General features: G+C 37.4%; 51 protein-coding genes, 1 pseudogene and 1 riboswitch (1 of these 53 cut by a window edge). Of the genes and pseudogenes, 34 read left to right on the top strand and 18 right to left on the bottom strand.

Features of this window, described 5'->3' with window-relative positions; genetic code table 11:
- Positions 1-75 carry the end of a SpoVR family protein gene (locus BFM98_RS19640; RefSeq protein WP_066038215.1) on the top strand. 1,329 nt of this gene lie to the left of the window's left edge, so the window shows 75 of its 1,404 coding nt (coding positions 1,330-1,404); its start codon lies beyond the left edge, outside the window; the stop codon is at positions 73-75.
- Between the two features lie 201 nt (positions 76-276).
- On the opposite strand, the gene BFM98_RS19645 is transcribed toward BFM98_RS19640, so the two are convergent.
- Positions 277-690, bottom strand: a complete 414-nt coding sequence (locus BFM98_RS19645) for a hypothetical protein (protein WP_048394838.1) — start codon at positions 688-690, stop codon at positions 277-279.
- 196 nt (positions 691-886) lie between these two features.
- Here BFM98_RS19645 and BFM98_RS19650 point away from each other — a divergent pair, with 196 nt between their 5' ends.
- Positions 887-1,762, top strand: a complete 876-nt coding sequence (locus BFM98_RS19650) for a radical SAM/SPASM domain-containing protein (RefSeq protein WP_048394836.1) — start codon at positions 887-889, stop codon at positions 1,760-1,762.
- A 41-nt stretch (positions 1,763-1,803) separates the two neighbouring features.
- Here BFM98_RS19650 and BFM98_RS19655 read toward each other — a convergent pair whose 3' ends face one another.
- Positions 1,804-2,193 (bottom strand): helix-turn-helix domain-containing protein, encoded by a 390-nt coding sequence (locus BFM98_RS19655; RefSeq protein ID WP_004225641.1) that lies wholly within the window; start codon positions 2,191-2,193, stop codon positions 1,804-1,806.
- Positions 2,194-2,404: 211 nt separating this feature from the next.
- Between BFM98_RS19655 and BFM98_RS19660 the strand changes: the two genes are divergently transcribed.
- On the top strand, positions 2,405-3,058 hold the full coding sequence (locus BFM98_RS19660) for a restriction endonuclease subunit S domain-containing protein (protein WP_066038216.1): 654 nt from the start codon (positions 2,405-2,407) through the stop codon (positions 3,056-3,058).
- A 44-nt stretch (positions 3,059-3,102) separates the two neighbouring features.
- Here BFM98_RS19660 and BFM98_RS19665 read toward each other — a convergent pair whose 3' ends face one another.
- Positions 3,103-4,776, bottom strand: coding sequence for a ribonuclease J (locus BFM98_RS19665; RefSeq protein WP_054548998.1), 1,674 nt, complete (start codon positions 4,774-4,776; stop codon positions 3,103-3,105).
- A 264-nt stretch (positions 4,777-5,040) separates the two neighbouring features.
- On the opposite strand from BFM98_RS19665, the gene BFM98_RS24670 reads away from it, so the two are divergent.
- Together BFM98_RS24670 and BFM98_RS19670 are read left to right on the top strand one after the other, a co-directional pair.
- A complete protein-coding gene (locus tag BFM98_RS24670) occupies positions 5,041-5,124 on the top strand; it encodes a hypothetical protein (protein WP_375543421.1) in 84 nt (27 codons plus the stop codon).
- A pseudogene (locus tag BFM98_RS19670) lies at positions 5,115-5,414 on the top strand (DUF2935 domain-containing protein); the annotation flags it as partial. The gene BFM98_RS24670 and the pseudogene BFM98_RS19670, both read left to right, overlap by 10 nt.
- Before the next feature lie 39 nt (positions 5,415-5,453).
- On the opposite strand, the gene BFM98_RS19675 reads toward BFM98_RS19670, so the two are convergent.
- Positions 5,454-5,948, bottom strand: a complete 495-nt coding sequence (locus BFM98_RS19675) for a L,D-transpeptidase family protein (RefSeq protein WP_048394827.1) — start codon at positions 5,946-5,948, stop codon at positions 5,454-5,456.
- 133 nt (positions 5,949-6,081) lie between these two features.
- On the opposite strand from BFM98_RS19675, the gene BFM98_RS19680 reads away from it, so the two are divergent.
- The 6 genes from BFM98_RS19680 (at position 6,082) to BFM98_RS19705 (ending at position 9,766) form a co-directional block, all read left to right on the top strand.
- Complete coding sequence (locus tag BFM98_RS19680) at positions 6,082-6,315, top strand: hypothetical protein (protein ID WP_066038217.1); 234 nt, start codon at positions 6,082-6,084, stop codon at positions 6,313-6,315.
- A 44-nt stretch (positions 6,316-6,359) separates the two neighbouring features.
- The gene (locus tag BFM98_RS19685; RefSeq protein ID WP_004225632.1) at positions 6,360-6,569 is read left to right on the top strand and encodes a hypothetical protein; all 210 of its coding nucleotides are present in this window, start codon (positions 6,360-6,362) and stop codon (positions 6,567-6,569) included.
- A gap of 12 nt (positions 6,570-6,581) precedes the next feature.
- Positions 6,582-6,779 (top strand): hypothetical protein, encoded by a 198-nt coding sequence (locus BFM98_RS19690; RefSeq protein ID WP_048394825.1) that lies wholly within the window; start codon positions 6,582-6,584, stop codon positions 6,777-6,779.
- Between the two features lie 78 nt (positions 6,780-6,857).
- Positions 6,858-7,046 (top strand): cysteine-rich CWC family protein, encoded by a 189-nt coding sequence (locus tag BFM98_RS19695; RefSeq protein WP_066038218.1) that lies wholly within the window; start codon positions 6,858-6,860, stop codon positions 7,044-7,046.
- A 102-nt stretch (positions 7,047-7,148) separates the two neighbouring features.
- On the top strand, positions 7,149-7,733 hold the full coding sequence (locus tag BFM98_RS19700; protein WP_004225628.1) for a DUF305 domain-containing protein: 585 nt from the start codon (positions 7,149-7,151) through the stop codon (positions 7,731-7,733).
- Between the two features lie 281 nt (positions 7,734-8,014).
- The gene (locus BFM98_RS19705) at positions 8,015-9,766 is read left to right on the top strand and encodes a methyl-accepting chemotaxis protein (RefSeq protein ID WP_004225627.1); all 1,752 of its coding nucleotides are present in this window, start codon (positions 8,015-8,017) and stop codon (positions 9,764-9,766) included.
- Between the two features lie 40 nt (positions 9,767-9,806).
- Here BFM98_RS19705 and BFM98_RS19710 read toward each other — a convergent pair whose 3' ends face one another.
- Entirely contained in the window at positions 9,807-10,400 is a 594-nt protein-coding gene (locus tag BFM98_RS19710) for a metallophosphoesterase family protein (protein WP_048394823.1), read from the bottom strand.
- A gap of 244 nt (positions 10,401-10,644) precedes the next feature.
- On the opposite strand from BFM98_RS19710, the gene BFM98_RS19715 reads away from it, so the two are divergent.
- From BFM98_RS19715 to BFM98_RS19755, 9 genes are all read left to right on the top strand, one after another.
- Positions 10,645-12,141: a class I adenylate-forming enzyme family protein gene (locus BFM98_RS19715; protein ID WP_066038219.1), complete on the top strand. Its 1,497-nt coding sequence runs from the start codon at positions 10,645-10,647 to the stop codon at positions 12,139-12,141.
- A 117-nt stretch (positions 12,142-12,258) separates the two neighbouring features.
- Complete coding sequence (locus BFM98_RS19720; RefSeq protein ID WP_254660063.1) at positions 12,259-13,341, top strand: C39 family peptidase; 1,083 nt, start codon at positions 12,259-12,261, stop codon at positions 13,339-13,341.
- A 55-nt stretch (positions 13,342-13,396) separates the two neighbouring features.
- Positions 13,397-14,629, top strand: coding sequence for a carboxylate--amine ligase (locus tag BFM98_RS19725; protein ID WP_054549004.1), 1,233 nt, complete (start codon positions 13,397-13,399; stop codon positions 14,627-14,629).
- Positions 14,626-15,327 carry a cysteate racemase gene (cuyB, locus tag BFM98_RS19730; protein WP_066038221.1) on the top strand — a complete coding sequence of 234 codons (702 nt, stop codon included), beginning with the start codon at positions 14,626-14,628 and terminating at the stop codon, positions 15,325-15,327. Before BFM98_RS19725 ends, cuyB begins: the two co-directional genes overlap by 4 nt.
- 215 nt (positions 15,328-15,542) lie before the next feature.
- Positions 15,543-16,691 (top strand): DEAD/DEAH box helicase, encoded by a 1,149-nt coding sequence (locus BFM98_RS19735; protein WP_004225614.1) that lies wholly within the window; start codon positions 15,543-15,545, stop codon positions 16,689-16,691.
- Position 16,692: 1 nt separating this feature from the next.
- A complete protein-coding gene (locus BFM98_RS19740) occupies positions 16,693-17,922 on the top strand; it encodes an aminopeptidase (protein WP_004225611.1) in 1,230 nt (409 codons plus the stop codon).
- A 31-nt stretch (positions 17,923-17,953) separates the two neighbouring features.
- A complete protein-coding gene (locus BFM98_RS19745; protein WP_066038222.1) occupies positions 17,954-18,856 on the top strand; it encodes an SGNH/GDSL hydrolase family protein in 903 nt (300 codons plus the stop codon).
- Positions 18,857-18,996: 140 nt separating this feature from the next.
- On the top strand, positions 18,997-20,154 hold the full coding sequence (locus tag BFM98_RS19750) for an exonuclease SbcCD subunit D (protein WP_066038223.1): 1,158 nt from the start codon (positions 18,997-18,999) through the stop codon (positions 20,152-20,154).
- Positions 20,151-23,231 (top strand): AAA family ATPase, encoded by a 3,081-nt coding sequence (locus BFM98_RS19755; protein ID WP_066038224.1) that lies wholly within the window; start codon positions 20,151-20,153, stop codon positions 23,229-23,231. The genes BFM98_RS19750 and BFM98_RS19755 overlap by 4 nt, the downstream gene beginning before the upstream one ends.
- 40 nt (positions 23,232-23,271) lie before the next feature.
- On the opposite strand, the gene BFM98_RS24475 is transcribed toward BFM98_RS19755, so the two are convergent.
- Together BFM98_RS24475 and BFM98_RS19760 are read right to left on the bottom strand one after the other, a co-directional pair.
- A complete protein-coding gene (locus BFM98_RS24475) occupies positions 23,272-23,394 on the bottom strand; it encodes a hypothetical protein (RefSeq protein ID WP_004225603.1) in 123 nt (40 codons plus the stop codon).
- A 55-nt stretch (positions 23,395-23,449) separates the two neighbouring features.
- Positions 23,450-23,773: a magnetosome magnetite crystal formation protein family gene (locus BFM98_RS19760; RefSeq protein WP_066038225.1), complete on the bottom strand. Its 324-nt coding sequence runs from the start codon at positions 23,771-23,773 to the stop codon at positions 23,450-23,452.
- A 125-nt stretch (positions 23,774-23,898) separates the two neighbouring features.
- A riboswitch (TPP riboswitch) is annotated at positions 23,899-24,006 on the top strand.
- Positions 24,007-24,140: 134 nt separating this feature from the next.
- Here BFM98_RS19760 and thiT point away from each other — a divergent pair.
- Both thiT and map read left to right on the top strand, forming a co-directional pair.
- Positions 24,141-24,701, top strand: coding sequence for an energy-coupled thiamine transporter ThiT (thiT, locus tag BFM98_RS19765; RefSeq protein ID WP_066038226.1), 561 nt, complete (start codon positions 24,141-24,143; stop codon positions 24,699-24,701).
- A 162-nt stretch (positions 24,702-24,863) separates the two neighbouring features.
- Positions 24,864-25,619, top strand: a complete 756-nt coding sequence (gene map / locus BFM98_RS19770) for a type I methionyl aminopeptidase (RefSeq protein WP_048394807.1) — start codon at positions 24,864-24,866, stop codon at positions 25,617-25,619.
- Positions 25,620-25,648: 29 nt separating this feature from the next.
- On the opposite strand, the gene BFM98_RS19775 is transcribed toward map, so the two are convergent.
- Complete coding sequence (locus BFM98_RS19775) at positions 25,649-26,362, bottom strand: hypothetical protein (protein ID WP_066038227.1); 714 nt, start codon at positions 26,360-26,362, stop codon at positions 25,649-25,651.
- Between the two features lie 199 nt (positions 26,363-26,561).
- Here BFM98_RS19775 and BFM98_RS19780 point away from each other — a divergent pair, with 199 nt between their 5' ends.
- Complete coding sequence (locus BFM98_RS19780) at positions 26,562-27,386, top strand: polyphosphate kinase 2 family protein (protein WP_048394803.1); 825 nt, start codon at positions 26,562-26,564, stop codon at positions 27,384-27,386.
- Between the two features lie 160 nt (positions 27,387-27,546).
- Complete coding sequence (locus BFM98_RS19785) at positions 27,547-28,134, top strand: GNAT family N-acetyltransferase (protein ID WP_054549012.1); 588 nt, start codon at positions 27,547-27,549, stop codon at positions 28,132-28,134.
- Between the two features lie 72 nt (positions 28,135-28,206).
- Here BFM98_RS19785 and BFM98_RS19790 read toward each other — a convergent pair whose 3' ends face one another.
- From BFM98_RS19790 to BFM98_RS19795, 3 genes are all read right to left on the bottom strand, one after another.
- A complete protein-coding gene (locus tag BFM98_RS19790; protein WP_004225593.1) occupies positions 28,207-28,770 on the bottom strand; it encodes a beta-class carbonic anhydrase in 564 nt (187 codons plus the stop codon).
- A 180-nt stretch (positions 28,771-28,950) separates the two neighbouring features.
- Positions 28,951-29,085 carry a hypothetical protein gene (locus BFM98_RS24480; RefSeq protein WP_004225590.1) on the bottom strand — a complete coding sequence of 45 codons (135 nt, stop codon included), beginning with the start codon at positions 29,083-29,085 and terminating at the stop codon, positions 28,951-28,953.
- 140 nt (positions 29,086-29,225) lie between these two features.
- Positions 29,226-30,467: an aminopeptidase gene (locus tag BFM98_RS19795; protein ID WP_054549013.1), complete on the bottom strand. Its 1,242-nt coding sequence runs from the start codon at positions 30,465-30,467 to the stop codon at positions 29,226-29,228.
- Positions 30,468-30,658: 191 nt separating this feature from the next.
- Between BFM98_RS19795 and motA the strand changes: the two genes are divergently transcribed.
- Both motA and motB read left to right on the top strand, forming a co-directional pair.
- The gene (motA, locus tag BFM98_RS19800) at positions 30,659-31,462 is read left to right on the top strand and encodes a flagellar motor stator protein MotA (RefSeq protein ID WP_004225583.1); all 804 of its coding nucleotides are present in this window, start codon (positions 30,659-30,661) and stop codon (positions 31,460-31,462) included.
- A complete protein-coding gene (motB, locus tag BFM98_RS19805) occupies positions 31,446-32,198 on the top strand; it encodes a flagellar motor protein MotB (RefSeq protein ID WP_054549014.1) in 753 nt (250 codons plus the stop codon). The genes motA and motB overlap by 17 nt, the downstream gene beginning before the upstream one ends.
- Before the next feature lie 66 nt (positions 32,199-32,264).
- Here motB and BFM98_RS19810 read toward each other — a convergent pair whose 3' ends face one another.
- Entirely contained in the window at positions 32,265-32,486 is a 222-nt protein-coding gene (locus tag BFM98_RS19810) for a DUF1128 domain-containing protein (RefSeq protein ID WP_004225580.1), read from the bottom strand.
- A 177-nt stretch (positions 32,487-32,663) separates the two neighbouring features.
- Here BFM98_RS19810 and BFM98_RS19815 point away from each other — a divergent pair, with 177 nt between their 5' ends.
- Positions 32,664-32,990, top strand: coding sequence for a hypothetical protein (locus BFM98_RS19815; RefSeq protein WP_048394796.1), 327 nt, complete (start codon positions 32,664-32,666; stop codon positions 32,988-32,990).
- Between the two features lie 22 nt (positions 32,991-33,012).
- A complete protein-coding gene (locus BFM98_RS19820; protein ID WP_004225576.1) occupies positions 33,013-33,930 on the top strand; it encodes a YihY/virulence factor BrkB family protein in 918 nt (305 codons plus the stop codon).
- 174 nt (positions 33,931-34,104) lie between these two features.
- Here the strand turns inward: BFM98_RS19820 and BFM98_RS19825 are convergent, their stop codons facing one another.
- Positions 34,105-36,009: a heavy metal translocating P-type ATPase gene (locus BFM98_RS19825; protein WP_054549015.1), complete on the bottom strand. Its 1,905-nt coding sequence runs from the start codon at positions 36,007-36,009 to the stop codon at positions 34,105-34,107.
- A gap of 272 nt (positions 36,010-36,281) precedes the next feature.
- Positions 36,282-37,820: a fumarate hydratase gene (locus BFM98_RS19830; RefSeq protein ID WP_048394791.1), complete on the bottom strand. Its 1,539-nt coding sequence runs from the start codon at positions 37,818-37,820 to the stop codon at positions 36,282-36,284.
- A gap of 188 nt (positions 37,821-38,008) precedes the next feature.
- On the opposite strand from BFM98_RS19830, the gene BFM98_RS19835 reads away from it, so the two are divergent.
- Positions 38,009-38,809, top strand: coding sequence for a YwqG family protein (locus tag BFM98_RS19835; RefSeq protein ID WP_054549016.1), 801 nt, complete (start codon positions 38,009-38,011; stop codon positions 38,807-38,809).
- Positions 38,810-38,849: 40 nt separating this feature from the next.
- Here BFM98_RS19835 and BFM98_RS19840 read toward each other — a convergent pair whose 3' ends face one another.
- Positions 38,850-39,035, bottom strand: a complete 186-nt coding sequence (locus BFM98_RS19840) for an SE1561 family protein (protein ID WP_016995373.1) — start codon at positions 39,033-39,035, stop codon at positions 38,850-38,852.
- A gap of 371 nt (positions 39,036-39,406) precedes the next feature.
- Between BFM98_RS19840 and BFM98_RS19845 the strand changes: the two genes are divergently transcribed.
- Together BFM98_RS19845 and BFM98_RS19850 are read left to right on the top strand one after the other, a co-directional pair.
- Positions 39,407-40,591, top strand: coding sequence for an MFS transporter (locus BFM98_RS19845; RefSeq protein WP_066038228.1), 1,185 nt, complete (start codon positions 39,407-39,409; stop codon positions 40,589-40,591).
- A 237-nt stretch (positions 40,592-40,828) separates the two neighbouring features.
- Positions 40,829-41,464 (top strand): hypothetical protein, encoded by a 636-nt coding sequence (locus BFM98_RS19850; RefSeq protein WP_066038229.1) that lies wholly within the window; start codon positions 40,829-40,831, stop codon positions 41,462-41,464.
- A gap of 325 nt (positions 41,465-41,789) precedes the next feature.
- Here the strand turns inward: BFM98_RS19850 and rlmD are convergent, their stop codons facing one another.
- The 3 genes from rlmD to BFM98_RS19865 all read right to left on the bottom strand — a co-directional run bounded on the left by rlmD (position 41,790) and on the right by BFM98_RS19865 (position 45,007).
- The gene (gene rlmD, locus BFM98_RS19855) at positions 41,790-43,169 is read right to left on the bottom strand and encodes a 23S rRNA (uracil(1939)-C(5))-methyltransferase RlmD (protein WP_066038235.1); all 1,380 of its coding nucleotides are present in this window, start codon (positions 43,167-43,169) and stop codon (positions 41,790-41,792) included.
- A gap of 37 nt (positions 43,170-43,206) precedes the next feature.
- Complete coding sequence (locus tag BFM98_RS19860) at positions 43,207-44,031, bottom strand: polysaccharide deacetylase family protein (RefSeq protein ID WP_009371550.1); 825 nt, start codon at positions 44,029-44,031, stop codon at positions 43,207-43,209.
- A gap of 67 nt (positions 44,032-44,098) precedes the next feature.
- Complete coding sequence (locus tag BFM98_RS19865) at positions 44,099-45,007, bottom strand: TIGR01777 family oxidoreductase (protein WP_066038230.1); 909 nt, start codon at positions 45,005-45,007, stop codon at positions 44,099-44,101.
- Between the two features lie 205 nt (positions 45,008-45,212).
- On the opposite strand from BFM98_RS19865, the gene recX reads away from it, so the two are divergent.
- From recX to BFM98_RS19880, 3 genes are read left to right on the top strand one after another with little or no spacing between them, the layout of a single operon-like run.
- On the top strand, positions 45,213-46,016 hold the full coding sequence (gene recX, locus BFM98_RS19870) for a recombination regulator RecX (protein WP_066038231.1): 804 nt from the start codon (positions 45,213-45,215) through the stop codon (positions 46,014-46,016).
- On the top strand, positions 46,013-46,342 hold the full coding sequence (locus tag BFM98_RS19875; protein ID WP_066038232.1) for a YfhH family protein: 330 nt from the start codon (positions 46,013-46,015) through the stop codon (positions 46,340-46,342). The genes recX and BFM98_RS19875 overlap by 4 nt, the downstream gene beginning before the upstream one ends.
- A complete protein-coding gene (locus BFM98_RS19880) occupies positions 46,343-46,612 on the top strand; it encodes a YfhJ family protein (RefSeq protein WP_048394780.1) in 270 nt (89 codons plus the stop codon).
- The last annotated feature ends 251 nt before the right edge of the window (positions 46,613-46,863 follow it).

The following is a 46,863-nucleotide window of genomic DNA, read 5'->3' on the forward strand; positions in this document are numbered from 1 at the left end:
TTAGAAACCTATGTCGATAAAAAGCCGATGCTCTATTCATATGACGGCACAAAAAATTATAAACGCAATGTATAATAAAAAAACTTCTATCTGTTGAGGGTACCATCAAGCAGATAGAAGTTTTTTCATCGTGTTGAAAAACAAAACCATCAATAGTATTTTTGTGAAATGTCAACAATCGGTTGCAGGCTACTTGCTTTCCAGTGGCAGAGCACAGAGCCCCTTCGTGTAAAATGGCCTTTTTTTTGCTACTGACATGATCTTTTTGAAACCAATCTACTCATCTTCTTCAGTTAATACATCAGTTTCTTCATTACTTTCACTATGGTTAGAGGATGAATGAATATCACTTTCAATGACAAGACTATCCCGTACTTTAATGCCTTGTTGCCCACCAGCCTCGTCATTATTATTACCAGCAATACCACTTCTTCCATTACCGTCAGCAAATTGCGAATTGACGTTGCGTGTGTGACTACCGTTACTAGCATTTTGTCCACCTTGGTTGGCATTTGTGCCTACATCATGATTGATTTGGCCTCCGCCTTCTGCACGTTGCTCAAAGTGAAAATCTGTATTTCCTATATTGAATGTGAAGTTTATTGTTATATGATTTTTCCCTTGTTTGTTAGAGGATTCCTGCTCAGGTTCGTCAGGTCCATAAAATTTTTTAGAATTAAAACCAGACATCGTTTCTCCTCCCTTCCTTTCCTATTACTATTAAGATATTAGCGCTTCTTGAACCCACCTGTACGTGTAGCCATGTTACCTAGAGAAAAGGTAGGAGTGTCCAGAGGGAAGCTCAACGATTTTTGCTATCTATCCAATAAATTTGTTAAAATGAATGAGATTTGATTATTTAGTGAATGGGAACGGAGAAGCAACATTGAGAACATTTAAAAAGGTTTATATAGAAATTACGAGTGTTTGTAATTTAGCATGTAGTTTTTGTCCACCTACAGCGCGTGCAAAGGGGCTTATAAAAGTCGAACAATTTAATAAAATATTAGATGAAATTCGTCCACATACAAAATATATTTATTTGCATGTGAAAGGAGAGCCATTACTACATCCAAGAATTGATCAGCTATTAGACGCTGCCCATGCAAAAGGATTCAAAGTCAATATTACAACGAATGGTACGCTAATCAAAAAAAATCGCGAGAAAATATTAGGAAAGCCAGCATTACGTCAAATTAATTTCTCGTTGCATAGCTTTGATGGGCATGAAGGCTCTGAAAATCGTGAAAAATATTTAGAGGATATATTGGATTTTGTGCGAGATTCTAGGGAATACAATACGATTATTTCCTATCGTTTATGGAATCTACAACAGGATCATGTTTCGGATGTTGCAGCTCGTCGCAACCGCGAGACTTTAGAAATATTAGAAAATGAGTATCATCTTGATTATCGTATAGAAGAAAAAGTAGAACCTGGTAAAGGGGTAAAAATTGCGCCTCATGTATATTTAAATCAGGATCATGAGTTTAGATGGCCAAGTCTCCTAGAGCCAGAGGATGAAGGTAAGGGTTTTTGCCATGCACTGCGTAGTCAAGCAGCTATATTGGTGGATGGTACCGTAGTACCTTGCTGTTTGGATGGGGAAGGTGTCATTAATTTAGGAAATGTACATGAAAAATCCTTCTCCGACATTGTAGAAGGGGAGCGTGCCAATAAGATTGTTGAAGGCTTCTCGAGAAGAGAAGCTGTGGAAGAATTATGTAGAAAATGTGGCTATCGTCAAAAGTTTGGTATGTAGCTACTAAAAGTTACTTTGAAATAAAAAAGCAGCTCCAATGGTCATTGACCGTTAGAGCTGTTTTTCTTTGATTGAGAATCAATCGTATCTAAAAAATCCTTCGTTATACGAACTACATATTTTACCTCGTCTAAATTTCGTTCTCTTAATAATGAGCGATGAATGTCTAGCATGAGGTTTTTCTCCTCAATATCAGTAACGCCAGATAATTTTTGAAAATTAAATAGCTCCTCAGGGGTAATGTCTAATGCCTTCATGATTGTTTCCAAAGTACTTAAGGTAATATTAGATTGTCCATGCTCAATATTGGAAACTCTTCCTTTACTGAAACCTAACTTCCCTGTTCTTTCAGCCACTTCTTCTTGGCTAAGTCCTTTAGATAATCGAATAATCCGAAGTTGTTCACCTACTAGCTTTAAAAAATCTGACATATGATTCACCTCTATGTTAAAAGCTAGTGAAAAACAATGGAAATGACTATACTATTATAGTGGTATAATAGAGAAAAAGTTACATTAAAATGGTACAATCTTTAGAGTAATACTTTTATCCAGACAAATGACCTAAATAAATAACTAGGTATGCGTTAATGAAGATTGTATTTAGGGTATTAATTGGGACAGAGGATTGGAGGGTTCATACATGGTGAAGCAGTTTTTTTTAGAAGAAATAGCAAAAGTCCAAATTGGTCATTTAATTTTGAACGATCAATGTTTTACTAGGGAAGGTACTCCTTTTATCACCAAAGCAACACTTTTGAAATTATTGGTAGATGATGATGCTAGTCAAGTGCCAAAGATTGATCACACGGTTGATTCATTAAATTTGTCACTGGTACCTGCAAAAAGCATTCTTCTCAACAAATTAAATTTAAAGGAAACCATTATTTATCAATGTAAAAAAGCTGTGTGCATCGGTCATGATATCATTGCCATTATTCCAAATGAATCCATTGTTGTTAGTGACTATTTATTTCACTTTTTTAAATGGTATCAAATAAATAAAGAGAGGCGTCATATCCTTCGTATAATAATTGAATTACCTCCTCTTGATATACAGCATAGAGCAGCTCAACTATTAAACGCTATTCAACATTTATTAATGAATAAAGATTCTTTAGTCACAGCGGTAGAAAAACTTCCACAGTATTTCGATAATGTATCAAAACAAGTAAATCAGCATTCAAAAAACTTACATCATAGCTTTGAACAGCTCCAATATTTATATGCTGATATGTTACATAAGGTTTATAATGGAGATTTCTTAAATGATTCCTTTCAAAGGTTGAGCAATTAACATAAGTCGGTGCAAATGGATTGGGCAATCCTTGCACCGACTTGTTAAATTTCAATAATAATTGGTAAAATCATGGGCTTTCTTTTTGTTTGGGTAAATAAATATTGTCCAACAGCTCTTTTAATTTCTCGGCGAAGGACATGTATTTGCTGTCTGCCCTCTTCTTGAAGCTCATTGACGATTTCTTTGGTAAGCACATTGACTTTAGTTAACAGTGCCTCGAAATCTTTAGCATAAACAAAACCACGTGAAATGGTATCGGGTTCTGAAATAAAAGCTCCGTCAGCTTTATTGAGTGTCAACACAATAACAAGCATTCCGTCTTCTGAAAGTTGCTTGCGATCACGGAGGACAATACCTTCCACCTCACCAATGCCAATCCCATCAACATAGGTATCCCCAGCAGGAATTTTCCGTGTCTGCCTTGCCTTTGAATTTTCAATATCAACTACATCACCATTTTTCATAATAAATGTATGTCCCTTTTGAACGCCAATAGATTCTGCTAATAAACGATGTTGATGTAACATACGATACTCACCATGAATAGGGATGAAGAATTTAGGCTTCATAAACGTCAGCATAAGTTTCAAGTCCTCTTGATGACCATGTCCTGATACATGCATACCTGTATGACTGGAAGAACCATAAATAACCTTAGCACCAAGCTGAAATAAATTGTCTACAATGCGAGAAACGCCCTTTTCATTACCTGGGATTGGTGAAGCCGCAAGAATGACTGTATCGTCTGGTAAAACCTTAATTTCACGATGATTACCATTTGCTATTCTTGCTAGTGCAGCTAGAGGCTCACCTTGGCTACCTGTGCAGAGGACCACGACATCTTCTGGTGGGAGGTATTTGACCTCTCGTGCATCAATTAACAGATCTTCTGGTACAAATAAATAACCTCGTTCAATCGCGACATCAACGACATTGACCATGCTACGCCCTACTAAAGCTAGCTTCCTATTGGTGGCAATTGCAGCATGTACGATTTGTTGGATGCGATTAACATTTGAAGCAAAGGTTGAGATGATTACTTTTCGTTCAGCATGTAAAAAGGCTTCCTCGATATGATGCCCTACAAGTTGCTCAGAAGGGGTCAAACCTGGTCTTTCTGCATTTGTACTTTCTGAAATAAGGACAAGCACACCCTTTGAACCGATTTCAGCCATTTTATGAATATCAGCAAACTGATTGTTAACGGGCGTTAGATCAAATTTAAAGTCTCCCGTATGGACAACATTTCCTTCAGGGGTAGCTAAAACGATTCCTAAACAATCGGGTATACTATGATTGGTTCTAAAGAAACTAATATCGATTTGTCCTAAATGTAGTGCTGAATCAGCATGAATTTCAATTAAATCCGTTTCTCTTAAAAGTTTATGTTCCTTAAGCTTTAACTCAATAAGTCCGAGGGTGAATCGGGTAGCATACACAGGGACGTTTAATTTTTTTAATAAATAGGGAATTCCACCAATATGATCCTCATGTCCATGTGTGACAATTAATGCCTTAATTTTCTCCTTATTATCAAGTAAAAACGTAATATCAGGAATGATTAAATCAATTCCGAGCAGGGTTTCATCCGGAAATTTTGCTCCACAATCAATAATAATTATGTCATCTGCATATTGTACTACATACATATTTTTACCAATTTCATTTATCCCACCTAGGGCGAATATGGATAATAGCTGTTTACTTGTTGACAACGTATTTCCCTCCTATAGTTTTAAATAAAGCCATCTAAATGGTTTTGCCATAGGTAGTATAGCTTTTAGCATTTCATCCTATACGAAATTTACAGTAAGACTAATTGTATAGCACGAAGAATAGAATGGGGAGATAACAGAAAGCAAAGACAGCTCGAGGGAAGTTTTTTAGTTTATTTCTCTAAAATCAAGATAAGAGGAGGTAGACCTTTGTCAAATTTTGTGCAACATGCCATTTTCGAGCATAGATTTTGGCTAGAAATCATGCAAAACCACGCTCAATTTATTCATGACGCCCTCTATCCCTCAGAAAAGGATGATATTCAAAGAGCCCATAGAAGCGTTTGAAGCAAAAGAGCCATGAGTTTGCTCAACACTTTGAGCAATTTTATTTAAAGGCTGTTGAATTAACAGGCTATTTACGTACGAATATGAATTCCTTTCCTGCTTTAAAACGCTTTAGTAAAGATGTTGAGCTTGAAATGACATTATTTAAAACATTTTTAAGAGAGCTAGAAGAGATGGAGCTAAGTGCAGAGGTGCTAGGTGCATTTACAGCTCCTATGGCGGATCATATGTGGCGTGAGGAGCAATACTATTTAACGAAGCTCGCACAGGCTAGAGAACAAGATAAGTAAAACAAGAGGCTATCTAAACTAACTAGATAGCCTCTTAAGTTAGGGATGAATCACTACTTCTGTACCTATTGGCACAATACTGGCTAGCTCTTCAACATCTCGATTTTGCATGCGGATACACCCATGTGAAACAGCATGCCCAATAGAGCTAGGATCATTTGTGCCATGAATTCCGTAGTGTTGTTTAGAAAGACTCATCCACATCGTGCCAAAAGGACCACCAGGGTTTGGCGCTTTATTGATGATCATAAAACTACCTACTGGTGTTTCGTGAAGCATGCGTCCAACTGCAATTGGGTATTGTTTTTGAAGGATATTGTCTCTATATAAACGGAGCCAGCGATTGTTGGTAGATATCTCAATACGGTAAGGAATTGTGTCGGGCTCAGGCAAGCCAGGGATGACGATTTGTTGACCCATGAAAAGATGATCAGGCTGAATTCCTGGATTAGCAGCGAGAATGGATGCCAAAGATGTACGGTAATCTTGAGAAATTTGAGTAAGGGTTTCACCAGCTTTGACAGTATGAATCAATTATTGTTCCCTCCAATGCAAAGGTTTATTGCTCTACTATATGCATCAGATGTTTTATGTAATTTTAGGAATGCAAGGTTTTTCAGTTTCTGGACAGAATAAGCGGTGACATTCAGGATTAAGGGGCATAAAGATGAAGGAATTTAAAATTACGTATTTTTTTGATGAGGTACATTATGTACGAAGATTCATTTTTATTGAATCGCAACAAGAGGCAGAAAAATTAGTGAAAAATGAACGTGATCAATATATCTCCTTTACGGATAGTAGGGGGATATACCATGAACTGCACACAAAACATGTACGAGTTATTCAAAAAGCTGAGTATCATCGAATTGATAAAAGTGCGAAAGAGAAAGACACATAATCTGTTCAGCATTACACACATTATAGGAAAAGGAGTGTGACAGAATGGACATCGAAAAAATACCACATGAAAAGAAAATGTTCATGAATTTAAATAGTAAGGACAAGCCTGACATGGTTGAATCAGATACGATTAGTCTTTTCGATCTGCATGAGGATATGCAAACTGTAGATGCCATTCCGATAGAGGAACTCAATAAGCGTGTAAAAAGAGAAGGCGACGAATTAATTGAAATGCAGCCAGATGAATTATAGGAGGTAAAAATGATGAATCGTGAAAAAGACATCCAGTTTACATCTGCAGGCACAAATATTAACGAAGTGAAGCAAAAAAATGCAGAGGCAGGATTATCCTATAATGAAGTGAAGGCCCTGCTAGCAAAAAGTGGCGGACGTGGAACATCTATTTATAGTGACACTGACATTGAAGAGGTAAAACAAGATATACACAAGCATCAACATTAAAGTTTTGGGAGGAGCAAGGTATTTAGCGCTCTTCCCTTTTTATTTTACAATGATGAAAAATAAAGGAGTTGTGAAAGCATGTCAACTGGAGAAATGAAATGTCCATTAAGCGGAGGCGAAAACCATTGTGGCGTGGCAAAAGGTGAAAAAGAGTGCTGGTGTATGACAGTTAGCATTCCAGAAACCCTGTTAACTACAGTGCAAAGAGAGCCAAATCTATGCATTTGTTCAACATGCATAGCTACATATAAGAAAGAGGAAGTATAGTTTTTTACGATGATAAAGGTTGGTAAAAATTGAGCAATTGGTACAATTGTCTATCGCACAACAACCTAGCAGGCATACATTACTCTGAAAGGAGTGTGTCTAATGGCTAAACCAATTGAACTCAGTAATGTGACAAAGGCATATTTAGAGGAATATCAGCGAATCCTCAAAAAAATGATGCAGGGTATGACCTATGTAACCATTACTTGTAGTATCTCAGAAAATTTTATTAAGCAAATCATCCCTCATCAAGTTGCAGCAATACAAATGTCTGAAAATGTTTTACGTTATACAACGAATATACCTGTGCAAAATCTCGCCTTAGAAATCATTCGCACACATACAGAAATGGTTGAGAGTCTTGAAGCGATACAAAATCGATGTTGTGTCGTACAAAATTCAGAGTATGAATTATACGAGTATATGTGTGCTTACAAAGAAATTACAGAAGCTATGTTCAATGCAATGTGTGCTCCACCAGTCTCTAATAGCATTAATATCAATTATCTTCGGGAAATGATTGTCCATCATCAGGGTGGTATACGACTGGCACAAAATGTGCTTAGATTCTGCATCTGTCAAGAGTTAATTCCAATCCTACGTTGCATGATTCAAACGCTGTGTGAGCAACTAGAAGCCATGGAAAAGCTACTGGATAGTTTACAAAATTGCGATTGCGAGTGCTAGCACTAACGAGAAGTTTATATGGGAAGAAGGCGCTAAATCAATCAGGATTTTAGCGCTTTTTCTGCGTAAAGACAGTGTTTAACTAAGAAAATAAGAAATTGTCAATAAAGTGGACGAAAAAATAATAAAGTGTAAAGAATTAAATGAGAATCTATTTTTGTCATTCTATTGTTGGTAAAATATATATGTTTTATTAGTTGAAGGTAATGAAGAGAAATCTATAATTGGCTTTAAAATATTGGTAATTTTAATTTACTTGAATACAACTAGGAGTGGGAGCTATGTTCAAAAGGAAGAAGATTAATCAAAGTTATGATTATTTTTCGGCTACGAAAAATTCAGACATCGAAACAAATGAACGCTTTAAAGAAAAATTGGATTTCCTTGCTTTATCTAGAATTAGAAGAGAATCTGTTGGGTTTTTACGTAAAATTTATGAGAATAATCGACAGCATATACTCGATAATTTTTATGCTCGTCTACTGGAAATCCCAGAGTTTAATCATGTCATCAATACACATTCGACAGTAGAGCGCTTAAAAGGATTATTTGATACACATTTTATTAGCTTATTTGATGATGAATTAGATTTAGATTATGTCTTTAAGCGTCGTAAAATTGCTTATGTTCATGCAAGAATTGGTGTACTACCGAATTGGATGATATCTGCCTATACACTGATTAATCAATTAATCATTCCACTTATTGTCAAAGAACTATCTCGTGATGAAGAAAAAATGCTGGATGTTTTATTGTCTTACGATAGCTTAGTAACAATTGATCAACAAATTATTTTGGAGACCTATATTGAAATTCAAGCAGGATCTGTAGTAAATGGATTAGGTGAAATAATTACTTATAATACACAGTTAGACACCATTAAGGAACTGATTGAATTTCAGGAGATTCAGCAACAGGAGATTGTTGCAGCAGATCAATTAATGCATGAGTTAGACGAAAGTATTGAAGAAATTGCCACATCAGTGGGTGATATTTCAGAGCAAACAAAGCATGCCTTTAAAAAATTAAATCAGGATTTGGAATCATTACAACAAGTATCATCTATTTTACAGACAACCGATGAAGGCCATAAATCAATGCAGGAAGATATTAGGCGTTTAGTTGAGCGTGTAAATAGTGTAGCGAAATTAATGGAATTAATAAAAAAAATAGCAGATCAAACAAATTTGTTGGCTTTAAATGCATCAATAGAGGCCGCTCGTGCTGGAGAAGCAGGAAAAGGTTTTGCGGTTGTTGCAGAGGAAGTTCGGAAACTTGCTGATGATACAAGTACATCTGTCAAATCTATACATACAGATATACAGGAGCTACTTCATATTACCCATAATATTAGTTCATTAACGACTCAATTTTCCCAAGATTTACATCAAGGTGTTACAGATACCTTATATATATCACAGACGCTAGCTGAGCTAAATAAAAACTTACAGCAGCAGGGGGCGCGCTTTGAGGAAATAGCTACAACGACAAAGGTACAGGCACAATCTGCTACTACTATTTCTGAACGTAACCATACAATTACAGAGAGCATGCAAAAAAGTAAGGTAATCGTTTTTGATATGGGCTCCGCCATTTATAAATTAAGTAAAATGATTGATGGATACCGATCCACAACAATTTCTAAAAACTTTATTATTAGCCAAGAGGATATTATTGAATTAGCTATTACCGATCACCTATTGTGGAGATGGAAAATCTACAATTTGCTACTAGGCTTTGAAACGATGACGGAGCAGGATGTAGGGTCTCCAAAAGAATCACGCCTTGGCGAATGGTACTACGGCACAGGAAAGAAACTCTTAGGTGATGAGCGTGTCTACGCAGAGTTAGAACAACCATTTATTCACGTGCATGATATAGCAAAAAAAGCAGTGCGTGAGTACAATGTAGGCAATAAAACGGGCGCTGAAAAATACCTGAAAGAAATTACGGATGAATCGTATGTTGTAATTGAAAAATTAAAAGAGTTAAAGGAAATTTTATTGAGTGAGAAAAAGCAATATATTCATTAAAAAATGGAAAGCAAGCTAGTCTACATACTAGCTTGCTCTTTTATAGATTAATAGGTGGAACACACATAAATGTCACTGTACGCTTTTGGCTATCATAAAGACACCATTCACGGTGATTGATAACAGAGCCTACATTCACACCATATTGTTTGTCTTGTAACGCAATTGGTTGCCCGTAGCGAATACGAATCGGCAGCTTTTTTTGTTGATGATAAAGACCTGATTCGTGACTATGCCCGAAGAAAAATAATGGTTTTTGAAAGTGTGGGAAAGTCGGTTGCCAGCTTACATTCCACCTAAATTGATGTCCGTGCATAAGCGTGGCTCCATCAATCTCTATTGTCTCTGGTAAAGCTTTAAAACGTTCAATGCCAGTGACCTGAGTAATACGTTCTTCTTGATTGCCTCGAATAGAGGGGAAGGTTAGCAGTTTTTCAAATTCACTTTCTACTATGGCCGCCTTTTGCAAAGGTAAGCCAGATATGGTTTGTGCCTTTTTCTTACTAACAGTGCATTCATATAAATCCCCTAACCCAATGATTGTTGCTTCCTCTGCTGTTTGTTGAATATGAGCTAGAACAGCTTTAGTGTCTTCTATATTAGAATGTAAATCTCCTAAAAGTGCATAAAGCATTTAAACCCGGCCTTTCCTAATAATAATCGTACAAGTATCATACACCTAATAGAAATTACTAGAAAAGTAAAATGTCTATGAATATTTCGTTACTTCAGCTACATATTTTGAATGTGTGGAAAAATTGCCAAGAAATACATTGCTTGATAAAATATAATCGTAATTTTCAGAATTTTAAGAAGTTTAATAGTTTCCCATTCTTGTTTATTCAATAATAATAAAATGAAAGTATGGAGGGCTTATAATGACGAAGTTTATGACAGATATTCTGGAAGACTATGCAGGGCAGCAACCAAATGCAATTGCAACATTGTATGATGGAAAGGCAATAAGCTATCATGATTTTTACCAACGTGTAGAAAGATTTGCGACTTACTTGCAGGAACAAGATTTTAAAAAGGATGATGTGATTGCCCTATATACGCTCAATTCAGATTTATTTTTAATCGCATATTTAGGTGTCCAATTAGCTGGATTTATTGTGATGCCAATTAACACTAAATTAGCTGCTCCTGAGGTTGATTTTATTTTTAATCATTCACAAGCAAGGGGCTTAATTTTTGATGAAAGATTAACAGAGGTATTAGAGGACGTTTCTTATTCATTCCAACATACAATCGGATTTCAAGAAATGAAAAACATAATTGAATATGATAATCGTGCTAGAAAAATTGTGCAATTAGAGGCTGACGATACGGCAGTGGTCATGTATACGTCGGGAACAACAGGTAAACCCAAAGGCGTCATGCTAACGCATCAGAATATCGTGGCTACAGCAGATATTTGGTCTTCTTCTATGAATATGTCTAGCAAGGACAAAATGTTTATTTGTACGCCTTTGTTTCATTGTGCAGGTCTTCATGTATTTGCTATGCCTATGTTTTATAGAGGGGGAACAGTGGTCATTGAAGAAGCATTTTCACCAACTAAAACGTTAGCTCAAATTGTAGCTACTGAGGCGACAATTTTCTTTGGTGTTCCATCTATGTATACCATTATATTAAATACTCCTGGATTCAAGGAACATAGCTTTAATCATTTACGTTTATTATGTTACGGTGCTGCCCCGATGCCTTATGAGCTTGTAAAGCAAGTGAAAGAAGCATTTCCAAATGTAAAGGTTCAAAATCTTTATGGTCAAACTGAAAATTCACCTGCAGCTACCTCTTTATTAGATACGGATGCATTGACGAAAATTGGCTCAGTTGGAAAACCATTAGCACAGACAGAGGTTTGCGTAGTTAATAGTGAAGGAAAGACCGTACCAGCTGGAGAGGTGGGCGAAATATGCGTAAGAGGACCACAAGTAATGAAGGGCTATTTACGCAATCCAGAGGAAACAGCAAGAGCGATGAGGGATGGCTGGCTGTACTCAGGCGATTTAGGACGCTTTGATGAGGAAGGCTATTTATATATTGTAGATCGAAAAAAAGATATGATTATTCGTGGTGGAGAAAATATTTATCCCATCGAAATAGAAGAAGTTCTATATCAAATGCCGGAAATTTTAGAAGCAGCAGTGGTTGGATTGCCACATGAAGTATATGGAGAAGTACCAAAAGCATTTGTTGTGTTAAAGGAAGGGAAGTCTCTTGATGAAAATTCGATACTATCCTATTGTCAAACACGACTTGCCAAATACAAAGTACCTTATGAAATTGAATTTTTAATAGAATTGCCACGAAATGCCTCTGGGAAGGTACTAAAGCATACATTACGGCCGAAAGTGACAACAATTTAAGACAGTTCAATTATCCTTTGGCATAATTGCTATCCAGATTTTTGGGGTTCACTGTCTTGTGTAACTCGCTATTAGTACAAAAAATAGTTACTAAATGAAGATAAAATAGGAACGGCTATGAAAGTATCGTATAATAGAGTCTACGACAAATTGAATAATGAGAATGGCGAAGAGGCTGCTCTTCGCCTTAGAATAGGAGCGGAATTTGTCTTGTGGACGGGGTATAAACGCCTTTTACTTATTGGCATTTTGATTATTATGTTACTTTCAGGCTGTCAGCCATTTTCTTGGCAAGGTGCTGAACAAAAAAATCAATTAACGGTTTTAACAGTAGAATTTAATAGCGGGGCACCTATTCCAAATCTTTTCCTTACGGTTACAGATGTACAAACAGGTGATGTAGTGGAAGAAGCGATTGGTTCAGAAGAGGGAGAAGCTATATTTTCGAAGCTAAAGGCAGGGAGAGAATATGCAATTGCGGCAACGACACTTGAAAATAGTACGACAAATAATGGGTATACAACAATCGAGAATTTCACTTACGATACAACAAAGCCCTATTATCGATTGCAAACACACTTTTTAAGAGACGATCAGGAGTTAGATGTCCCTGTTGTCATGCAAAACCCCGAGCTGCCACATGGCTGTGAAATTACTTCACTTACAGCCGTATTAAATTATTTTGGAATGAATGTGTCAAAACTCGAAATGACTGACAAGTATTTACCAAAGCAAGAAATACGAACAGTAGGCAATCAACGTTTTGGACCAAATCCCAATGAAGCTTTTGCAGGTAATCCTCGTGATAAAGCTCGTGGCATGTATGTTTTTGCTGCTCCAATTGTCAAAGCGGCTGAGGCAGTTATTACAGATAAACAAGCTGACTTACATGTCAAAAATATGAGTAACGCCTCACAGGATGACATTTTACAGCTTGTGCGTGAAGGTATTCCTGTCGTGACATGGGTAACGCTAGATTTATCAAAGCCTAAACGAAAAGCAGAAAGAGGCTGGATTTATGCAGGTGAAACGACTCGACATGATGCTTTTATGAACTTACATGCAGTCGTCTTAACGGGACATTTAGGTGATAAGGTAGTCGTAATGGATCCTTTAAAAGGGTATGTTACTTACAATGTCGATCAATTTTTCAAAAGTTATCAGGAATTAGGCAAACAAGCTGTAGCTGTTCATAAATAAGCTATAAATCATTAGTATGTTACACTAATAAAAAAGTTAAAGTGAGTTGAGTAGAATGGCCATTGAGCACGTTTTTTTACCTGTTTTACTTGGAGATGAAATGAATGCTTATGGCATGGCCAGAGCATTTTACGAAGCCTATGGTGTGAAGCCACTTGCACTAAACCATACAAACATGGAAAAAATTCAACAAAGTGATTTATGGACTTTTCGCGAGATACCGCGACTTCATATCGAAGAAAGATTTGTGACCGCCCTAAAAGCCATAGCGGAGGAGTTCCGAGACAAAAAATTACTGCTATTAGCCTGTGATGAATTTTATGTCAAAAGAATCGTAGAACACAAAGAAGAGTTAGCAGAGGATTTTCTAGTTCCCTATGTAGACGCCACACTTGCGCATCAACTTTTAACTCGTGAAAGCATGTATGAGCTATGTGCACAATTTGGTTTTCAATACCCTGCTACACATGTATGCACGGTGAATGATTATGAAGACTACAACATGCCATTTGATTATCCAGTTGTCATTAAGCCCATGAATATGACAAAATATGCTACTTGTATTTTTCCTGGTAAGAAAAAAGTATATATTGCATATGATAAGGACGAAAAGGACAGTATATTACGTGCTATCTATAAAGAATCAGCTTATCGTGATGATCTGATGATTCAACAATATATACCAGGTGAAGACGCTAACATGCGTGTTGTTAATGCATATATAGGACAAGATGGGAAGGCAAAACTTCTTGCCGTAGGAAACCCTATTTTAGAAGAACATTCTCCAGAAGGGATAGGACGTTATGTAGCGATTATGACAACCTATCATCAGGAATTAATGGATAATGTTAAGCTATTCCTTGAAGCGATACAATTCCAAGGCTTTGCCACATTTGATATGAAATATGATGATCGTGATGGTCAATATAAATTGTTGAGTATTGAATTACATAATGAACTTTCCAATTATTATGTGACGGCCAGTGGCTTTAATTTAATGCAGTATGTAGCGAACGATTATGTTCGAGGAAGTAAACAACAACTAACATATGTGAGGAACAAGCATCTTTGGACAATTGTACCGAATGGTGTGCTGTTCAAATATGTTCAAAATGAACAACTAGTAATGGAGGCGAAAAGTTTAATTCGTCAAGGTATGGCTACAGATTCTATTTTTAATTATAAGGATATGAATGCAAAACGTTGGTTGAATGTCACGCTTGATAATTTAAGCTTTTATCGTAGCTATAAGAAATATTTTAATAACAAAGGTCTGTCTAACACATGAAAAAACAAACTTTAGGTATAATTGGTGGCGTTGGTCCACTTGCAACAATGTTTATAGGAGAAATGATTGTAAGACGTACGAAAGCACAAAAAGATCAGGATCATTTACATACCATTATTGATAATGATACAAATATTCCTGACCGTACGGCCTTTATTTTAGATAATACAAAGGATAATCCAGTTCCAGTCATTATTGAGGATGCAAAAAAATTAGCTTCGGTAGGAGCAGACATAATAGCGATCCCATGTAATACGGCGCATACGTTTTATCAAGAAATTGAAGAGGGTTCTCCTATACCTGTCTTGCATATGATTCGCGAAACAGCGAAGCGTGCTGCTGATTTAGGAGCAAAGCGAGTAGGTATTTTAGCAACAACAGGCACGTTAACATCACGGATGTATCAGGAAGCACTTGAGGAGTTTGGTATTACACCAGTTGTTCCAGATAATGAAATGAGATCCTATGTGATGTCGATCATTTATGATTATGTCAAGGCTGGGAAGGATGTTACGCTAGAAGATTGGCAACCGATAGAAGAGGCGATGCTAGCACTAAATTGTGATCGAATTGTATTAGGTTGTACAGAGCTATCTGTTGTAAACAGAGATTTAAAGCTAAGTGACATTTATATTGATTCATTAATCGTTTTAGCTGAATGTGCCATTTTAGCTTGTGGTTATGAATTAGTCGATTAGTTGAATTGAAAAGAATCTGCTTGCTTTTCACGGGTAAGCTACAATTCTTGAAAGAGTTGTGGACAGGCTTACTTTCCGTGTTGAGTGAAGCAGATTTTTTATGAAAGGAAGCAATGTTCTCTTGAAACGATTAGACAATTGCTTACGTACATATAAAGTAGGAACCTACGGAGTGTGTTAAACTAGTGTCAAGTAGATAGAAGGTGGGAAATAACATGTCAGTCATAAATTTATTAAAAGAAGAACTACAAGCAAAATGGAACTTTGAAACACCCATGAAAATTCAAGATGAAATGATACCAGCTATGCTTGAAGGCAAAGATATTGTGGCGGAATCACCAACAGGATCAGGTAAAACGTTAGCATATGTCTTACCATTATTAAATAAAGTGAATGGGGCAAAAAAGCAAACACAAGGACTGATTGTAGCTCCCTCGCAAGAGCTCGCTATGCAAATCGTAGAAGTTATTCGTGAGTGGACAGCTGGAACAGACATCACTGTTCAACAGCTGATTGGTGGTGCCAATTCTGCTCGTCAAATTGAAAAGTTGAAGAAAAAGCCAACGATTGTTGTTGGCACACCTGGGCGTTTAAACGAATTAGCACGAGCAGGAAAATTAAAACTCAAAGAAGTCGAAACAGTTATTTTAGATGAATGTGATCAATTACTAAGTCGGGAATACCGTGTTGTAATCAAATCCTTTATCGAAGGTTCTGCCTATGGCCGACAAGTTGTTGTTGTGTCGGCTACGATTACAGAGGAAATTGAATTAGTGGCAAGTCGTATGATGTTTGAGCCACTGCGTTTTAAAATTAAGCCTGAGGACATGTTAAAGGTCGGTAAAGTTGTCCATTCTTTTGTGAAGGTAGAAGAACGTGATAAAACGGATTTCCTGCGCCGACTTTCCCATACAGAGGGTTTAAGAGCGTTGGCTTTTGTTAATAATATCGATCAATTATTAATGAAGGAAACAAAACTACAATACCGTTCAGCACCGATTGTCACGCTCCATTCTGATATGAAGAAAGAAGAACGTAAAAAAGCGTTAGATGCATTCCGTAAAGGAGATGCACGTATTTTAATTGCAACAGATATTGCAGCTCGTGGTTTAGATATTGCAGGTTTAACACATGTTATTCATGTTGATGTCCCACGAACAATTGAACAGTATTTGCATCGTTCTGGTCGTACTGGGCGTGCTGGAGCTGATGGTGAAGTATTAACCTTATTATCTTATCGTGATGAAAAAACCTATAAAAAATGGACAAGGGAAATTCCGGGCAAGCCTGTGCAAAAAATATGGCATGATGGCGAGCTGATTGAAGGTAATTCTAAAACAATTGGACAGAAGCGAGGGAAATAGTATGACATTTGAAGAGAAATTACAGGCATATGCAGAGCTTGCAGTAAAAGTGGGGGTGAATATCCAACCAGGCCAGTACTTATTAGTCAATACATCTGTGGATGCTTTAGATTTTGCCCGTTTAGTTGTAAAAGAGGCTTACAAGGCTGGGGCAGGCCGTGTTCATGTAAACTTTTCCGATGATGAATTGGATCGTGCTTATTTTGAGCATGCATCCGATGAGGAATTTAATCGCTTCCCTGAATGGGTTGTGAAAATGCGTGATGAACTGATTGAACGTAAAGGAGCTCTATTATGGATTGATGCAGCAGATCCTGATAAGCTAACAGGAATTCCAGCAGACAGACTAGCAACACATCAAAAAGTATCAGGGGCAGCATTGAAAAACTATCGCAATGCAGTCATGAAGGATTTAATTGCTTGGTCCATCGTAGCAGTTCCTTCAGCTAAATGGGCAGCAAAGGTTTTCCCTCAATTAACAGAGGAGCAGCAAGTACCTGCATTATGGGAAGCTATCTTTAAAACGGTTCATATTGGAGAAGGCAATGCCGTTGATAATTGGCGTCAGCATGTAGCTAATTTAGAATCTCGTGCACAGCTTTTAAATAATAAAAAGTATGCAAAGCTTCACTATACAGCACCTGGTACAGATTTAACAATCGCTTTAGCACCACAACATAAATGGCTAACTGGTGGTAGTAAAACACCAGAAGATAATGTCTTTGTGGCCAATATGCCAACAGAAGAAGTTTATACACTGCCAATGAAACAAGGTGTAAACGGTTATGTTAGTAATACGAAGCCATTAGTCTATCAGGGCAATATCATCGATGGCTTTAAATTAACATTTGAAGAGGGCAAAATTATTAAGGCAGAGGCTGAAGTAGGACATGATTTATTGCAAGAGCTTATTCAAGTGGATGAAGGCTCAAGCTACTTAGGTGAAGTAGCACTTGTCCCTCACGAGTCACCAATTTCAGCGTCGGAAATTTTATATTTTAATACGCTGTTTGATGAAAATGCTTCAAACCATTTAGCTATTGGTGAGGCATATCCGACTTGCTTAGAGGGTGGTAGAGACCTAGAAAACGGTCAACTTGAAGCATTGGGTGCCAATATTTCTGTGACACACGAAGACTTCATGATTGGCAGTGGTGAAATGGACATCGATGGTATTTTACCAGATGGTACGGTTGAGCCAATTTTCCGCAAGGGTAGCTGGGCATTTTAAATTTTTAGTCAATAAGAAAAGAGGGAAGCAGATGAAACGATTTTGTAGCTTGATAGGTATGACAATAGTATTCATGACAATTGGGGTTTCATCTGCTTTTGCTCAAACAGAAACCTATGTGGCTATTGGCGATTCCTTAGCAGCAGGTCAAACACCCTACAAAGAAATTGATGTAGGGTATAGTGATTTGATTGCCATGAAATTAAGTTCGATTGATCAATTAGCATTTTATACAAAAGAACTTGCTTTTCCTGGCTTTACTACGGCAGATGTATTAGAACGAATACGATCTGAGGAAGCGCAAAATTTATTAGCAAATGCGACGCTTATTACAGTTTCGGCAGGGGCTAATGATTTATTACGTCTTGTCCAGGTAAACCCAAATGCAGGGACCTTAGCTTTTTCACAGCTTCAGGCAGATTACGCTTTAAATTTGGCAAGAAAAAATATGCTATCAATTTTGGATGAATTAGAAGAACGTGCGCCTAAAGCAAAAATCTATGTTATAGGGTATTATTTTGCTTATCCAACAGTTCATCCGACGCAAAAAGAAGGAACCAATGCCCAGCTAGTTAGATTAAATACGATTTTACAACAACAAGCAGAGCAAGCTGGCGCAGCTTATATAAATGTCTATGATGCCTTTGGATTGAATGCAACCAACTACTTACCAAATAGTGCCGATGTTCATCCAAATATTGAAGGCTATCGACAAATGGCTAACTCATTTTTACAAGTTTATAGTGGTAGTGATGCTTTAAACATCTCTTCAGCAGAATTGCCAAAGCCAAATCCCAAGTCATTTGAGGAAATCCTAAAGCAACAATCATCAGCGAAACCTCAGAAGCAAAATGTGACACAACATCAATCTCCTCGTATGACTTACGTAATTCAGGGATTCCCGGGATATAAGGCATTTATCAAATACATCTAAATAACAGGTATCTAAGGCATCTTACTTATAAGATGCTTTTTTCTATGAAAACCAATTTTGGCTAGAACTACTAAACCTTTAGTGTTCACTAGATTGGGAATAGTCATGCTAAAATATAGAGAAGACTAGGAGGTACTAGAATGAAAATATTTCATACAGCAGATTGGCATTTAGGAAAGCTTGTTCAAGGTGTCTATATGACAGAAGATCAACATTATATTCTTCAACAATTTATACAAGCGATTGATGAGGAAAAACCAGATGTAATTATCATCGCAGGTGATTTATATGATCGTTCGATGCCTCCTATTGAGGCAGTTAATTTACTAAATGATGTATTAGCGAAAATAGTATTAGAGAAGAAGATTCCTGTTCTAGCAGTGGCGGGAAATCATGATAGTGCAGGTCGTTTAAATTTTGGTAGCCGTTTAATGAGTGATAGTGGTTTATATATTAAGGGCCAATTTACAAAAAATCATGCACCTATTGTTTTGAATGATCAACATGGGGAAGTACATTTTCACCTAGTGCCCTATGCGGAGCCAGCTGCTATTCGCAACATCTTTGAAGATGAATCAATCCGTTCTCATCAAGACGCTATGCAAAAAATTATTGAGTATATCACGGAAGACATGGACACAAGTAAGCGTCATGTTTTTGTTGGACATGCCTTTGTGACGAAGTATGGTGAGGAGGAAGCAAATACTAGTGATTCCGAGCGACCCCTTTCCATTGGAGGCTCAGATTGTGTGAATGCAGCTTTATTCAAACCTTTTCACTATACGGCGCTTGGGCACTTACATAAGGCACATTTTGTTTTAAACGAAACCATACGCTATGCAGGCTCTATCTTAAAGTACTCGTTATCTGAGCATTTACATGAGAAAGGATTTTTAATCATCGAATTAGATGAGCAAGGTAACACCACAGTAAGTAAAAGAAAGCTTGTGCCAAGAAGAGATCTACGAGTAGTAGAAGGTCAATTAGAGGAGTTATTAACGCTCACACCAAGTGAGGATTATGTATTTGTTAGATTGACGGATAAAATATCTGTGACTTCACCGATGGAACGTATTCGTAGTGTATTTCCGCACGCTATGCATGTGGAGCGGAAGGTACTAAGACAAGATATGCCACGTGAACTACAAGTAGTAGAAGCTGAAAAACTAGAAGATATTGATTTATTCCGTTCATTCTTCACCAATATTATTGGCATTCAGCCTGATGAAGATACGGAACGCCTATTCACAGAGATGTTACAGGAGTTATTAGATGAGGAGCGAGAGACTGTAAAATGAAGCCTTTAAAGTTAACAATTACAGCGTTTGGTCCATATAAAGACACGGAAGTAATTGATTTTCAAGAGCTAGGGGAGCATCGATTGTTTGCCATTTCTGGAAAAACTGGTGCTGGTAAAACAACCATTTTCGATGCTGTTTGCTATGCTCTTTACGGATCAGGTAGTGGGGAGGACCGGCAGGATACAGCTTTACTAAGAAGCGGCTTTGCACATGATGAAGTTTATACAGCTGTAGAACTCGTCTTTGAAATGCATGGAAAGGTCTATCAAATAGTACGACAGCCAGGTCATATTAAAGAAAAAAATAAAACGGTTACTGGAAAGAAAATAGAGCTAGCAGAAGTAAAAGACGGAAAGCTAGATTATAGCATTGTAGAGAAACAGCAAACGCTTGAAGTCGATAAGAAAGTGCAGGAAATCATAGGTCTCACAAAAGATCAATTTAGCCAAATTGTCATGCTACCTCAAGGTGAATTTAGAAAACTATTAACCTCTGATTCAACAAATAAAGAAGTAATTTTACGGAAAATCTTTAAAACAGATCGTTTCGGTGTCATGGCGAAAAAGCTTGATGCCAAGCGTAAAGAAGCAGAAAGTGATCTTGAGCGTGCCAAACAATTAAAAGAGCATTTACTTGGCCAAATTGTGGGCGCCTTACCACAACGTTCTTCCGCTTTATTCACATTGATTGCTGATAATACGGAAAATTTACATCAACTGACAGAGGCACTTGATGAGGAGCTTAGCTACTATAAGAAATGTGGAGAAGATGAACAGTCATACTATGAAGAAGCATATAGCCTTCATCAAAAAGAGCAGGAATATTATCGCTTAGCAAAAACGCTAAATGAGCAATTTGATGAACAAGCTAATCGACAGCAACGGCTGCAAATGCTTTTACAACAGCAGGATTTATACCAAGCAAAGGAGAAGGAGATTGCTTTGGCAGAACAAGCAGAGCGACTTGTGCTCCTCGAACAACAATGCAAGGATTTACGTGCTGAACTGAATGTTAAAGAGATAGCATTTCAACAAGCAAAGGTTAAGCAACAGCAGTCACAAGAAAAGTTGCAAGAAGCGCAAGAAAAATATGAGATAGAGCAGGCTAAAGAATCTGAACGACAGCAAATCTTACAGCAGGAAATGCAGATGCTAGCGCTTTTACCGAAATTTGAAGCCTATGAAAACAATATACAGCAGCTGCAAATAGCGGAGCAATATGCTGAAAATGCAAAACGAGCAGTAAATGATAACGTCAAACTTTTGGAAAATGAACAAGAGCAATTACAGCATTTTTCTCAATCATTAGAAGGCTATGAAAAACAGGTTGAACCCTATGAAAGCTATTTAGAACAATTACCGAAACTACGGGAACAGGTTGCTTTAATCAAGCAAGCGGATAAATATAAACATGCCGCAGATTTAGCTAAGCAGGATGTAGTTGCTTCAGAAAGTCTCTATCAAGAAAGTAAAGAGGCTCTTCAACTTTTGCAGCAACGATGGCTGACAAGTCAAGCTAGTATTTTAGCAGAACAACTGAAGGAAGGAGAACCCTGTCCTGTTTGTGGTAGTATGACACATCAGAAAGCACACAATGAGCAACTGGAAGTTATTGAGCTTGCTCAAGTGGAAGCATTAAGAGCGAAGGCATCATCAGACGAGCGTAAGTATTTAGAGAAAGAGGCATTTTTAGCATCAGCGCAGCAACTTCTTCAAGATACATGGCGACAACTCGAGGCTCAACATATTAAACAAGAAGACCAACCACAGATCACCGCTACTTTACATGAAGTGGAACAAGAGATTGCTGCATTAAAAATTATTCAACATCAATTAGCTGATGTGCGATTAAAAATAAAGCATCAGCATGACCGAATAGAGCAGCTACGAAATAAGCATATGAAGCTAGAGCAATATTTAGCAGAGCAGATAAAAGAATGGACAAAATTACAAGCGGTTGTAGACGAACAACTTAAGCAGATGCCCCCTAATTTACCAACTTTACAGCAATTAAAGCAACAACTGAATGAAGTTAGTAAACAGAAAGAAGAGCTTCAAAAAAGTTGGCAAGTGAGTCAAGAAAATTTGCATGCAGCAAAGGAAACAGCTAGCAATGCAACACTAACTGTAGAGATTGCCAAACAGTCCTTTGAGGAATTACAGCTTAAAATGAATGAAAAGCTTCAGCAATTTTCAGCAGATATGCAAGAAATAGGTTTCGAAAGCTATGAGGCTTATGCAACTGCTAAACGGAGTGCCATACAATTGGATGCACTTCGAAAAGCATGTAGCGACTATGCTTTACAAGTACACACGTTGCAAATTCAGATTACCGAAGGGGCTACATACCTTCAAGGAAAAGAGAAGCAAGATTTAGAGGCGATGGAAGCAAGAGTAGAACAGCATCGAGTTTCCTATGAGGAAGCATTTAAACGTTTGCAACAGATGAATGGCTTTATACAAGCATGCCAAGGCTTTAGTGAAAGGGTGGAAGAAATAGCGAAAGAGCTTCATTTACTTGAACAAGAAGCAGGACGAGTAAAGGAGCTCTATGGATTATTAAATGGACAAAATTCGAAAAAGTTATCCTTTGAGCGTTATATACAAATTAACTACTTAGATCAAATTACAGAAGCTGCCAATATACGTCTGTATCATTTATCAAACGGTCAATTTGAGCTTAGACGTTCAGATAGATTAGAAAAGCATGCGAAGCAAAGTGGCCTTGGTCTTGATGTTTATGATGCTTATACAGATCAATTACGAGATGTCAAAACTTTATCAGGTGGCGAAAAGTTTAATGCTTCGTTGAGCCTTGCATTGGGGATGGCAGATGTGATTCAAAGCTACCAAGGTAATATTCATATTGAAACGATGTTTATTGATGAGGGCTTTGGCTCGCTCGATGAGGAATCACTAAATAAAGCAATCGATACATTAATTGATTTGCAGGATTCTGGTCGTATGATTGGCGTTATTTCGCATGTGCCTGAATTGAAATCTGCGATGCCAGCAGTTTTACATGTGGAAAAAACATTAAATGGCCATAGTCAAACCCATTTTGAAGTGAAATAAAACGAAGGCGTATTTCCTCTAAAAGGAATACGCCTCCGTTTTATTTTTTTCGAGTTGTGGTTGTAGGCGTTGTGCCCTTTTTTGCAGCCATTACTTTTTTTACGATAGGAATAACAATAGGTGCTAACTTAACGGCAGTTTTTACAACGTTTGATACTTTCATCCCAAAACAGCTCCTTTTACAATTACTACTACCTGTTTCACTTAAAAATAAAACATTAACGGATAACACGAACAGCCTGAATTATATTCCAAATCACAATACCTAGTGAGACGAGAGCATAGATGGTGAATGAAGCAAACCAAATAATCATCACTGTATTATTACTGGAGGTTGGATCTAAACTAAATGTGGAAAAAACAAAGACAATAAAGAATAGAATGCCAAAAACAAAGGGTATTAAATGAGAGACAAGTGCACGAATCGAATGGCTTTTTACATCACTGTCTTTTGTCACGAAATATACAATTAATGGAACGATAAAAGGGGCGAAGAAAATACTAAGATAACTAAAGGCAGCTAAAATTTTTTGATTCTCCATAGTTGTACCTCCTTTTTAAATATTTACGCATGAAAAACAGCAAAGTTTCAAAAAAATGATGTATGGAAGGTTGTAATCCTTCAATCCTTTGCGTACAATGAGAGTGTTCAAATAAATTCAGATGTAACGACCACAAGGGGAGCTGATGATGTCAGCTGAGACTGGGCACGTAATGCCTTGACTCTTCGAACCTGTAAGTTAACGCTTGCGTAGGGATGTGGATAGAAACCGACACTTGTACGATGTGAGGCTCTGTCCTGACATCGTTTTTTCGTCCGTAAAGGAAAAAAGGTGTCAGAAAGAGACATATCAGCGCTTTTCTATTCCTGCTCTTGTATCCTACATCGGAACAAAGGAGAGAATATGTATGGACAAAAAAAGACTATTAATGCTAGTGGAGATTGCGATTTTTGCAGCGATAGGTCTCGTACTGGATCAGGTTTCCTTTAAAGTATGGGCACAAGGCGGCTCAGTTAGTCTTGTTATGGTACCGATTATGTTAATAGCATTTCGCTGGGGCTTAGTAGCTGGTCTTACTACGGGACTACTTGTGGGTGTTATGCAAACAATGTTTGGTTCTTATATCGTGCACTGGCTACAAGGATTACTAGATTATGGTGTTGCTTTTACTGTTGTAGGATTAGCGGCGGTTGTACGTGGACCAGTGTTAGACGCTGCTAAACATATGAACAAAACAAAAATGGCACTTTATATAATCATAGGTACCGTTATCGCGGGCTTCTTACGATACACAGCACATACAATTGCTGGTGCTGTATTTTTTGCCGAATATGCGGGTGACCAGAATGCATGGATCTATTCCATCATCTACAATGGTACATATATGCTACCAGCAACCATTTTAACGGCTGTCGTTGGTGTTCTTTTATTCACAGCCGCTCCCCAATTAATGCAAAGAAAAGCTTAATGCTAGTCCCTTCACGTGAGTGGAGGGACTTTTTTGTCGTGAATAACTCTTTTAGCACTTTGCAAAGTAGGAAAGCATACAATATTTAAAGCGTTTATCGTTATACGCATAAAAAGTTATGTTATATTAAAGAATAGATATTAGATGAAAGGGACGTTATACATGATTGTAAAAACGCAAGAAGAGATTGAAGCTTTTAAAAAAATAGGACGCATTTGTGCTGAAATTCGCGAAGCAATGAAAGCTGCCACAAAACCAGGTGTTACAACACTTGAGCTTGATGAAATTGCTGGTCGCATGTTTGCAGAGGCTGGCGCTATTTCAGGACCAAAGGGAGAATATGATTTTCCAGGGTATACATGTATTAGCGTCAATGAAGAAGTAGCACATGGTATTCCAGGAAAGCGTGTTATTCAAGAGGGAGATATCGTAAATATTGATGTTTCAGGCTCTTTAAATGGCTATTTTGCTGACACAGGTATTTCATTTGTTGTGGGTGATGGCTATGAGGACAAAGAAAAGCTTTGCCGTGTTGCTAAAAGTGCCTTTGATCGAGCAATGACAAAGGTAAAGGCTGGATCTAAATTAAATCAAATTGGTAAAGCTGTTGAACGCGAGGCAAATGCTAATGGGTTAACTGTTATTATGAATTTAACAGGTCATGGCTTAGGTCAATCTTTACATGATGAACCAAACCATATTTTAAATTATTACGATGCATGGGATACTACTATTATGAAAGAAGGTATGGTCCTTGCGGTTGAGCCATTTATCTCAGCAAATGCAGAGCATATCGTAGAAGCAGGTGATGGCTGGACATTCGTGACGCCTGATAAATCACTTGTAGCACAAATCGAACATTCAGTCATTGTAACAAAAGATAAACCAATTATCTTAACGTCATTAGACGAAGAATAGGATGTAATGAAAAAATCCTGCTAACCAATTTATTTTTGGTAGGCAGGATTTTTTTTAATAAATAAAATGCCAACAAAGAGAACACCGCATAAAAATAAAGCAGCTGTAGTGACAAGTAGCTCATCAAAACCATTATGTATGGCGATTCCAATATAAGCCCAAATAAAAACACTTGGATACACAACATCAAAGTGATGGAAACGGATATGTAGCGCAATGGCTCCTCCTAAAGTAAGTAAAATCACTGCCCAAAGAGGCGTACTAAGACCAAAGCCGTTCCAACCATAAGCCGTTAACGTAAAGCTTGTATTTGTGATAAAAATAAATGTCATCCATGCTAAATAAATAGAGAAAGGAATACGACCAAACAAGGATTTGTCCTGAAGAGGGTACGTATTATACAACATAAACAAATACAAGACTAAGAGTAATGTAATGCCAAGAGAAACAATAAATAACTCATGGTGCCAGACATATATCGTCAATGCTTGTAATATATTTATGCAACTAAAAAGCGCAGACTGTTTCAAAGTTGTCTTTTTCATGTTCATAACTAACCAATAACCGAGTAAAAAATAAATGATAATCCAAATTACATGACTTACACTAACTGGTGCAAATACAACAGAAAAACGATTAGCGATTTCTAGCGAAGATTGACCGTTGATGTTCACGAAAAAGGATGAAAAGGTTAGGATGATTGAGACAAGATAAGAGATTGTCATCAAGATAAACCGAGGCATGTTTTCCTCTCCCTTCGTGTTAGATTGTATAGGGAAAAGACAAATAAGTATAGTACTGTCACTTTTTTTATTATAACGGAAATTTCCAACAATGTATCGTGTTGTTTTACTATTAATACCTACAATTTACCATGTCTGATAGGCATCCATATATTTCTTTAGTACAATAAGAATAGCCAAATAAAAGGAGTGAAGTTTCATGACACAAAATTTGAAAAATCTAGATCTAACTGTTGAACTAGACAAAAAGATGTATAAAAAGAAATTAAAAGTACTCCAATATGAAATGTTGAACGCACAACAATTTTTATTAAAAAACAAGATTGGCTTGATCTTGGTATTTGAAGGAATGGATGCAGCTGGTAAAGGTGGCGCTATTAAACGATTAATCGAACGTGTCGATCCCCGCGGTTATGTTGTACATCCTATTTCTGCTCCTCAAGCTCATGAATTACGCTACAATTATTTACAACGATTTTGGAGAAAATTGCCTCAACATGGGCAAATCGCTATTTTTGATCGCTCGTGGTATGGCCGCGTACTAGTAGAACGCATCGAAGGATTCGCAACAAAGGATGAATGGTCTCGTGCTTATGAAGAAATTAATAATTTCGAGAAGATTTTAACTGCAGGAGATTACATAATTATTAAGTTCTGGCTTCATGTTTCAGATGAGGAGCAATTAAAACGCTTTAAAGAACGTGAACAAAACCCTTATAAATCTTGGAAGTTAACAGCCGAGGATTGGCGCAATCGAGATAAAACACCTCAGTATATTGAAGCAGCAAATGCGATGTTTGAAAAGACAGATAAAAAAGATGCACCATGGGTCTTAGTCGCTGGAGATGACAAAAAGTATGCACGTGTTCAGGTGCTACAGGAAACTATTGCACACATTGAACGAGAGGCTCAAAGGCGTGGTCTTCATTTAACAAATGTGTTAGACAATACTCAACTAGAGGATGCTGATTCCTCCAGCTTAGAAATAGTAAACGAGAAAAAGAAAGAACAAAAAACTAAATAATTGAATTGTGCTGCTATGACAATAAGACATAAGCTGTTTTGGTTGTAGCAGCCTGTTTTTTTACATACAATGAAATATAAATAGGGTTTGCAATTATGGCTTGTAGCCAATGAAACAAAGAGAAATGTATTGATTTTTATTGGAAGGCTAGTGTGGAGAAATGGTGCTTAAAATTTGGAATCTATTAAGAAAAAAGGGTGGGAATGTGGTAACAATAAAGGGGGAAAAATGCTACATCCGCACATTCCAAGAAAAAGATGCACGAAGTTTAACGGGTCTCGTAAGCCGTAATAAATACTTTTGGTCTATATACGAGCCACTGCAAAGACCTGAATACTATACAGTCGATGCTCAATACAAAAAAATTCAAGAAAGTCTCTATTTAATGGAGTCTAAGCGTGAATTTACTTTTGGTATTTTTGAGCATAGTACAAATAATCTAATAGGGCATATTGCACTTTATGCTGTCAAACGCTTACCGTACTCGAGTGCATTTGTTGGCTATGCGATGGATGAGATTTATGTTGGAAAGGGCATTGTCACAGAAGCTGTGAATATGGTGGTCCGATTTGCATTTGAACAAATTGGTCTACATCGTGTAGAGGCCTACGTATCGACACAAAATAATGCCTCCATGCGTGTATTAGAGAAGGCTGGATTTCAGCAGGAGGGTCTGCTAAGAAAGCTACTGTATATCAATGGTCATTGGGTAGATCACTATATGTATGCACGTTTAGAGGATGAATAGAAAAATAAGTGCCTATCTTCCACATAGAGAGGATAGGCACTTGCTCTTTTATTAATGTATGAAGAAATAATTTTATTGTTTATTTCCATCTTCAATTAAATCTAGATGACCTGTATTTGGATCAATTATTAAACCATGAACAGGTACGTCTTTTACCATTAATGGATGATTACGAATTGTATCGACACTTTTCTTAACACTTGTTGCTACATCACCGAAACCTCGTAAAAATTCTTTCAAATCAAAACCAGAATATTCCAACATTTTGATTGTTTCTGGATCGATGCCTCGTTGTACCATTTCGCTAAGCATGGCGTCAGGATCAACCGCACTCATACCACAGTCATAATGTCCAACAACATACACTTCATCAGCTTGTAGGCCGTAGACAGCAACTAATAAACTACGCATAACTGCACCGAAAGGATGGCTCACTAACGCACCAGCACTTTTCACTATTTTTACATCGCCATTACGCAAATTCATCGCTTTTGGTAAAAGCTCTACAAGACGAGTATCCATACAAGATAAAACAACAATACGTTTATCAGGATATTTCGTAGTGATGAATGGCTCATATTTTTTTTCTTGTACAAACTCTTTGTTAAATTCTAGAATATCTTGTAACATTGTCATGAATATTGCTCCCTTCCTTACAAAAAATATTGTAGAGCAAAATTTTCAATATGCAAACAATAAAGACTTTATTCAGATAATTTTTACAATAAAGGAGCAGTTTCATACGCTTTAGTAGATGAAATAACTTGTAAGCTATAAAAAAACAGCTACCTATAAATAGTAGCTGTTTTTTACACATTAAAATTTTTCGTTTGGCTTTGGATCTACAGTTACTGAAGACTTGCTATCTAAACCAACTTGTAGGTAGTGGATGAAGAATCCCGTTGAAATTAATAAAACTGCTGAAAAGCCAAGAACAGTTGTAATGAACATTATTAGAGCTCCTCTCTACTTAAATGATCTACTAAAATTCCCTAAAACAATTATACAATAGGTTACTAGGAAAATCTAAGGATAATTTATGACAACCTTAACATACTTAGCCTAGAATACTATTAGTAGGAATGGATTATTTAGAATGCCCAATTTCCATCACGGAATATTGGGTCTATTTGATCATCATGTGTTATTCCATCTATATTCATTTTGGTAGAGCCAATCATAAAGTCTACATGTGTCAAGCTTTGATTAAGACCATGCGCGCTTAGTTCCTCAGAAGTCATTTCTTTGCCGCCCTCAATGCAAAAAGCATATGCACTACCAATGGCAAAATGATTGGATGCATTTTCATCAAACAATGTATTGTAAAATAATAGGTCGGATTGTGAAATAGGTGATTGATGTGGTACTAATGCTATTTCACCAAGGTAATGAGCACCTTCATCTGTTTCAATAAGAGAAGCTAAAATTTCTTGGCCTTGCTCTGCCTTGACGTCAATGATTCGACCATCTTTAAATGTTAGTGTGAAATTATCTATAATATTGCCGCCATAGCTTAAAGGCTTAGTGCTTGATACATAACCATTAACACCTGTTTTTAACGGTGCTGTAAAAATCTCTTCAGTAGGCATATTGGCCATAAATGTTTGGCCTTGTGTACTTATACTACTACCCCCTGTCCACACATGGTGTGGAGGCAGCTCAATTGTTAGATCTGTGCCTGGTGCAGTATAGTGCAGTGACTTAAATTGCTTTGCATTTAAATAATCAGCTTTGCTATGTAATTCCTGATCATGTGTATGCCAAGCTTCAACAGGATTTTCAACGTCTATACGTGTGGCTGCAAAGATAGCTTCCCATAATGCATCCATTTGCTGTTCTTCTGGAAGGTGAGGAAAGACCTTTGCTGCCCAAGCTTTAGATGGAGCAGCAATAACAGACCAGCTAAACTTATCTGCTTGTAACCATTGATAATAGTTGGCAAGTGCTTGGCCAGATGCTTTTTGGAATGCCATGATTCTATCACGCTCAATACCTTTTAATAAATCGGGATTTTGTGAGCTAATGCTTAAGAAAGCAGCACCATGTTCAGCTAACCATTCACGTTCCTTCACTTTCCAAGGTGGGAAGAAATCAAATGAGTCTTTTGGTGCCCCTTCATAGCGAGCACGTACAAGTTCATCATCGGATATATCGACAAAAACTTGTTTAGCACCATTTTTATAGGCAATTTTAGTAATTATTTGTGCGAGTTTTAGGTTATCAGTCGAACAGCTTATATAAAGATACTGATCTTTTTGGATATTTACTCCTACTTTCACCGCTAACTCGGCATATTTTAGTAATTTTGTGTCAAACGATAATAACAAAATCATATCCCCTTTCAATTTAAGACAGTTAAGTGTAATATTCTTAATTCAATATAATCAAAAATGGTCGAAATGTGAATAAAAAGCATTAATTACATCGAAAAATATATGAAATACATTTATACTAGGAATATATATATTTAAAATATGGAAAAAAAGACGAAATAACATTAGATAGTAGATTTGGAGGTTCTAGAATGGATAAGTCGTCGATTATAGGGTTAATACTTGCTTTAGTAGCACTATTAACAGGGATGGTAATGAAGGGTGTAAGTTTATCTGCATTTTATAACCCTGCAGCTATCCTAATTATCATTTTTGGTACTATTTCCGCAGTAACAATTGCCTTTCCTATGCAGGAGTTAAAGCGTGTGCCGAAGCTATTTAAGATTCTTTTTAAAGAAACAAAATTAGCAAATGATATAGAGATTATTAAAATGTTTTCACAATGGGCTGACTTAGCTCGTCGCGAAGGGCTATTAGCACTTGAAAGTAAGGCCTCAGAGATTGAAGATCCATTTTTGAAAAATGGCCTTACATTAGCAATTGATGGTCAAAATGCTGATTACATACGTGATGTCTTAACAGAAGAAGTAGAAGCGATGGAAGAGCGACATACTAGTGGAGCAGCTATTTTTACACAAGCAGGTACATATGCACCTACTTTAGGGGTTCTTGGTGCAGTAGTAGGGTTAATCGCCGCATTGGCTGATATGAATGATATCGAAAAGCTAGGACATGCTATCTCAGCTGCCTTCATGGCTACATTACTCGGTATCTTTACAGGGTATGTTTTATGGCATCCATTTGCGAACAAGCTAAAACGTAAATCTGCTTTAGAGGTAAAACAAAAGAGAATGATGATTGAGGGTATCCTTTCAGTATTAGAAGGGGAGGCTCCACGTGTAATTGAACAGAAACTATCATCATACTTAACGATGGAAGAACGTCGTCAAATTTCTGGTGAAAGCGGGGCGGGTGGCCTTGGCAAAGAAAGCTAAGAAGAAAAAGCATGATGAACATATTGATGAATCTTGGTTAGTGCCATACGCAGATATTTTAACTTTGCTGCTAGCCGTGTTCATTATTTTGTTTGCCTCAAGTTCAGTCGATCAAGAAAAGCTAGAAAGAATGTCGGCAGTTTTTAGTCAAGTCTTTGATGGTGGAACTAGTTTTCTAGAGCAACCTGCACCAGTCCCTACTCCGAATGCGGATAGCGACCAAACGCCACAGCAAAACTCTGCCTATTTAAAGGATCAACAGGAGTTAGCTGAAATAAAAGATAGTGTGGATAATTTTATTGCAGTCAATGAAATGGAAGGTCAATTTGCCACAGAAATGACGGATGAGGGATTACTAGTGACAATCCGCGATAGTATTTTATTTGACCCAGGGCAGGCAACAGTTAAACCTGAGTATGTCCCTATTGCCAAAGAGCTATCAACTATGCTGGAATCTGATCCAGCTCGAAATATTGTCATCACAGGTCATACAGATAATGTGCCAGCAGGTCCGAATTTTACATCAAATTTTCAGTTATCTGTAATGCGTGCAACTAAATTTTTAGAACTGCTTATTGAAAGTAATGATAAATTAGATCCTACGCGCTTTAGTGCAAAAGGAAACGGTGAGTATCGTGCAATTGCACCAAATGACACAGCCGAAGGACGCGCAAAGAATCGTCGTGTAGAAGTATTAATTCAACCATTAGTTACTGAGGATGGTTCAGAAACTTAGAGTACACAGTAATAAAGAGCTATTAGCAGCAGACAAATGTCTTGAGCTAATAGCTTTTTGTTTTACCTATTTACGTAAAGATCCTAATTCAGCAACAATCGCTTGCATTTCGCTTGGACTAAAAGTTTCTCTCTTCATAACCATTTCATATAGATACACTAAATCTTCATAATTTGCTTCATCGAAGTTTTCTGATTTCATTGCATCGACATTCACCATACGAAGCTTGTCCTTCATTTGATCAACCATATACATAACGTTTTCTTTAGATGGAACTGATAAATCCATTTTTTACCCTACCTTTCGTCATCCTCGCACATATCATTTCATTGAATAAAAAAAATGTCAACTCCGTATTTGGGCATTGCTTTAAAAATAGACTGTTATTGGGTAGAATAAGTGCAGAAGACTGTTTATTTATGAAATAATAGGGAATATGCAACTATACAAGCAGGGGGTTTTAATATGGGTCAAAGTAAATTATTAGCATCTATTGTAGCAGGAGCAGCAGTAGGAGCAGCATTAAGTATGTTAGATCGTACTACACGAGAAAAAACAATTGCCTCAACAAAAAAGATGAAGGAAGCCATCTCATACTATGCAGCAAATCGAGAAGAATTGCAGGTTTTGGTAGAGGAAAAAGTACTCGCGGCAAAGGTGCTTTGTGAAAGTGTGTCAGATAATGTCAACACAATTGCTGAAAAGGTGGATGAATTTAAGGATTTACCTTCCACTATACAGGGAATGATTGAAGATACGAAATCAGCCTTTACTTTACCTCATAAGGAGTAAAGGTCGTTTTAGGAGGAATTGTATGGAAAAGAATAAAGCAACATTGCATAACGCTTTTGGGTTTGTAAAATCGTTTGTTTCTCCAGAGGAGGGAGCGATTGATATTATGACATCCAAAGGCTTTATCCAAGATTTAATAGGTCGGCTCAAGCGAGTTGAAATATCTGCGCTTGCTGCACAATTGGCTTATTTCTTTTTACTATCGTTCTTCCCCTTACTTATTTTCTTGGTGACACTATTACCATATCTTAACTTAGAAACCACTCAGGTCTATTCATTTTTAGTGAATATCTTACCTGATGAAGTGTATAAGCTGATTGAAAATACACTGAATGAGATTTTAACAAATCGCAACAGTAGTTTACTGTCCATTGGGGTTTTAGGTACTATTTGGTCTGCATCTAAAGGCATTAATGCATTACTTCGTGCTTTAAATAAAGCCTACGATACAGAAGGGAGAGCAGGCATATTAGATAGGGGTTTATCACTTGTTTTTACAATCGCTCTCGTTATTGTTATTGCCGTTGCGCTCTTATTACCGGTCTTTGGTCAGCAAATTGGACATTTCCTATTCTCAATCGTCGGAATAGAGGAGCAATTTGAATCAGTTTGGCATAGATTAAGATGGTCAATCCCGCCATTATTGATTTTCATCGTATTAATGGGCATCTACTGGTTTGTGCCAAATACAAGTCCTCGTTTGAAAATAATGGGCGTATGGCCAGGAGCGTTATTTGCCACGCTTGCTTGGTTAGCAGTCACATACGGTTTCTCTTTTTATATTAATAATTTTGCAAATTATTCTGCTACATACGGTAGTATTGGTGGCGTCATTATTTTAATGCTCTGGTTATATTTTACGGGAATCATTTTAATCTTTGGTGGCGTATTAAATGCTACAATGCAGAAAAGAGCACTTCAAAAGGAAATTCGTCGATAAGGAAATGATCATTCATTAACAAGAGCCTCGCTAAACTCCTAAAGAGTAGCGAGGCTATTTTACCTGATTTTACCTGATTAAATGCATCAATTATTCAATGAAAGCCTCAGCGCATGTCACAGGAAGAGTAGCTTCAAGCAAGCTGGACTCAATTATGCTGAGGCTTATTTGATGTTAAACATTTTTATTGAGCATACGTAAACCATTTAGAATAACTAGAATTGTACTCCCTTCATGCCCGATTACGCCTAATGGCAAGTCGACAACTTGTAAAAAGTTAGAAGCGATTAAAAAGATAATAACCCCGATAGAAAAGAAAATATTTTGTTTCACAATACGTTGCATTTTACGTGATAAACGAACAGCATAGGCGATTTTTGATAAGTCATTTTTCATTAGCACGACATCCGCTGTTTCAAGTGCCACGTCTGTGCCTTCACCCATAGCGATGCCAGTAGTTGCGGTAGCCAATGCAGGGGCATCATTAATACCGTCGCCGACCATGCCAACAAATTGATGCTGTGTAAGTAGGCGTTTCATTTCAGTTACCTTCGTTTCTGGCAGACATTCTGCGACGTATTCAGTAACGCCAGCCTCCTTCGCGATAACTTTCGCTGTTTTTTCATTGTCACCTGTAAGCATCACCACTTGAATACCAAGCTCTTTTAATAATGTAACAGCTTTCTTAGCTTCAGAGCGCACAGTATCTTTTAATGCTGTTAATGCAACAATACCATGTTGATCGCGAATGAAAATAACTGTTTTTCCCTCTTCTGTAAGTTTAGTTACAGCAGCATTTGCAAAACTGTTAGCAAGTTGTACATCAACAAACTCTGGTTTGCCTACTTGATACTCCTCGTTTTGAATCGTTCCTTTAATACCCCAGCCAGGAATATCTTCAATTGTTGCTTGTGGCAGTATGTCGATTCCTTCAGCCTTAGCATAGGAGGTAATCGCTTGGGCAAGGGGATGATTGGATTGAGATTCAATTCCTGCAAGAATTGCTAGAGCCGTCTCACGTTCTACTCCATCACGGACAATAAAATCTGTAACAACTGGTTTTCCTTGCGTTAAAGTACCTGTTTTATCGACCGCCAATGCACGTAACACACTAAGATGCTCTAAATGTAAACCACCTTTAAATAGCACACCATTTTTTGCACCATTTGATATAGTAGCGAGTGTTGCAGGCATAATGGAGGCAACGAGTGCACAAGGTGAAGCAACCACTAATAACACCATTGCTCGGTAAAAGGTTGTTGTCCAGTCCCAGCCGAGTAAGAAGTGGGGAAGAACCATCATAATGGCAACACCAAGTAAAACAAATTTTACATAAGTCCCTTCAAACTTTTCGATGAATTGTTGAGAGGGAGATTTTTCACTTTGGGCACTTTGAACGAGCTGTATAATTTTTTGGAAAAGGGTCTCTGAATTCGCCTTTGTCATTTCCATAGTAATAGCACCATTTAAGTTGACCGTGCCTGCAAAAACTTCGTCTCCTTCACTTTTTGAGATTGGCAGTGGCTCACCGCTAATAGCTGACTCATCAATAGAAGATTGGCCTTTAAAAATAATGCCGTCTGCTGGAATTCGTTCACCCGGTTTAATCAATAAATGATCCCCGATTTGTAATGTGGAAACTGATACTTTCATAGGCTCAAATCCGCCACGCACTAACCAAGCTTCTTCTGGCTGTAAATTCATAAGTGCAGATATTTCGCGATGACTTTTATTCATCGCATAAGTTTCAAGTGCACCACTTACTGCAAAAATAAATATTAGGATGGCCCCCTCTGTCCAATAGCCAATTGCAGCTGAGCCAATTGCAGCTAATACCATCAACAGCTCAACATTTAGCTTTCGCTCTTCTATGGTTTCTTCAATGCCTTCTTTTGCTTTCGCGAAACCACCTACACAAAAGGCAATTAAATATAGTAGAACAGAAGCTGTTGTTTGTCCACTTGTGTCTAAACGCCATGCTAGTAAGATGAAAATTCCAGCCATTAATGCAGCAATTAATTCTGCATGTTCTTTTATTTTCTCAATTATGTTTATGTTTTCTCGATTAGAGTATTCCATCTTTATCCCTCCTGATAATGAAAATCAATATCAAAACCTTTATAAATTAGCGTTATTTTGAGCTATTCAATTGAAAATGGATTTCAATTACCATCTCTTTTGTTTAGAATTATTATAACAAAGGAATTTATAAAAATAAAGTAGGAAGTTTGATGGAGATTTTTAAACAATTTGCGAAAGGATTGAAAAAGGCACAGTCTATTCACTAGGAATATTCTGTGCCTTACAAAATTGTGCAATAAAATGAGTTACTACTGCTATCTATTATTTAATTAGAAGACTCTTTCTGCATGCAGAGCAAGTTTTTCTAATGATGATTTATCCACATCTGCATGTAGTGAGTTACCATGTGAATCCATTGTTACAACTGCTGTAAATTTTTCAACATTTAAGTGCCACATAGCTTCAGGAATACCGAATTCCATTAAATCAACACCATCAACGCCTTTAATACAGTCCGCATAGTATTGTGCTGCTCCACCAATTGCATTCAAGTAAACGCCACCATGCTCATTAAGCGCTTTTAATGTTTTTGGTCCCATTCCACCTTTACCAATAACAGCACGGATACCGAATTTTTTCATGATATCGCCTTGATAAGGCTCCTCACGAATTGAAGTAGTTGGGCCAGCAGCTTTCACTGTCCAATTGCCTTCTTCATCCTTAGCCATTACAGGTCCGCAGTGATAAATAACTTGTCCATTTAAATCAACTGGTGCATCGTGGCTCATTAAATGATGGTGGATTGCGTCACGGCCAGTATACATACGACCAGTAATAGAAACGACATCTCCAACTTTTAATGAACGAATTTGTTCTTCAGTAATTGGCGCAGTAAGTTCTACTACATCTGTAGTTGTATCTTCTGTTGTAGCAGCTACTTCATTCTCTTTGAAGGTAATTTTTTCACCTTCTTGATAGTGCCAATTCAAAATTTCGCCAGTTTGAGGATCGATGTCCACAGCCATACGTCGGTAAGCCCAACAATTATATGCTACTGATACATAGAAAGAGGCAGGTATACGATGCATTACGCCAATTTTACAGCCTAATAATGTTGCTTCACCACCAAAGCCCATTGTACCGATACCAAATGTGTTAGCCGTTTTAACAACATACTCTTCTAACTTAGCAAGATCTGCATTTGGATTTGTATCTTCAACATGGCGGAATAATTGCTCTTTTGCTAAATCATAGCCCGAAGAACGGTCTCCACCAATACCTACACCAATGAAACCAGCAGAACACCCTTGACCTTGTGCTTGGTATACAGAGTGTAAAATACATTTACGAATACCATCTAAGTCACGCCCTGCACGACCAAGACCTTCTAATTCACATGGTAGACTGTATTGAATGTTTTTATTTTCACAGCCGCCACCTTTGAGAATTAACTTAATTGTAATGTAATCTTTTTCCCATTGCTCAAATTTCATTACTGGCAAACCATCACCAAGATTATTACCACTGTTTGCACCAGATAATGAATCCACCGCATTAGGACGTAATTTAGCATCTGCAGTTGTATCGTTGATTGCTTTTTTGATTGCAGCTTTAATTTCTAATTGGTTTACGCCAACAGGAGTATAAATTTTGAAAGTTGGTAGCCCTGTATCCTGACAAATTGGTGACACGTTATCTTCTGCCATAATAATATTATTTGCAATTGTGTCTAAGCTCATTGCTGCACGAGTACCAGCATTCTCAGCTTCTTTTGCTTTTTTAATAGCACGACGTACATCCTTAGGTAAATTCGTAGATGTTTCAGTAATTAAATCGTAAAGACTCTTCTCCAAATTTTGTAGATTCATTGGTATTGCCCCCCATAGAAAAATTGATTATTTCCACGTTACATTATACTCTTTTCAACTAATGAAAAAAAGAGTCCTTATCTGAGACCGCTAAATTAAAGCATATTTTAATAATATAGAAGAAGAGTATTGATTTTATAGAACGTTTGTTCTAAAATAGAATAAATCCAATATTAGGAGGAACTTGCATGACTGCTAAAACTTTACTTGAATTACCCGAAGCATTCGAGCAATATAGACCATTAATAGAAGGGACAATGAAGCCTGTTGTATTGGTTAATACGGAAATAAGTAAAACAACTTTATTTCAAAGTAAGTTTGCAGGAGATCCTTATTTCCCATTGGGAATGGACTATCCAAAAAACATGAAGGGACAACCGTTAAAGCTATTAGCTCAAATTAACTTTGCAGAGGTTCCTATGCATTTACCCAATTTCCCAGAAGAGGGAATATTGCAGTTTTATATTGATGGTTATGACGATGTTTTAGGAATGGATTTTGATAATGGACAAAATCAAGAAGGCTTTCGTGTAATATTTCATGAACAAGTTATGCAAGATGAAGCACAGCTTATTCAAGACTTTTCTTTTATAGAAATAGATGATGAGGAATTATATTTTCCTGTCGAGCGTGAAATGGCATTATCCTTTATTACAGGCGTTGAGCCGATGTCGATTGATGATTTTAGAAGCAATGAAAAGTATGCTAGCATCTTAACAGCTTTGGAGGATGACGAAGCATTAGAAGACAGCTTCTATGATGCTATGACTGGTGATGGTCATAAAATTGGAGGGTATCCATTCTTTACGCAAGAGGATCCTCGAGCATATGGTGATTATAAAGATTCAATCATTTTGCTGTTACAGATTGATAGTGTCGGCGACAATATTCTTTGGGGCGATTGTGGCGTTGGCAATTTCTTTATCACAGAGGAAGAGTTAATGAATAAAGATTTTAGCAAGGTACTTTATAATTGGGATTGCCATTAAAAAACAAGCGAGCACACGATGCTCGCTTGTTTTTTATTCATTATTGTTCACGAGCATGAAATTGCTCCATTTTGTCCTCTAAATCATCCATCATTTGGATTAAGCGATCAATATCTTCTAACTCAGCTGTTTCAGGATCAAGGGCATCTAATACTTCTAAAAACATCTCCAGACGCTCTTTTAAATAGGTTACTTGTTGCTCTTTATCAGTGATTGGCTTTGACATTCGTACACCTCATTTCATCCCTTTCATCGTAGCCGATTTGAGCTTAAATTTCAATGTTTAGGGAAACACCTAGGACTAAGAGATTAATTTTAAAAAACAATAAACAGAATATTTACAATATTGAGGATGTATGTTAAAGTTGTTTTAAGATAAAGTAAAGGAGCTGATTGGAAAAAGTCATCTGCAACGCTAACTCGAAAAGGAGGGAGTTTAAACAAGTAATCGGTAATATTCAAAAGCCGAAAATCGTGTTTATACAATTAAATGAGGATAAGTATTAGTTAAGCCTTAGCGTAAAATCACATGTGGTGAGCGCTAAGGCTTTTTGGTATGCTGTTCTTTGGAAGAATGACTAGATAGTGGAGGGGAAAATGACGTACTTCTCAGATTACAGCAAAAAAAGATTTACCATTTTAGTAGTAATTGTATCCATATCAGGCTTTTCACAAGGGATGCTATTACCGCTTATTTCGATAATATTTGAACGTGATGGGGTATCCTCTGCATTGAATGGTTTGAATGCAACAGGCTTATACATAGGAACATTACTGATTTCACCATTTATCGAGCAGCCCTTACGCAGGTGGGGCTATAAACCGATTATTTTAATTGGTGGAGCACTAGTTTTTGCGTCTTTACTTGCATTTCCTCTATGGAAAAGTGTGACCTTTTGGTTTGTCCTTCGTTTATTAATTGGCGTAGGCGATCATGCCTTGCATTATGCCACACAAACATGGATTACTAGTACTGCAGATCATAAAAGCTTAGGGAAGGGGATGGCCATTTATGGCTTATCATTTAGCATAGGTTTTGCTGTTGGGCCACTTATGGTGAAGCTCATTGAAATTGCTGAAGCGCTACCGTTTATCGTATCTTCAATAATGTGCCTCTTTGCATGGTCCTTTGTATTTCTCTTACAAAATGAAAAGCCTGAGCGTTTAACAGGTGATTTAAATGCCAGAGGATGGCAACGGTATAAAATGGCTATTGTATTTGGGTGGATTGCCTTTTTAGGTCCATTTGTTTATGGTTTTCTGGAGTCTTCACTAAATGCCTTGTTTCCTGTCTATGCACTACGCAAGGGCTTTGAAGTCGGCATGATTCCTATCATTTTATCTGTGTTTACATTTGGTGGTATTTTAACGCAAGTACCGCTTGGTGCACTAGGAGATAAAGTAGGGAGAAGGAATATTTTGATGATTGGGTCATTTGGTGGCGCAATTATTTTTGCAATTGCAAGCTTTTTAGAGCATTCACAATTCGCTGTGGCTGTCGCATTTTTCTTAACGGGTACGCTGGTTGGCTCGATGTTTTCTTTAGGGATTACATTTATGGCTGATTTGACACCAAAGGAGCTACTGCCTACGGGGAATTTACTTTGCGGAATTGCTTTAAGTATTGGTAGCTTAACAGGTCCATTTTTAGGTGGAGTTTATTTAGAATATGTAAAAAATTATAGCTTTCTTTTACTTGTGGCTTTGCTTTTGCTAGCCGTTGCAATCGTTTTATTTATATTTGGACGCCGCAAGCATCAACAACCAACGATGGCAAAATAAAAAGAGCGGGGCTCATCTCCCGCTCAAAAAACAAAAAACGCCCAGCAAATCCGTGCTGTTATGGCGTTTTTTGCGTAACAAGGATGTTCCGTCCAAGTTACATAGGTTTGGCACCTAGAAAATTATTATACAGACATGTTCTAATGAAAGCAATAAAAAAGAAAATGGGTATTTTTGGACATTATCCATCTTTCTATTTATAATAAAAGAACACTTGCTTAAAAAGGAGGTTTTTACATGGCAGAAATGAAAAAACTATCTATCCACCGTGCTTTAACAGAATTAAAAATGCTGACTCTGCGAATTGAAGCAGCAACAAATGAGGTTAGTGCAGTCGTAGCTAATCGAAAAAGCAATCGTAAAATTAATGGTGTAGACATTCCTGAATATGAAAAACAAATGCAAGCATCCTATGATAAAGTGCTAGGTTTAATTTCCTATCGAAATAAAATAAAAGCACTAGTTGTGCAGTCCAATGCAAACACAAAGGTGTTGGTGGGCAAAGAGGAAATGACTGTAGCGGAGGCAATTGAACGGAAACAATCCATTCAATACGAAAAGAATTTGCTAGAAGTTATACAGCATCAGCATCGTTCAGCTATCAATACGGTTGCCAAAGAAAATGATGCATTACCTGCAAAGCTGGAAACCTATTTAATTAACATATTGGGCAATAAAGATAAACAATCACCAGAGGAAGTCAAATTACATACCGAAACATTTATGAAAAGAAATGAGTTTGAAATCATTGATCCCCTAAATGTTAAACAACAAATTGAGAAATTGAGCAATCGGATTGAAGAATTTGAATCAGAGGTGGACGCTGTCTTATCAGAGTCGAATGCCACAACCTTTATTGAAGTACAAGTTTAAAAAGATTTGCATGTCCTAGCGAAAATGGAAAACGAAAAGTCGCTCGCGCTTCAAGGCATGTGTGCGAGTTAAAACGTAAAACATGCCTTACTCCAATGGTAATTTTCAACTAAACTGATTTGAAAGCTCAAAGGTAAAAGGTGAAAGTACAAATCTTACGTTTTAAAGTTCTTTGAATAAAAGCTGAAAATTTAACATTTAATAATCATTTAAATCCTGGGTTATTGGTTAAGGTATCGACTTTTCTGGACCATCCATCATCCACCAGGCAGCTTGTGCTGTGCATTAGAAAAAGGACGTCTCCTAGGGAAACGTCCTTTTCATACTATTTGTTTTTTAAAACAAGTTTTGCAACGCATTCCACCTGCGCCGTTTGTGCGAACATATCCACAGGCTGAATATACTCAACATGATAAAGCTTAGATAATTGTTGTAAGTCCTTTGCCAAAGTGGATGGGTTACAGGAGGTATAAACAAAACGTTTAGGTTTTAGTTTAAGGACTGTTCGAATAAATTCAGGTGCTAGTCCTGTACGTGGTGGATCTACCGTAATTACATCAGGAGTAAATCCTTCCTTACGCCATTTCGCTAGAACACTTTCCGCTGTACCGACTGCATATTTCGTATGCTTGAAGCCATGATTTCGAGCATTTTTACGAGCATCCTGAATGCTTTCAGGAATGATATCCATTCCACGAACTTCCTTCGCTTTATCCGCTAACCATAATCCAATTGTGCCAACGCCACAGTATGCATCAACCACTGTTTCTTTTCCCGTTAAAGCAGCAGCCTTTTTAATTTCATCATAAAGATGAACTGTTTGCTTTGGATTTAGTTGGAAGAAGGCGCGGGCAGATAAATCAAAGGCCAATTCGCCAAGCTCTTCATGAATGGTTTCTTTGCCATCAAGAACAACAGTTTCATCACCGAAGATTAACGATGTTTTTTCACGGTTAATATTTTGTGCAATGGATACAATACTCGGATCAATTTTTTTAATACGTGTAATCAATTCAGCTAAATGAGGGATTTCTTTCCTTGTTGTGACAAGAACGACTTGTGTCTCCCCGGTACGAATACCTGTACGTACAACAATCGTACGCACTAAACCATCTAGCGTACGACCATCGTAAATAGTGATATTTAGCTTTTGCAAAATTTTTCGAGTGGCAACGGTGATTTTGGAAGTAATTGGGTGCTGAACAAGGCAATCATTAATGTTTAACAGCTTATTACTTCCTTCAGCAAATAAACCTGCGTAAACACGCTTGCCTTCTTTACGTACTTGGAATTGGCTTTTATTACGATAATGCCAAGGATCATCCATGCCAAGTGTTTTTCTCACTTCAATTGTTTCGAGTAAAGGTTTGGCATAACGCTCTAATGCTTGTATAACAATGTCTCGCTTTTCTATTAGCTGTTTTTCATAGGTCATATGCTGAAGCTGGCAGCCCCCGCACTCATTGTACACTGGGCAAGGTGCTTCCTGACGATGTTTTGAAGCTTTACGAATGGCTAATATCTCTGCTTCAGCAAAATTACGTTGTGTTTTTGTTACTTGAGCTGTGATCTCTTCACCAGGAATGGCTCCTTTTACAAATATCACATTACGTTTATAAAAACCTACACCTTCACCATTAATGCCTAGCCTTTTTATTGTTAGTGGGAATTTTTGTCCCACGGTCATTGTTGTTTGCTGCGTCAAACGTTCCACGTCCCTGCTCTATATTGTCATCTCCCCATTATAGCGAAGGAGCAGGCGATTGCAAAGCAACAGGGAAATCTTCATATTCTAATACTAAATCGTCAAGCGATAAAAATGTATAACCTTGCTTTTTAGCTTCTGCAATAAACATTGGTAATGCTTCGGCATTATCCTGTGCTACGGTATGCATTAAAATAACGGCACCAGGATGCAGTTGTTCCATAAGTGCATTATAAGCATAATCTGCACCACGACGCTCATCCTTCATCCAATCCTTAAAGGCCACAGACCAGAAAATATGACGATAACCTTCTGCATTGCCCACCTCTAGCACTTTTGCATTAAAAATTCCTTCAGGTGGACGAGCATATGTTGTACGATCGATGCCTGTCAATTCACGTAACTTGCCATCGAACTTTTGCCATTCTGCACGCATGCCATCTGGTGAAAGTCGAGCCATATTAGGGTGACCATAGGAGTGATTCCCGATAGTATGACCATCCTTCACCATGCGTTTCACTAAGTCGCTTGCACTGTCTAAGTAATGGCCTGTTAAAAAGAAAGTAGCAGGTACATTTTCTTTTTTCAATGTATCCAAAATACTTTCAGTAAAGCCGTTTTCATAGCCATTATCAAATGTTAAATAGGCAATTTTTTTATCTGCCTTCCCTTTATAAATCGCACCATATTTGTCAAGTAACTGATCGAGCTGTGCTCCTGCCTCTGCCTGCTCACCGTTTTTAGCACGTTTAAAGCCCCAATGGTGTTCATCAGAACCAGCAGCAAAAAATGGATTAAAGCTAATTCCTGCGGCAATAATAAAAGTAGCAATTACCGCACCAACAATATGTTGTTTCCACATAAAAACGCATCCTTTCTTTTTCATTAGAATGCGTAATTACTAAAAAAATTATCCAACTTAATTTTTTCTAATTTTGAGCCTTTACCAAATTTTCAAGTGCTTGCTTTAAATAAGGGTATTTAAATATAAAATGTTGTTGTTCTAATAGGGTTGGTAGCACTTGTTGTCCTTCTAAAACAAGTGTGCTTTGTTCGCCGAGAGCTAAACGCATCGCAAAGCTAGGAACAGGCAGCCAATGACGTCTGCCCATGACTTCGGCAATCGTTTGACCAAATTCCTTCATTCTCATAGGATGCGGGGCTGTTATATTAAATGGTCCATGAATATTTTCATTTGTAATAGCAAAATAAATAGCACGTGCTACATCTTCAATATGTACCCATGAAAGCCATTGCTCTCCAGAGCCGATCGTTCCACCTATATGCATTTGATAGGGCAATAGCATTGGTGGAAGTGCGCCACTTTTTCTACCTAAAATGACACCAAAACGTGCAAGAGCCACACGAATACCTAATGCTTCTGCTCGTTTCGCATGTCGCTCCCAATCGTGGACTGTAGAGCCTAAAAAATCAGTTGCGTAATCCGTAAAATCTTCATCATAGATGGCTTGTGTGGAAGTTGGGTATATACCAACTGCACTAGCATTGACAAGGACTTTTGGTTTTATCGTGAGCATGTCCATTATACGTATAATCTCTAATGTGGCATTCATTCTGCTCCAATAGATAGCTTTCTTTTGCTTTTTTGTCCAACGACCATTATTTAATGAAACACCTGCTAAATTCACAAAGGCATCTACACCTTCAAAGATTTCCAAAGCTTGCTCATGCTGATGTAGCCATTGAACATAGTGAACGCCATTTTCTAGCTTTGACTTATGACGCGTTAAGACAAAAATGTCGTGTCCGTTGTGCTGCAATAGCTGTATAAGAGCATTTCCAACAAAGCCAGTGCCACCTGCAATCACTATTTTCATAACAAGCACCTCTTTTCTCGAATAAAACGCTTACTTTTAAGTTTATCATGTAACCAAAAAGTAAACATCTTTAGGCATTAATTGCAGAGAAGGAAGTTTACCTGTGGAAGGGAAAAGAATGCCCGCGAACATAGGGAAATTAACCGTGCTAACAGTCAGATCCCCCATAAAGAAATGCTATAATGATAATAGTGAGGTGTTTGCTATGCGTATGATTACGAAAATTGCACGTCAAAAAAACAATCCTGAACGCTATAATATCTATTTAAATGAAGAGTATGCTTTTCCGGTTGATGAAGCCATTCTCATTCAATTTGGTTTAACAAAGGGAAAAGTGCTCGATGAATTCGAAATTCAAGAGATTGCCTATGAAGATGAGATACGTAAGGCATTTAATAAGGGGTTAAACTTCCTTTCATATCAAATGCGAAGTGAGCATGAGGTTAAGAAAAAACTGCTCAACTTAGAATTTGGAGAAGCTGTAGTGTTAGAGGCAATCCAAAAGTTAAAATCCTATGGCTTTATTAATGATGAAAACTTTTCAAAGGCTCTGCTTGATACAAAGAAAGCTACTATGAAAAAAGGACCAAGAGCCATTAGACAAGACATGATCAAAAAAGGCATTGAGAAAAACTTGCAGGATGAGGTGCTTGCTACATATAGTTTTGAGGAACAAGTAAAACTGGCGAAGCAACTGGCAGAGAAAATTGTTCGAGCGGAAAGCAAGAAGACCCCAACACAGATTAAGACCAAAATTCAGGATTACTTATTAAGAAAAGGGTATGCTTTCTCGATTGTTGAAGAGGTGCTTAGCCAAGTTGAGATAGGGCAGGATGATGACAACTGGCAGCAACTACTTGATGCTCAAGGCGAAAAAGTTTGGAAAAAGTACGTATCGAAGTATACTGGTTATGAGCTAAAAATGAAGGTTAAACAGGCGCTCTATCAAAAGGGTTTTCCTATAGAAGTAATAGATCGTTTTATAGAAGAGAAGGAGAATGAAGAATGAATGAAAAAAATTATGCAGCTATGTCTGAACATGAATTGCGAGAGGAAATTGCTTTTCTAAAAGAGAAAGCTCGAAAGGCAGAACAGCTAGGGATCATCAATGAGTTTGCTGTTTATGAACGCAAAGCTTTAATGGCTGCGGCTTATTTAGTGGATCTTGATACAATCGTTCCAGGAGAAATGTATCGTATTGATGGTTCAGATAATGAGTTTTTCCAAGTAGATTATTTGAAGGGACGCTTTGCTTGGGGTCATCGTTTAGGCGGAGACAAGTACCAAGAGGCACTACCAGTATCTATCCTTTCACCAGTAAAGGTGGGCAAATAAATGGATGAAAAAATTGAGAAACTAACACAAGAGTTACTTGCAAAGAATCCTCAGATGTCTGTTGGACGGGCACAGGTTTGGGTGGAGTTGTTATGGAGTGACTTTGAATCAACTGCCGCGAAAGCAGGGTATGATTATCGTGGGGCAGAGTATACAGAAAATCTTGTTCGTCAATTAATTGCTAGCTATGGTGATAAACTACATGCTTTTGCAGGGCGCAATCCGAAGTATATACATTTACTAGATGCTAGTGATGATATGGTACAATAATAAAAACCCTGACCAATATGAACTGCTCCCCAAATGTTAGACACATCTAACATTTGGAGGAGCAGTTTTTATATGGCTAAATTTACATCGGAAGAAAAACTACAAGCAGCCTTACGTTACATAAAAGGCAATGAAAGTTCACATGAAATTGCTAAATCTATCGGAACAGATCACAAAGCAATTCTTAATTGGGCGAAACAATATGAGTATAATGGCTGTCTCTTATACACATCTCCGAGCCCACGAGACTA

Source organism: Lysinibacillus sp. AR18-8 (assembly GCF_001705465.1).
GTDB lineage: Bacteria > Bacillota > Bacilli > Bacillales_A > Planococcaceae > Lysinibacillus > Lysinibacillus capsici.

Excerpts from the sequence above, each read along its gene's own strand:
- BFM98_RS24670 (WP_375543421.1), top strand. The coding sequence starts at position 5,041 with ATGCAAAACCACGCTCAATTTATTCATGACGCCCTCTATCCCTCAGAA.
- BFM98_RS19695 (WP_066038218.1), top strand. The coding sequence starts at position 6,858 with ATGTCAACTGGAGAAATGAAATGTCCATTAAGCGGAGGCGAAAACCAT.
- BFM98_RS19865 (WP_066038230.1), bottom strand. The coding sequence starts at position 45,007 with ATGAAAATAGTGATTGCAGGTGGCACTGGCTTTGTTGGAAATGCTCTT.
- BFM98_RS19815 (WP_048394796.1), top strand. The coding sequence starts at position 32,664 with ATGGGTCAAAGTAAATTATTAGCATCTATTGTAGCAGGAGCAGCAGTA.
- BFM98_RS19685 (WP_004225632.1), top strand. The coding sequence starts at position 6,360 with ATGGACATCGAAAAAATACCACATGAAAAGAAAATGTTCATGAATTTA.
- BFM98_RS19780 (WP_048394803.1), top strand. The coding sequence starts at position 26,562 with ATGACACAAAATTTGAAAAATCTAGATCTAACTGTTGAACTAGACAAA.
- BFM98_RS19760 (WP_066038225.1), bottom strand. The coding sequence starts at position 23,773 with ATGGAGAATCAAAAAATTTTAGCTGCCTTTAGTTATCTTAGTATTTTC.
- BFM98_RS19700 (WP_004225628.1), top strand. The coding sequence starts at position 7,149 with ATGGCTAAACCAATTGAACTCAGTAATGTGACAAAGGCATATTTAGAG.
- BFM98_RS19835 (WP_054549016.1), top strand. The coding sequence starts at position 38,009 with ATGACTGCTAAAACTTTACTTGAATTACCCGAAGCATTCGAGCAATAT.
- BFM98_RS19785 (WP_054549012.1), top strand. The coding sequence starts at position 27,547 with ATGGTGCTTAAAATTTGGAATCTATTAAGAAAAAAGGGTGGGAATGTG.
- BFM98_RS19830 (WP_048394791.1), bottom strand. The coding sequence starts at position 37,820 with ATGAATCTACAAAATTTGGAGAAGAGTCTTTACGATTTAATTACTGAA.
- motA (WP_004225583.1), top strand. The coding sequence starts at position 30,659 with ATGGATAAGTCGTCGATTATAGGGTTAATACTTGCTTTAGTAGCACTA.
- BFM98_RS19875 (WP_066038232.1), top strand. The coding sequence starts at position 46,013 with ATGAATGAAAAAAATTATGCAGCTATGTCTGAACATGAATTGCGAGAG.
- BFM98_RS19690 (WP_048394825.1), top strand. The coding sequence starts at position 6,582 with ATGAATCGTGAAAAAGACATCCAGTTTACATCTGCAGGCACAAATATT.
- BFM98_RS19825 (WP_054549015.1), bottom strand. The coding sequence starts at position 36,009 with ATGGAATACTCTAATCGAGAAAACATAAACATAATTGAGAAAATAAAA.
- BFM98_RS24480 (WP_004225590.1), bottom strand. The coding sequence starts at position 29,085 with ATGTTCATTACAACTGTTCTTGGCTTTTCAGCAGTTTTATTAATTTCA.
- BFM98_RS19845 (WP_066038228.1), top strand. The coding sequence starts at position 39,407 with ATGACGTACTTCTCAGATTACAGCAAAAAAAGATTTACCATTTTAGTA.
- BFM98_RS19820 (WP_004225576.1), top strand. The coding sequence starts at position 33,013 with ATGGAAAAGAATAAAGCAACATTGCATAACGCTTTTGGGTTTGTAAAA.
- BFM98_RS19705 (WP_004225627.1), top strand. The coding sequence starts at position 8,015 with ATGTTCAAAAGGAAGAAGATTAATCAAAGTTATGATTATTTTTCGGCT.
- BFM98_RS19840 (WP_016995373.1), bottom strand. The coding sequence starts at position 39,035 with ATGTCAAAGCCAATCACTGATAAAGAGCAACAAGTAACCTATTTAAAA.
- BFM98_RS19740 (WP_004225611.1), top strand. The coding sequence starts at position 16,693 with ATGACATTTGAAGAGAAATTACAGGCATATGCAGAGCTTGCAGTAAAA.
- BFM98_RS19680 (WP_066038217.1), top strand. The coding sequence starts at position 6,082 with ATGAAGGAATTTAAAATTACGTATTTTTTTGATGAGGTACATTATGTA.
- BFM98_RS19790 (WP_004225593.1), bottom strand. The coding sequence starts at position 28,770 with ATGACAATGTTACAAGATATTCTAGAATTTAACAAAGAGTTTGTACAA.
- BFM98_RS19750 (WP_066038223.1), top strand. The coding sequence starts at position 18,997 with ATGAAAATATTTCATACAGCAGATTGGCATTTAGGAAAGCTTGTTCAA.
- BFM98_RS19795 (WP_054549013.1), bottom strand. The coding sequence starts at position 30,467 with ATGATTTTGTTATTATCGTTTGACACAAAATTACTAAAATATGCCGAG.
- thiT (WP_066038226.1), top strand. The coding sequence starts at position 24,141 with ATGGACAAAAAAAGACTATTAATGCTAGTGGAGATTGCGATTTTTGCA.
- recX (WP_066038231.1), top strand. The coding sequence starts at position 45,213 with ATGCGTATGATTACGAAAATTGCACGTCAAAAAAACAATCCTGAACGC.
- BFM98_RS19715 (WP_066038219.1), top strand. The coding sequence starts at position 10,645 with ATGACGAAGTTTATGACAGATATTCTGGAAGACTATGCAGGGCAGCAA.
- BFM98_RS19810 (WP_004225580.1), bottom strand. The coding sequence starts at position 32,486 with ATGGATTTATCAGTTCCATCTAAAGAAAACGTTATGTATATGGTTGAT.
- BFM98_RS19725 (WP_054549004.1), top strand. The coding sequence starts at position 13,397 with ATGGCCATTGAGCACGTTTTTTTACCTGTTTTACTTGGAGATGAAATG.
- BFM98_RS19775 (WP_066038227.1), bottom strand. The coding sequence starts at position 26,362 with ATGCCTCGGTTTATCTTGATGACAATCTCTTATCTTGTCTCAATCATC.
- cuyB (WP_066038221.1), top strand. The coding sequence starts at position 14,626 with ATGAAAAAACAAACTTTAGGTATAATTGGTGGCGTTGGTCCACTTGCA.
- BFM98_RS24475 (WP_004225603.1), bottom strand. The coding sequence starts at position 23,394 with ATGAAAGTATCAAACGTTGTAAAAACTGCCGTTAAGTTAGCACCTATT.
- BFM98_RS19655 (WP_004225641.1), bottom strand. The coding sequence starts at position 2,193 with ATGTCAGATTTTTTAAAGCTAGTAGGTGAACAACTTCGGATTATTCGA.
- BFM98_RS19660 (WP_066038216.1), top strand. The coding sequence starts at position 2,405 with ATGGTGAAGCAGTTTTTTTTAGAAGAAATAGCAAAAGTCCAAATTGGT.
- BFM98_RS19645 (WP_048394838.1), bottom strand. The coding sequence starts at position 690 with ATGTCTGGTTTTAATTCTAAAAAATTTTATGGACCTGACGAACCTGAG.
- BFM98_RS19880 (WP_048394780.1), top strand. The coding sequence starts at position 46,343 with ATGGATGAAAAAATTGAGAAACTAACACAAGAGTTACTTGCAAAGAAT.
- BFM98_RS19745 (WP_066038222.1), top strand. The coding sequence starts at position 17,954 with ATGAAACGATTTTGTAGCTTGATAGGTATGACAATAGTATTCATGACA.
- BFM98_RS19710 (WP_048394823.1), bottom strand. The coding sequence starts at position 10,400 with ATGCTTTATGCACTTTTAGGAGATTTACATTCTAATATAGAAGACACT.
- map (WP_048394807.1), top strand. The coding sequence starts at position 24,864 with ATGATTGTAAAAACGCAAGAAGAGATTGAAGCTTTTAAAAAAATAGGA.
- BFM98_RS19850 (WP_066038229.1), top strand. The coding sequence starts at position 40,829 with ATGGCAGAAATGAAAAAACTATCTATCCACCGTGCTTTAACAGAATTA.
- BFM98_RS19735 (WP_004225614.1), top strand. The coding sequence starts at position 15,543 with ATGTCAGTCATAAATTTATTAAAAGAAGAACTACAAGCAAAATGGAAC.
- BFM98_RS19720 (WP_254660063.1), top strand. The coding sequence starts at position 12,259 with ATGAAAGTATCGTATAATAGAGTCTACGACAAATTGAATAATGAGAAT.
- BFM98_RS19860 (WP_009371550.1), bottom strand. The coding sequence starts at position 44,031 with ATGTGGAAACAACATATTGTTGGTGCGGTAATTGCTACTTTTATTATT.
- BFM98_RS19755 (WP_066038224.1), top strand. The coding sequence starts at position 20,151 with ATGAAGCCTTTAAAGTTAACAATTACAGCGTTTGGTCCATATAAAGAC.